Below are 57,671 nucleotides of genomic sequence, written 5' to 3'. Positions count from 1 at the left end.
GTTTGTGGCATTTATGCTACCGTCAGAGCTTTTATACTCAGGCATCTTGAATTTGCTCTGCTCATCCCCACTTTAATAACGAGCATCACCGAATATATCTTCAATTACTTGCTGGTAACGGATTATAAAAGTTTTTATTGAATGGTTATTTATAATACTTTTTATAATAAAACGGTTACCTTCTAAACTTATAAATAAGGATTTACCATGACTGTAGCTGTTAAAGTTTATACGACGCCTATCTGCCCATATTGCTCAAACGCCAAACAACTCTTAAAAACTAAAGGCGTTGACTATGAAGAAATTGGCATGCACGATATGAGCCGTGAAGAGCGCCAAGAATTAATGAAAAAAACCAATAACTATCGTACTGTGCCACAGATTTTCGTCGGTGAGACCTTTGTCGGTGGTTTTGATGAGCTCAATCAAATGAACCAACAAGGCAAACTTGACGAGCTATTGGCAGGTTAATCTGCTACTTTTCGTTGCTGTCTGTCTTTGCCTGTGTAATGATAGACAGCGGCAAAGATAAAAGAGAGTAATAAAAGTATCAAGATTTTTTCTCGATTTATATTACAATGAACTTTTATTAAAACGACAGTTTGTCCAACTATTTGATTCCATTTTAGAGGATTTATTTATCATGGCTGAAGAACAAGCACAACCACAATTGGCACTAGAGCGTATCTACGTAAAAGACATGTCACTTGAAGTCCCAGGCGCTAGTGTATTCACCAAAGAGTGGAACCCAGAGCTTGATATCAATTTGTCTAGCAACGCTGAAAAACTGGATGACGATCATTATCAAGTCATCTTAACTGTGAGCGTTACAGCAAAAAATGCAGAAGAAGCGGCATTTATCGCTGAAGTGCATCAAGCAGGTATCTTCTTGTTGAAAGACATTCCAGAAGATCAAATTGGTCAAATCTTAGGTGCATACTGCCCGAACGTTTTGTTCCCGTATGCTCGTGAAGTCATCAGCGACATCGTAACGCGTGGTAGCTTCCCGCAGTTATTGCTAGCCCCTGTTAACTTTGACCAAGCTTACGCGCAAAGCCAGCAACAAGCACAAGTTGACGCTCAAGGTAATGCATAAGCATAAGTGTTAACTTGCTAAAGCATTAAGCTTAGCTAAAATAATAGTATTTAGGAGCCGTTTACTGATGATCAGTAAACGGCTTTTTTTGGATGCGGATTAAGCCCTTACTCAAAATAATCATTGAGCAATTATTATCAAACCTATATTTAAAAACACCAGACATAAAAAAACCCTGCTAATAAACAGGGTTCTCAATCGCGTCATCAATTATTCGAAATCGATAACTAGCCTTTTAACGCTGATAAGATTTGTTGCTTAACATCATCGATGCCTTGCGTACCATCAAACTTATCATAATTAGGGGCATCGGCACCTTCTTTGGCTTTGTCTTGATAAAAACCAACAAGCGCTGATGTCTGCTGATGGTAAGTGGCTAGACGATCACGAATGGTAGACTCTTTATCATCTTCACGCTGGATTAGCGCCTCACCAGTCACATCGTCGATACCATCGACCTTAGGTGGATTGTGGTCAACATGATAAACGCGGCCTGAACCTGGATGCTGACGACGGCCAGACAAGCGCTTGACGATTTCGTCATCAGGCACGCTGATTTCGATTACATGATCGATAGCAACGTCAGCATCTGCAAGTGCTTGAGCCTGTGGAATCGTACGTGGAAAACCGTCCAAAATACAACCATTAGCACAATCAGGCTTCGTGATACGTTCTTTCACTAGGTTAATAATGAGATCATCAGAAACCAAACCGCCAGCATTCATGATGTCTTTGGCTTGTTTGCCAAGCTCGCTGCCTTCTTTGATTGCTGCACGCAGCATATCACCCGTTGATATCTGTGGAATATCATACTCTTTAGAAATAAACTGGGCTTGAGTACCTTTACCGGCGCCTGGTGGACCTAGCAAAATAATACGCATCATTACACGATTCTCCTGAATTAAATGGGATTTTAGGATTAATAAAACTTAGGGATTGGCTGATTGCAGAGATACCTTACCTTGTGGCCTTGCAAACCTCAAGTATTTTCATGATTACGCTCATGAGTTGCCATGACTTAGCTGTTCATATAACGCTGTTGCACCTTTTTATGGGCAACAGCGACGATACAATAAATACTGACAACGACAGCCATTAATACTATGGGATTTGTTGATTGATTTCTACATTTGCCTGATTTTGATCGGCACTGATCACAACCGGATTGCCTGATAGGTCTCCTGACTCTGCCATTGCTGTACCACTGTGGCTAATACGAGCAATGACAGCCAATTGAACTTTATCCGCTCGAGCCGCTTTCAAAGTACGTTCAGGCATCATAGCATCCAAATCGCTTAGGCTAATACTGGCTTCACCTTGCTTGATGACACTGATCGGTAAACGTTTGGCAGCATATGGTGGGCCACCGTTGACATCACGTATGGCGACAAACAATACATCGTCGGCTTTGACTAGTGGCAACAAGCTAGCATTAACCCTGACAGTCACATCAATACCTTCAGAGGCTTGCTGTTGCTGAGCGGTCACATTAGCACTTAGCTCATCTAGACTCGCCAATGCGTTGGTATGATCTCCAGGTTTAGACGCAATACTGTCACGTAGACGCTTAATCCAGCCTTGTGCTTGATCAAAATTACTACTCCGTGCCTCACCCATTGCCATAAGCATTTGTGCGCCCTCATGCTCTGGATTTTTGGCCAACACATCTTGTAGCACTCGGCGACTATTAGCGTCTAATTGGCCTTTATTGGCAAAGAAGCTAATCTGCGCATAAGTGGTTGCAATCTCTTCATTGTCTGGTGACAAACGATAAGCACGCGACAAAGCCTCTAGTGCCGAATCCGTCGCTTCTAGTGATAAGAACAGCTCAGACAGACGCATCCAGCGGTTGGGGTCATCGGCGTGTCGATAGACATTGGTCTGCATGGCACTAATCAGCTGTTGACCATTTTCAATCGCCCAAGCAGGCGGCTGATCAATCTTGCCAGTTAACAAGTCATCAGCCACTTGACCCACTTTGTCTTCAGCTGCCCAAAGCTCGAACACAGGCGTACGATCGCTGACCATCAAATATGCCATCGCTGCCAATACAGGCACCCAGACGATAATGATTAATCGGCTTTTGATACCGGGCGCGACCATCGGTGTGACTTCACGCTGAGCATCCAATAGCTGGCGTTCAAGCTCCAACTTCTGGTTTTGGTAGTGGCTGTCATCGATAGTACCACTGTCTTTATCTGTTTTTAGTTCTGCTAGACGCTCACGGAACACAGCAAGGTTGATATCCAATAGCTGGTTGTCCACCGGTTTTTCTGGCGAGCGTGAGGCTCGCAGCCAAGGCAGGATAGTAATAACAGCGAGTATTAAGGCGATGAGTAAGCTTAGAGCAATAAATAAGCCCACAGTAGAGAATATGGTCATTTTTTGTCCTTGAGGCTTGTAATATCATGGTCGTTTTTGTCATCGCTCGCAGCACGTGATAATAGACGATCAAGTTCAGCTTTTTCAGCAACAGATAAGGCATCAGCAGTACTATTGACCGTTACTCCACTTTCACCACTAGCGACAAGCTGACGTCGTTTGCTCTGCCAGAACCAGGCTATGAGTAAAATGATGAGTAATAATGGCGGAAAAAACCACAAAATCCACGTTGATGGACGGACAGGCGGCTTATAAGTGATGAAATCGCCATAACGTTCCTGCATATAAGCGCGAATCTCGCCATCACTACGACCATCTTTTATCAAATCATACGTTTTTTGCTTTAGATCTTGGGCAATGGGCGCATCAGATCCTGCAAGATTTTGGTTTTGACATTTTGGGCAACGCAGCTCTTCAATGAGGCCACGATATTGGGCTTCTTGCTGCACAGAATCAAAGTCATAGACCTCAATAGCAGCATAGCTTGCCATACTTATTAGACAAGCTATCAATAAGCTCGCTATTTTTAACGTAACGGCTGTTATTTTATTGGCTATCATTTACACGCCTCCGCAACCTGAATCGGATCTGGGCTGACGTTGTGATCATTGGCTTCATTGAGCACCATCAAACAAGGCGTGATACGGCTTTGCCAGTTGCTTTCATTGATCTCACCAATAATATGCTGACGAATAATCCCTTCACCATCAACGATGAAAGTTTCAGGCGCACCCGTCAAACCCAAATCTAAAGCAAATTGACCAGATAGATCCTGAATGGACATCGAGAACGGATCGCCACCTCGGTTTAAGTAGCCTAGGGCGTCGCCAATGTCATCTTTATAGTTGACCCCGACCAGATTGACACCGCGTTCTTCTAATTGCATGAGAAAGGGATGCTCAATAATACACGTTGGGCACCAAGAGCCCCAAATATTCATCAAAAAGGGCTTATCAGGCAGATTCTCATTGGTCATGATACGACTGGTATCTGATAATAAAGGCAACTCAAAGGCAGGCACTGGACGCTCTAGTGCCGTATTGGTAACGATGTCCGTCGGCTTACCCAAACGCATATATAGCATGATGACCAAACCGATGAAAATGATCAGCGGAATTAAAAACCATAGCTTAAGTTGCTTTTTGTTCATGGTTTTTGTGCCACTTATCTTATCCGGCTTTGCATTTTGATCAGAGGAATGCTTTGATGTGCTCATATTACTTATCCCCTGTCTTTAATGCTGGCGTATCCAAATCAGTGACGGTGGTAAAGCCTGCTTTATTCGCCGCAATTTGTGCAGGCGTCTTAGCTTTCTTAATACGATAACGGTTATCCAGCATACTCAGTAGAGAACCGAACGCCATAATCAGAGCGCCAAGCCATATCCAACGAATAAGCGGTTTGACATAGATACGCACAGCCCATTCGTTGCTATCTTCTGCGATAGGTTCGCCAAGAGCCACGTATACATCACGCATTAGGCTGGCATCAATGGCGGCTTCCGTCATCGGCATCATACTAATAATATAGTTACGTTTTTCAGGATATAAAGTCGTGACCGCACGCCCGTCTTTGGTTATCTCAACTTCAGCTTGAGTGGCATCAAAATTACTGCCTTTGACTTCACGAAAGCCTTTTACGGTAAAATCATAGCCTTGGACATGAACACTATCGTTCGGCCCAAGCGCGACATCGCGTTCAATACTCAGCGTACTGGTAAATGCGACACCAATGACAGCAATAATGACACCGATATGAGCGGTCTGCTGACCCCAATAGCTCAGACGTAACTGGCGTAAACCTTTAACAAAACTGGGTGCGTTTTTGGTTTTATCTTTAAAATCAACCACCATCCAAAACAAGACCCAAAAACTGACTGCTAGCGTCACACCAATATTGAGCATGTCAGATGGACTAACAAAATAAGTAACAATCGCCGCAAGCACCAAACTACTGACAGCAATGACCATGCCAACACCTAATAACGGGCGGCTGTCTTTTTTCCAGCGAATGTTCGAGCCCATACCCATTGCCACTAATAGCAGCCACGTCAAAGGTACAAATAACGCATTAAAATAAGGAGGGCCGACAGACACCTGACCTAAATTGAAGGAGTCAGCAATAATAGGATATAGCGTACCGAGTAAGACAACTAAGGTTGAAATCAAAATAATGACATTGTTAATGACTAAAAATGACTCGCGTGAGATCAGCTGATACTGACTTTCAACCGTTAAACGCCAGCCACGTACCGCAAACATTAGTAAGCCACCGCCGATAATCACCCCAAGAATTACTAAGATCACCAGACCACGGGTAGGGTCAGCGGCAAACGAATGCACCGAGGTAATAACGCCTGAACGTACTAGGAACGTACCAAGCAAACTGAGGGCAAAAGCAAAGATCGCCAGCATAATGGTCCATGCTTTAAAGACGCCACGTTTTTCTGTGACGGCAAGCGAATGTAGCAATGCCGTACCAGCCAGCCAAGGCATCAATGAGGCGTTCTCTACTGGATCCCAGAACCACCAACCACCCCAGCCAAGCTCATAATAAGCCCACCATGAGCCAAGCGCGATACCAACAGTCAAAAAGCCCCAAGCCGCCAATGCCCACGGACGCGACCAGCGTGTCCATACCGCGTCCAAACGACCTTCCCACAATGCCGCCATACAAAAGGCAAACGGCACGACCAAACCCACATAGCCCATATACAGCATCGGTGGGTGAATAATCAAACCAAAATCTTGTAGTACAGGATTTAGATCCGCACCATCAACAGGTAAGTTCGGTAATGTGCGATCAAATGGCGACGAGGTAAAGATAAGCATCGCTAGCATCATCATCTGTACACCAGCCAAAATTACCAATACTCGCGCACGCATAGACAGTGGCAAACCACGGCTAAAGTAAGAGACCAGCGCACACCAAGTGGCCATAATGGTCATCCAAAGCAGCAAGGAACCCTCATGACCACCCCAGGTTGCTGATAGCTTATAGTACCAAGGCAACAGCGTATTGGAATGCTGAGTGACATAAACTAGGCTGAAGTCATTGTAATAAAAGCCTGCCATCAGCGCGCCAAATGATGTGATCATGGCGGCAAATTGTGCCCATGCCAGACTTGGTGCCAGACGCTGCCACGCAACGTGGTCACGCATGACGCCGACGGTTGGTAATACCACCTGCAAAATCGCCAATATAAAGGCGGCTAGCAAGGCAAAATAACCCAATTCTGTGATTAACATACGGTCTAACCTTGTTTACCTTGATACGGTCATTGTTTATTTTAGGGATTGGTTTTTTAGGATATTCGAAAATATCCAATAATCGTTACTACGAGTATTTATACTGCTGGTCTTTATTACTATTATTTATTATAAAATCACCATTAGCCGTTGCAGCTGAGGGCACTTACAGCAAGCTACATTAGCGTCAACTTGTCACATTTCTGTATCCACTCTGTATGCGATGTGTATAAAGAACATAAAAAATGCGCCGTTACTGAATCGCAGGGAAAAACACCAAGACCAGATGCAACCAACCCGCTAAAAAACCTGTCAAACCACCTAGCACGATCAACGTCATCTCATCTTCACGAAAAGCAGGACGTAATAAGTTCTGAAACTCATTTGGCGTTAGCGCACGAATACGGTCGCGAAACAGCCCAAATATTTTACTAGCACGGCTCTCATTCAGTTCAGGATCTCGCAATGGCACCATCGTCGCAACAATCGACTTATCAATAATAGTGTTTTTTAACTGTCCATATTCGCGGCGACCCAAGCCTACGCGCAGTGTTGTACTAATCACTGGCGACTCTAGCACTTTATATAAATGCGACTTCATCAACTCACGTGTTTGCACAGCACGTTCGCCATACATCATCTCATTCATGATGTTCTCAAGCGTCACCAAATCTTTTACGACAATCTCAGCGAAAACCTCGGAGACTTCTTCTTGGCGTTTCATAAAACCGCCTTGCAAACGATACTGGGCGATATGTGGTAATTGCGGTTTAATAAATGGAAAGCTGCTCTGGATCGCAAAAAACTTCACATAAGGAATAAATCTCGGTTCTACGGGATTAAATACCATCCAAATAGCAATCCAATTGGTAAGAAAGCCCCAAATCGCGGCAAAAAACGGGACTGTCCAATGCTGCGGCACCACCAAAAATATAAACATTTGGATAATACCGAACACCAAACCAATCAAAGCACTGATATGCCAAATAAAATCAATCTCTTTTTGACCAACCTTTAAAAACATATTAACCATTAACCGACGATCGCTTTCCATCGTGTTAACAATCATTTTGCGCATATCAACCAAGTTTTCGACATTATGGGTCAGGTCAGTCACCAAAGACTGCATAATATTGGGCAGCTCTTGATGTGCTTGAGCGTAGACACGGCGTTTCAACGCATAAGGGAGATTACCCCATAGCGCAGGCGAATGATCCAACATGATTTCATCAATCAATGCCTCAAGGTTTTTGTCCACCGTATCCGTGATAAATACCGCCATCTGCTCAGGTTCCATCGCCTGAAAGAATTCATCAAGCGAGCCGAGCTTTGACAGCGTCTGATCAACAATAACGCCTGATATTTTTCCAGCCTTACGTGGGACGATACCTTGCCAGCCGATACCCGGTAACCCAAAAAATGGAAAGTTTGGAATACGAATACCCCAAAACTTAATTGGATAAAACAGCATTTTAAGCGCCATCCACACGTGTATCCATGTGACAAATGCGGTCACAGGTGGAATGGTCAGCATGGCAAAAAACTCTGGGTGTTCAGCTATTGTCTGCCACAATGAAGTTGCATCCATGACTTATCTTGCCCCTGACAGGTTGATTGTCGTTGCTAATTAAAGACGGTTAGCAAATTAGAACGCTTAACAAAAAGACGCTCTGCCTATAATAATAATTATCAAATAAATCGCCTGATTTTAGCATACTTGCCATCCATTAGCACACGTTGAGCCTAGGCAAGTTGTGACTAGAGATGACACGTTTTATGACCTACTTTCGATAGCAACAATATTAATATAACCCACAAGGACTTCAGGCAATCACAAGCACAAAATAAATGGCGGTGTACTGCGTCTGCCCATTTGTTCTGTTATAATTTGTGATTGTATGACAGCACATAGTGATATATAGATTGATACGTTACGATTTCAACTCATATCAACCCATGTAATTGAAATTCTTATTATTATCCTTTATGCTCGCCGCACTTTGGTGAACTCCCCCGCCCTTTTATCCTGTTTTATTGACTCACTGACCGTTTGGGCTCTGACTTTATATGAATAAACCGCTAACTCCCAATACCGAACAGGTCAATCGTATTTTCACCAACCGTATCATTATCCTTGGAATTTTGATATTTATTGGTTTGAGCGGCTTGATCGTGCGTTATGGTTACTTGCAAGTCTATGCGCACGATAAGTATACGACGCAAGCAGACAATAACCGCATTAAACTGATCTCTGCACCGCCCAGCCGCGGCTATATTTATGATCGCAATGGGATAATATTGGCAGACAATCAGCCCGTATTTACGGCGATGCTAAGCCCTGATGAAGTCGAAAATCCAGAGCGTACGCTAAATTTGCTTGCGCCTATCTTTGAGCTGACAGATGAGAATATTACCGATATTTTAGCGCGTCTGAGTAAAAGTAAAAACGATCCGGTGACCATTAAAATTGACTTAACCGATGCCCAATTGGCGCAGTTTAGTGAGCGCAAACCCTTTTTTCGTGGTGTGACCATCCAAAGCAAGCTGACGCGTTCATACCCTTATGACGAGCTGTTCGCACACGTCATCGGCTATGTTGGGCGTATTAATGATAAAGAAACCAAACGCATTGACAAAGATCGCTACGCTGGCACCGATCTGATCGGTAAGATCGGTATCGAAGATTATTATGAAGACATATTGCTAGGACAACCTGGGTATCAGTCAGTAGAAACCGATGCGCATGGCAATATTTTACGTCAATTGGACACCAAACCACCAGTATCTGGCAACGACATCACGTTGAGTTTAGATTACGGCTTGCAAACGATTGCACAGCAGCAGCTAGATGGACGTCGCGGCGCTATCGTGGCCATCGACCCCAAAAACGGCGACGTACTGGCATTTGTTAGTAACCCAAGCTATGATCCAAATCCCTTTATTTCAGGTATCTCTTTTAAAGACTATGATGCACTGCGTGAAGATCCTGACGAACCATTATATAATCGAGCACTACAAGGCACGTATCCTCCTGGCTCAACCATTAAACCTTTTGAAGGCTTAGGCGGTATTCATTATGGTTTACGCAATTGGGATACGACCATTTATGACCCAGGCTATTTTAGCTTACCCGGAGATTCGCATCGTTTCCGTGACTGGAAACGCGGTGGTCATGGTACAGTAAATTTGAAAAAATCTATCGTGATGTCAGTTGACACTTATTATTATAAACTGGCCTACGAGATGGGTATTCAACGTCTTCATGACTGGATGATACGCTTTGGTTTTGGTGACCAAACGGGTATCGACTTACCCAACGAAAAATCGGGAATCATGCCCTCACCAAAATGGAAAAAAGACACCTACGATAAAGGCTGGTTGCCAGGCGAAACCATCTCTGTCAGTATCGGCCAAGGCTATTTCTTAGCCACACCGTTACAAATTGCTAATGCGACAGCCATGACGGCAAACAAAGGCTACCATATTACTCCGCATCTGCTAAAAAGGAGCGATGGCGCAGCAGCAGTTAAAGTGATTACCAAGCCTGATGGCAAAATTAATTATAATGGTAAGCCTTCTGATTGGTTACGCATGCATGATGCGATGGAAGCAACCGTTGAAAGTGGTACGGCACGTCGCGCTTATAACCCAAAGTATCGTATCGCTGGTAAATCTGGAACCGCACAGGTCAAGTCTATTGCTCAAGGCAAACGTTATGATAAGTCAGCATTAGACTCACGGCATTGGGATCATGCTTGGTTTAATGGCTTTGCGCCAGTAGACGACCCACAAATCGCTCTTGCGGTATTGGTCGAAAACGGTGGCGGTGGTGGCGCTGTGGCTGCCCCTATTGGTCGTGAGCTGTTTGATTATTGGATATTACAACGCAAAACCAACCCTATTTTGCCACCAACTGCGGATAAGCTAAAAGCCATCAAGCGCCAAAAAGCCTTTGAGAAATTGATGCGTGACGCTCAGCGTGAAAAAGAAGAAAAAGCGCTGGAAGAAAAGGCGGAAGCAGCAACCACGAACTCTGAGTAAAAAGACGCTAAACGAGATACGGTAAACAACGAACATTATGAAAAAATCTACAAGCAGTCGTGAGCCTAAAAACAGCCATAAGACCAAAAATTCAGCAGCGGGCGATGTGCGTATCATTGGTGGTCAGTTTAAACGCCGTGTTGTACGTTTTATCGACGCAGAAGGTCTACGCCCGACCCCAGATCGCTTGCGAGAGACGCTGTTTAACTGGCTACTTGCTGATATTCATGGCGCTTATGTGCTCGATAGCTGTGCCGGTAGCGGTGTCTTAGGTTTTGAAGCACTGTCTCGTGGTGCCGCGCACGCCACTTTTATCGAAATAAATCCTGCGCAAAGCAATATGCTGCGTCAAAGTGCAGAACAATTGCATCTGAGCACTGATACTTATCAAATTATCCAAGGCACCGCAGAAAAGGTGTTGATGCAAGAGCAGATTGTTCCGCGCCCTTTCAATATTGTGTTCATCGATCCACCTTATGCTCAAGATCTGTGGCAACCCATTTTAATGGCATTGATTACCCAGTCGTTAATTGATAATGAAACACTGATTTATTTGGAAGCGGATAAAGATCTAGTACCGCAGTTGAAACAATTGGCAGCGGTCCTTAATGAAAAATCAACCATTCAGCCAACAATCGACTTTGAATGCTTAAAACAAACCAAAGTTGGACAAGTTGTTGCTGGACTTTATCGTTTATCATCGTCATAATTGTCGGGTTAATGAAAGCCATTAACAAATTTTACAAATGTTTAGAACCGCTAAAAACTGGCCAACGCTGCAGTTTAATGTATATAAGGCGAAAATAAACCCCAATGCAGCTTGCAAGCGTAGGCGCTACTGCTTATAATGTGCAGTCTGTTTTTTGAGAGCCCCGTTCCCAGCTAAACTCTCAACGAATTCTAATTTTAAGGTTTTATCATGAAAACACTTAGTGCAAAACCAGCTGAAGTGACCCATGACTGGTATGTCGTAGATGCTGACGGCAAAACCCTTGGTCGCTTAGCCACTCAAATCGCTAGTCGCTTACGTGGCAAGCATAAGCCTTCTTTTACGCCGCACGTTGACACTGGTGACTTTATTGTTGTCATCAATGCTGATAAAATCACGGTAACGGGTAAAAAAGCGCAAGATAAAAAATACTATCGTCACAGTGGCTACCCAGGTGGTATCAAGGAAACCAACTTCAGTAAATTGCTTGCAAATAAGCCTGAAGATGTTCTACACAAAGCAGTTAAGGGTATGCTTCCAAAGGGCCCTCTTGGCTATGCGATGATCAAGAAGCTGAAGCTATATGCGGGTACTGAACATCCACATACTGCACAGCAACCTAAAGAACTAGACATCTAAGGATATACTTATGGAACGCAATTACGGAACTGGTCGCCGCAAGACGTCTACTGCTCGTGTCTTTTTAGCTAAAGGTACTGGTAGCATCGTTGTTAACGGCAAGCCACTTGATGAGTATTTTAGCCGTGAAACTTCACGTATGGTTGTTCGTCAGCCTTTAGAATTACTTGACTCACCTACTGCTTATGACCTTTACATCACTGTAAAAGGTGGCGGTATTAGTGGTCAAGCTGGTGCAATCCGTCACGGCATCACGCGTGCATTGATTGAGCTGAACGAAGCCAACAAACCAGCACTAAAAGCAGCTGGCTTTGTTACTCGTGACTCACGTCAAGTTGAACGTAAGAAATTGGGTCTACGTAAAGCACGTAAACGTCCACAATTCTCGAAACGTTAATCAAAGCTATCTCTTATCTTTATGCGGCTGTTGTCTTTATCTCAGAGCGACAGTCACAATATTAAAGAAAAGAGTAGATTTGCAAAACCTTATAAGCTGTTCGCAGCTTATAAGGTTTTTTTATGGCTGATAATTTCTGCATTAGGTAGTGGTTTTGTGCATAAATCACCTTGTAAAGCCATGCTGACTACCCCATCATGATGATAACTTTTCATTATTAGTAACAATGTTATGAAAGCGCCTGAACAATACGACCCAAGCAAACCACCTACCAAAAGCAGCCTGCCACCGCCAAGTACGCAGCAGCCTGCTAATGCTAAGTCCCCAGCGATACCCGCTGGCATGCCAACGATTACCCAAAACCATAAGCGCACAGCACCCATAGAAAAAAAACCTTTTCAATGGCAGTTTTTGTTGCCTAAATATTGGGGCATTTGGCTATTAGCAGCAATGATCTTACCCATCATCTTTTTGCCGCTACGTTGGCAGTTTTGGCTGGGGCGTAAGCTTGGTATATTTATCTATAAAGTGGCAGGCTCACGTCGGCGTGATACGCTTATCAACTTAAAACTGGCCTTTCCAGAAAAACCAGACGTCGAGCGCGAATTGATGGCAAAACAAGTCTTTGTCAATCAGGGCATTGGCGTGTTTGAAACTTTATGTGCTTGGTATCGTCCAAACGTTTTTACTCGTACCGTTTCAATTTCGGGATTGCAGCACATTGTCAATGCACAGAATGAGGGTCGGCCTGTTATTTTACTCGGTGCTCATTACACCATGCTAGATCTGGGTGGTTTATTTTGTGCCCAATTTTTTGCCTTAGACTGTATGTATCGCACACAAAATAACCCGCTGCTTGACTGGTTTATTTATAATGGTCGTACCAATATTTTTGGCAAGCAAATAGCCAGTCGTGACATGCGCAGTTTTGTTAAGTCAATTAAAGCTGGTCATGTGATTTGGTACTCACCTGACCAAGATTATGGTTTAAAACAAGGCGTCATGGCACCATTTTTTGGTGTGCCAGCAGCTACTATTACGGCATCACGGCGCATGGCAAAATTGGGCGACAAGGCACGTCCACCAGCGCTAATGGCGCTGCATACCTATCGGCAAACGCCTGACAGTTTACCCAAAGGCAAACGCCCACATTATCACCTAACGATTACTCCAGAGATTCAAAACTATCCAAGTAACGACGAAGTGGCTGATGCGACGCGAGTCAATGAGTTGCTAGAAGGGTTGATTCGTATTGATCCCACTCAGTGGATGTGGTTCCATCGTCGTTTTAAGAATGGTCCCGATGGTCGAACTGATATCTATAAGTAAGACCTTATTCCTACGAAAAATCGACAGGAAATTTGCTATACTTTGCAGCTCATATTTTTTCTATTGCCTGTATATAAATAACAATGAATTTATAATAAATTGAAAAACGAAACTTTTATAAATAAAACTTTGATGAACCAAATAACGGATTTGCCATGAATAATAATCATATTTCTGCTAACCAGAACTCTGACAACCAAGCTTCTGATCACTCAACACAAGCCAAACGTATTTTAACGGGCATCAAACCGACTGGTACTCTGCATTTAGGAAATTACGTTGGAGCGATTCGTCCAGCCATTCAGTCTATCCAAAACAGTGACGACGAAGCATTCTTCTTTTTAGCAGATTACCATGGCATTATCGGCTGTTATGATCCTGCTATTATTCATGAGTCGACCAAGGCCATTGCGGCGACTTGGATTGCTTGTGGTCTTGATCCTGAGCGCGTCACTTTTTACCGTCAATCAGATGTACCAGAAATACCAGAGCTTGCATGGATTTTAAACTGTTCTTGTGCCAAAGGTTTAATGAATCGTGCTCATGCTTATAAAGCAGCAGTCGATATTAATATGAAAAAAGAAGATGTCGACCCTGATCAAGGTATTAATATGGGATTGTTTGGCTATCCTGTACTCATGGCAGCAGATATCTTGATGTTTAACGCCACACATGTACCTGTCGGTCGCGACCAAATTCAGCATGTTGAAATGGCACGTGATATTGCTGGTACCTTTAACCATCGCTATAAAACGCTGTTCACCTTACCAGCTGCGGTTGTAGATGACAATATCCCATTATTGACGGGTCTCGATGGTCGCAAGATGAGTAAGAGCTATAGCAACACCATCCCGCTATTTGGTGAGCCTAATCCACAAGTCAGTGCCGAAAAACAGATGCATAAAGCCATCATGAAAATTGTGACCAACTCACAACTGCCTTCCGAGCCAAAAGATCCTGACGATTCGGCTATTTTTGAGATTTACAAAGCCTTTGCTACTCCTACAGAGATTGCTGATATGCGCGATCAGTTCGCCGCTGGTATCGGCTGGGGCGATGCAAAACAAGCGTTGTTTGAAAAAATAAATGCGGAAATAGCCCCGTTCCGTGAGCGTTATCAAGAACTGATGGCAAACCCAAAAGAACTAGAAGAGATCTTACAAATGGGTGCAGATAAAGCCCGTCGCCATAGTCACAAGCAATTAGACAAAACTCGTCGTGCCATTGGTATCCGTCCACTTGCAAAACTTAAATAATCGTTTGATGATGTTAACCAAGATGGATATTAAGCGTGCAGACTGAGCTAAAAAATGAACAAGCGGCTTTACCAAAAGCAGCTTGTTCTCTAAGTGCGCTTCAAGCCCCTAAGCCTTTAGATACCAAGCGCAAACACGAGAGTTCAGTTGTCAATGATATGTCTCTACGCATTTACCAGACATCCGTACAACATCTCCCAGAAGATCTCTATGTACCACCGCAAGCGTTTGCCATTTGGCTTGAGCAGTTTGCCGGACCCTTAGATTTTTTATTATATTTGGTCAAAAAAAACAATGTTGATCTGACCCAAATGCCGATATTGCCCATTACTGAGCAGTATTTGGCTTATATCAGCGAATTAGATACCGAACACTTTGAATTGGCCGGTGATTATCTGTTAATGGCGTCAACGTTGATTGCGATTAAAACTGAGCTGTTGCTGCCCAAGCCTGAAACTCCGAGCGATGAGCGTGATCCAAAAGCAGAGCTGATTGAGCGCCTTGAAGAATATGCACAAATCAAAGTAGCCAGTCAACGCTTAGATAATCTGGTGCGTCTTGAGCGTGATGTGTTTTTAGCAATGGTCAGTATGCCCAGTCAAGATGTTATGAATGCTGAATTACCAAGCTATTCGCCAAACCTTTTGATTGATAGCTTATTTAAAATGCAGCTACAACCAGATTATCAAATGCATACCATCAAATTCGATGCTGTTCCCCTTGCTGATCGTATTGCCAGTATTAGCCGACAACTCAGCACGGATGGCGAGCACTCTTTTTATGAGCTACTAGATAAAGCACAAGGTAAAATAGGTGTGGTTGTCAGCTTCGTTGCCATACTGGAGCTGATAAAACGACAGTTGATTGGTATCGTAAATGCTGATCTGGAAAGCCATCCTACCACTGACAATGATGATGCTGAAGACCGTCATACTAAACCCTTAACGTTACAGTGGTTGGCCTAGTTATTATCCACTTGTCTATTCCTATAAATATCGATACACATTATTATTTAAAAAGAGTCACTTTCTAATGACAGATACTGACAATACCAAGCAAGATCATGACAAACCATCTTCATTATCTACCGCTTTACTGTCATTGACCGATGAGCAGCGACAGCATCTAGAAGACATAAGCAAGCATATTGAAGTGCTATTACATGCGTCAGAAACGCCCCTCACCGCCACTGTTTTAAGAAAAAACCTATCTTTAACCACTAAAGAGCTTACGCAGGCTTTGGCGCTACTCGGACAGCGCTTGGATATGGGTGTGCTAAGCTTGCACGAAACTGCCAGCGGTTATCGACTGCAAATCGCGAACAACTACAGTGCCTTAATTCAACGCATCTTCCCGCAGCGGCAAGAACGCTTAAGCCAAGCCTTACTTGAGACGCTTAGTGTGATTGCCTATAAGCAGCCAGTGACCCGTAGCGACATAGAGCACGTGCGCGGTGTGACGCTATCCAGCAATATATTGCGCCAGCTTTTTGATAAAGGATGGATTAAAGAGGATGGTTATAAAGATACTCTAGGTCGCCCAGCATTGCTACACACCACACCACAATTTTTAGATGCCTTTGGACTGAATGAGTTGAGCGAGTTACCACCGATGCCAGATATGAATGCCATCAAAGCGATGTCTTGAGCCTTTAAAACGTTAAATCTTTGAAACATAATATGGGAGAGATTGAGCATTATTCTTCAGATAATCTCACTTAAAAAAAAGACAGACCGCATAGGATCTGTCTTTTTTATTTAATCAAGAAAGTCTTTGATTGGCTCTCAAGAATTAACTTTTAAGAATTGGCTCTTGATAACTACCTGTTACTGATTGATAACATCAACGCCTTTTGGTGGCGTAAACTTAAACTGACTACTGCTGACGCTTGGGTTTAGCTTAATACTGCTAAATTTGATGGACGTAGTCTGACCAAGGCTATCATTTAGCACCATCATCACTGGCTTACCACCGCTAAAACTCATTGATAAGCTCTTAAAACTGGCACTATCTGATTTTGGATACAGCACGTAGTAGTTTTTATTATCATATGGCTGGGTAATTTTGAAATTCTTGTCTATTTGGCTTGGGTCGCCTGATAACAGCAGTGCTGGCGTATTACCAACTTGGCTGTCAACGTTTTGCTTAGTTGCTTGCTCTAAGTCCTTGTCATAAACCCACATGGAGTTACCATTAGCAACGATCAATTGCTGTGACGGCGACTTTGTTTCCCAGCGGAAGTTATTTGGACGTTGTACACTCATCGTACCAGTAAAAGTACCACTGCTTGCACCTTTGGTCGTTTGGCTAAAATTAGCCGTCATGCTTTTGGTATTTGTCAGCAGCTTGTTTAAACGCTTAGCAGCGGTTAAATTATCAGCTGGTGCAGCAGTAGCTGATTGGCTCAAAGCCATCATTGGCGCTGCGACGCCAAGCGATGTCATTAATACACCCGTTAAAGCACCGCTCATCATTTTTTGTTTTAAGGTTTTTTTTGTAGTCGTCTGTTTCGTTAGTAAAGTCATCATAAATCCTCTCTAAAAATGCATAATCGCTTAAAAGTAAAACTTCTTATTAAAATTTTTGCTTTCCATAAATGTTTATCTAGCCACCATAAAATAGCTGCTAATAAACAATGACGACAGTGTGCCAGTTTTTTTATTACACGCCTAGTCATGATTTGCAATCTTTACTACGGCTGCCATACACACTTGTAACTGCTTTTTTGACCACTTTTTCGATCATAGTGGCTGCACAATCGTAAAGCGTATGGATAGTGAATTTTTGACTATTCATCATTTCCTAACGTTGTTTAACAGGGTTAAGCTATTTTAGCATCCGTAACCACGACGAAAACAACTAAGCAAAAAGCCCCTACTACCGAACGGTAATAGAGGCTTTTTAGTCATCGGATTATTTGAGTCAAAGACTAAAATAACCTAGATGGGCAATTATGCGCTTTCAACCATTACATAACGACGGTTGAACTTACCTTTGGTCGCAAACTTTACCACACCGTCATTCAGTGCAAATAAAGTATGGTCACGACCCATGCCAACGCCTTCGCCTGCGTGGAATTCTGTACCACGTTGACGAACGATGATGTTACCGGCAACGATGGTTTGACCACCAAAGATTTTTACGCCGAGCATTTTTGGGTTTGAATCACGACCATTACGGCTTGAACCGGCAGCTTTCTTATGTGCCATGGGAAAATCTCCTTGTTAATGTGACTTATCGCTGATGCGATAACTCTTAAGCATTTAGTGCGCTATTTAGCAGTAATTGCTAAGTGGATAATTAGGCATTAATGGCTTTGATTTTTAACAAGGTATACCATTGGCGGTGACCTTGCTCTTTGTGATAATGCTTACGACGGTTGTGCTTGACGATACGGATTTTTTCGCCGCGACCATGTTCAACCACTTCAACTTCAACGCTAGCACCTTCAACGATAGGCTGACCGATTTTGACAGTTTCACCGTCAACAATCATCAATACGTCTTCGAATTTGATTGTTGCGCCAGTTTCTGCTTTTAGTAGTTCAACTTTAAGCAACTCATCGACAACTACACGGTGCTGTTTACCACCAGTTTTGATTACTGCGTACATTGTATGACTCCGTTTAACCCGTGTGCCGTGGCTGATGTTATACCAACGCTTTTACGACGAACACGACAGGGAAAAATTAAAGGCAAGATTTTACGGCTTTTTGCTCATAAAAGCAAGCCGTCTATCTCACTTGTTTGACTGATTTTTGTAAGATAGTTACATGAATAACCACCTCACTTTTTATTATATCTATTGCTGATTAGGAGCGCATCCAAGATGCTACTCCAACAAAAAAAACACTATATAATAATAGCGGCTATTATAACTTATATAATCAGCGACTTACAGCCTTTTATACATCTCTTGTATGACCTTAAATATAGCCGATAAATGATCATTTATATCAGTGCGATTTCAGCCAATTTTTACAGTTTTTATGTCGATTTATATATATAGTAAATCTTATGTGAAAAATATTCGCGATGTTCTAGGCACGTTTTAACCGACAATCTAAAGGCTTAGCTATGCTATTATAGAAAATAATGCCTTATCTATCTATAAAGCCAAGGCTATAAAAAATTCTCTTTATTCTTATTAATATGACTATTTATTATGACCAGCACCCCTTCACATAAAACAGATTCAATGACTCAATCAACGCCTAATTATGCGGATATTCAAAGTATCGTGGCGGATGATTTTGAGATTATGGACAAGCAAGTATTCGGCAGTCTTAATTCCAAAGTTCAACTGGTAATGAGCGTCTCACAGCATGTGATTAATGCTGGTGGCAAGCGCATGCGACCGCTGATTACCTTGTTATGTGCACGCATGTTTGATGACAAGCCCTCAGAAAAAGCCATGCATTTAGCAGCGATTACCGAGATGCTGCATACAGCGACCTTGGTTCATGATGATGTAATTGATGAGTCAGGACAGCGCCGTGGTAAGCCAACGGCTAATGCCACATGGGACAATGCCACCGCAGTATTGGTCGGTGACTATCTGATTGCTCGTGCCTTCAACTTATTAGTTGGCTTTCAAAGCTTGCCACTATTACAGGTATTTTCAGATGGTACCTGTGATATTGCTGAAGGTGAAGTATTACAGCTCCAGCATCAGCATAATCCTGCCGCGACAGAAGAGGACTACTTACGCATTATTGACGGTAAAACCTCGCGTCTGTTTATGATGGCCACTCAGGGCGCTGCGATTTTACAAGACAGAGTAGAACATATGCAGGCTTTAGGCGATTTTGGTCAGCACTTTGGTAATGCCTTCCAAATTATAGATGATGTTCTTGATTATAGTGGTGATAGCGAGCTGATGGGCAAAAACCTTGGTGATGACTTGGCGGAAGGCAAGCCAACCTTGCCTACCATCAAAGCCCTTGAGCTCTTAAAAGACAATGACAAGGCAGGCTATGAGCAATTGCGTGTCGCTGTACAGACAGGAAAGACACCGAACGCTGAGCAACTTATCGCATTGGTACGTGGGTCAGGCTCATTAGATTACTGTAAACAGCGGGCATGGGAAGAAACCAAGCTGGCGCAACAAGCACTGAGTACGCTACCTGACAATCGTTATCGTACCGGCTTATATCAATTGACTGAATTGGCTAGCGCACGCTTGCTGTAATGAGTATTGTCGTAACAGCCGTTAATACTAGCAGCTATTACGGGGATACAGCGGCAATTAGCTGTTGGTCAAGACCCTTAATGGGCAATTATGTTAATGGTCACACTTAATAGTTGCTAAAATTTTTGTTTTGTTTACAAGCCTTATTTATCATCGTTTAAAGACCTTAATATCTGTATGGATATGCTATTTTCACAAAAGTTTACAATTATTTCTCATTGTCCATTGTATGACTGTGCATTAGCTGTTAATGGAGATGGCGCTTGCCATGACAGCATTTAATTTATTCACAAAAGCTGATATTACTGTGTCTAACCATAAATCCTGCGCTCAACTACTTGACTGTGGGGTTATCCCTATAGTTTATAATTACTCGTTAAATTTACTAATCAAGATTGTGGTTGAGCTACATCTTTGATGCTGAAGAGTCTTACACCGATACTTGATACTTATATCGCTATTAGGCGTTCTAGTAGTGATGTTTTGCTAAATTCATATTATTAAGAACAAATTTAGCCAAAAAAGTATGGGTGATTAGAGTCAATACTAATTTTTATATTCAATACGCTTAGATTTATTGATAAATTTTTTATACTGTCATTACTTATTTTATACCTATTGCCGAGGACATTGATGAAGCACTCTACTCTTGCGCTTGTAATAGCATCTGTACTATCTGGAGCTGTACTGATTGGCTGTGACAAAAACGAGGACGCCGCTGGCACAGATGCCGCACAGCAGCAGATGCCGCCTGCGGTTGTCAACGTCCAGACTATTACTCTTGATACTGTACCTCAAGTACAGACTTTCTCTGGACGTACCACAGCTTATCAGACTGCCGACGTCCGCCCACAAGTTAATGGCGTTATTGACGAAGTATTGTTCCGTGAAGGCAGCAACGTCAAAAAAGGCCAGCCACTTTATCGTATCAATACTGATAACTACGCTTCTTCTGTCGCCAGTGGTCAAGCAGCGGTGCAACAAGCACAAGCCAACTACCAGACAGCACAAGCGAATAATGCCAATGCAAAAGCCGAGCTAGCCAGCCGTCAGGCATCATTGGCACAAGCACAGAATGATTTACAGCGCTTACAAGGCTTGGTCAGCATCGACGCCATATCAAAGCAGCAGTATGAACAGGCACAAACACAAGTACGTACTGCACAAGCAGCGGTACAAAGTGCAGCCGCCGCTGTTGGACAGACACAAGCAGGTATCGAAAGTGCAAAAGCTGGTATTCAAACTGCTCAAGCGGGTTTAGATGCTAGTAATCTAGATCTTAACCGTACCATCGTACGTGCTCCGCTGACAGGTCGTACGGACCGCTCTAGTGTCACGGCTGGTACTTTGGTCAGCGCAGGTCAGCCTGATCCGCTGGTGACTATCTCACGCTTAGACCCTATCTATGTTGACATCAGTCAATCATCCTCTGAGCTATTAAAACTGCGTCAGCAAATCGCTGAGGGCAAAGCACAGCCAGGTATGAATTCGGTTGAGTTGGTATTAGAAGATGGCTCGGTCTACCCAGAACGTGGCAAGCTTGCTTTGTCTGAAGCAAAGGTTGATGAATCAACAGGCGCTGTGACCTTGCGTGCTATTTTCCCAAACAGCAATAATATCTTGCTGCCTGGTATGTACGTAACGGCACGTTTGACACAGAGCGTGATTACCAATGCCGCATTGGTACCGCAAAGCGCAGTCATGCGTACACCAAAAAGTGAGACGCAAGTTTACATCGTTGATGAAAATAATAAAATCCAAGTGCGTCCTGTCACTATTAATGGTACCTATGAAGGCCAGTGGGTTGTCACTGATGGCTTACAAGCAGGGGACAAGGTAGTTGTTATCGGCGGCTCAAAAGTTAAGCCTGAACAAGAGGTGGTTGTTAAGCCATTAGAGAATCCAAACCCAGCACCAGCTCAAGAAGGTGCTCCTAATGCCCAGACGCCGCCGCAAGCTGCTAAAGCGATGGATAAGCCAGCTAGCAAAGATACCACTGCTCAGAAACCAGCAGACTCTACCGCTAACTAATTCCATTCAAAGATAGGAAGACTAGGGATATACTATGTCACGTTTTTTTATTAATCGCCCTATTTTTGCATGGGTCATGGCTATTTTAGTCATGCTCATCGGGGTGATATCGGTTATTAACTTACCGATTGAGCAGTATCCACGTATTGCACCACCGACGATTTCAGTCAGCGCAACCTATCCTGGTGCTAACGCTCAAACGGTTGAAGACTCAGTTGTTCAGATTATTGAGCAACGCATGAAGGGTCTTGATGGTCTGATGTATATGTCATCATCGAGCTCCTCGAATGGTAGTGCATCAATCACGCTCACTTTCGAAAACGGTACAGATCCTGACACGGCACAGGTACAGGTACAGAATAAACTCCAAGCCGCCATGAGCTCACTGCCCGAACCCGTACAACGTCAAGGCGTCAACGTTAATAAGTCGTCTAGCAGCTTTTTAATGGTGCAAGGCTTTATTTCTGAAGATGGCAGTATGGATCGTGCGGATATCGCTGATTATGTTAACTCAAATGTTGTTGATCAGTTAAGCCGTGTCGAAGGGGTTGGTGAAGTACAAGTATTTGGTTCTGCTTATGCCATGCGCATCTGGTTAGATCCAGCCCGCTTGCGCAGTTATAGCATGGTGCCATCTGATGTGGTTGATGCAGTACGTGCACAAAACGCGCAAGTATCTGCAGGTCAGTTAGGGCAAGCACCTGCCGATACTACTCAACAGGTTATCAATGCTACTGTTACCGTTCAAAGCTATCTACAAACGCCTGACGAATTTAAAAACATTCTACTAAAAACTGATTCCTCTGGTGCAAAAGTGCGCTTAGGTGATGTGGCAGATGTTGAGATTGGTAGTGCAGACTACGGTGTCGTGTCGCTATACAATGGTAAAGAAGCAGCCGGCCTTGGTATTTCATTGGCTGGTGGTGCAAACGCTCTCGAGACTCGTGAAGCCGTTGGTGCCCGTATGGCAGAGCTGGAAAAAAACTTCCCAGCGGGTCTAACGACAGTAATTCCTTATGACACCACGCCATTTGTGCGTCTGTCTATCGAACAAGTGGTTATGACACTGATTGAGGCAATTGTCCTCGTGTTTATCGTCATGTTCATTTTCTTACAGAACTGGCGTGCAACGATTATCCCTACTCTCGCTGTACCTGTGGTACTACTTGGTACTTTTGCTGTCCTTTATATCGCTGGTTTTAGTATTAACGTCTTGACCATGTTTGCAATGGTGCTATCCATCGGTCTGCTGGTCGATGATGCCATCGTCGTCGTCGAAAACGTCGAGCGTATCTTGGAGGAAGATCCTGATATTTCCATCAAAGATGCTACCGTACAATCGATGGGTGAGATCAGTAAAATCGTTATCGGTATTGCATTGATTCTATCTGCCGTATTTGTACCGATGGCGTTCTTTGGTGGCTCAACGGGTGTGATTTATCGTCAGTTCTCCATCACCTTGATTACCAGTATGGTGCTGTCGGCCTTAGTGGCGCTTATCTTTACCCCTGCCCTCTGTGTGACCTTACTAAAACGTAGTAAGAGCCATGATAAGAGCAATACCGAAGAGCAGAAAGGCTTCTTTGGTTGGTTCAACCGCTCTTTTTATAAAACCAGTCGCAGTTACGAAAACTTCGTTGGCAAAAGCTTCCGTTTTAAGTGGTTATATTTAATTCTTTATGCAGCCATTATCGGTATTATGGCGGTGGTATTCTTACGTATCCCAGGCTCGTTCCTACCAGAAGAAGATCAAGGTATTATGTTTACCTTGGTTCAGCTACCTGCTGGTTCAACGCTTGATGAAACGCAAGAGGTACTCGATAAAGTCAGTGATTATTACTTTACCCAAGAAAAAGACAATATTGCCTCAGTCTTTACGATCGCAGGTTTCAGTTTTGCAGGACAAGGGCAAAATATGGGACTGGCCTTTGTACGTTTATCTGATTGGGCTGATCGCCCTGGTGAAGAAAACACTGCACAGGCGGTCGCTGATCGCGCCATGGGTTACTTCTTTACCCAATTAAATGAAGCACAAGTATTTGCGATTGTACCGCCAGCCATTACCGAACTTGGTAACGCCAGTGGTTTTGACTTAATGATTCAGGACACCGGTAACCTTGGACATGAAGGCCTACTCGAAGCACGCAATATGCTGCTTGGTATGGCTGCGCAAAACGACCAAGTTGCGGGCGTCCGTCCAAATGGTCAAGAAGATGCACCACAGCTAAAAGTGAATATCAATCAGGAACAAGCCGCCGCTTATGGCTTGTCACTAGCTAGTATTAATAGTGTTATTTCTACCGCTTGGGGCTCAAGTTATATTAATGACTTCGTCGATCGTGGTCGTATTAAACGCGTCTTTATCCAAGGTGAACCGAGCAGTCGTACTAATCCTGAAGATATCGGCAAGTGGTATGTGCGTAACGATATAGGTGAAATGATTTCATTTGATGCTTTCTCTAGCAGCGAATGGCAGTCTGGCTCACCACGTCTGACCCGTTATAACAGCTTACCGTCAATGAATATTCAAGGTAGTGCTGCACCTGGTCTAAGTACTGGTGAAGCGATGAGTGCGATGGAAGCGATGATGGAGAAGCTACCTGAAGGTGTGGGCTATGAGTGGACAGGTATGTCACTTGAAGAGCAAAAGTCAGGTGCCCAAGCGCCGATGCTTTATGCGCTTTCAATCTTAGTAGTATTCTTATGTCTAGCAGCCTTGTATGAGAGTTGGTCTATCCCCTTCTCTGTACTACTGGTCATCCCACTTGGGGTATTAGGGGCAGTCATCTTTACGTGGCTACGTGGCTTTAGTAATGATATTTATCTGCAGGTAGGTCTACTCACAGTCGTCGGTCTATCCGCTAAAAACGCCATCTTGATTATTGAGTTTGCAAAAGAGCACCAAGAGGAAGGTTATAGTCTGAGAGAGGCTGTTATGACAGCAGCGCGACAACGTTTGCGTCCGATTATCATGACCTCGCTTGCCTTTGGACTGGGGGTTGTGCCATTATTCATCGCCACAGGCCCTGGCTCAGGCAGTCAAAACGCCATCGGTACTAGTGTACTTGGTGGGGTTGTTACCGCGACATTGTTAGGTATTTTCTTTATTCCTATGTTCTATATTTGGGTACGGAGTTTGTTCCCGCACAAATACGAGAATAACAAGCCAAATGATAAAGATGATGGTCATGGTACGCCTGACCCACAAAACCCAACGCCTTCTGAGAGTTATCAGCCTGCAAGCTTTGGAGACAACACACAATGAGTGCTCAAAAAATATTTAACACCAACTCAGCAGCGGTAGCGAGCATGACTACCACTGCACAACCAGTGCGCTCACGAATGCGCAGAAATGGTGGTCGTCTAATTGGTTTGACCGCTTTAGCACTGAGCATGGCTGCTTGTAACACGATTCCAAAAGCAGATATGCGCCCTGTGCTTGCTGAGCCCAATATCCCTATCGAACAGACCTACGGGGCGTTCGATAAAGAAACGGTGAGTAGTGCCGATCAAGCAAGTATTGCAGGTCAACGCTGGCAGAATTACTATAGCGACGAGCGTTTAAAGGGTCTGATTGCGTTAGGTCTTGAAAACAACAAAGACTTTGAAAGTGCTCGTTTAGCGATTGAAAAAGCACGTGCCCAGTATCAAATTACTGACCTTAATGACCTACCAGCTATTAATGGTAGTGGTGGCTACACACGTCAAGCACAAAATAGAACCAACAAAAATCCCAGCAGTAGTTATAACGTCAATCTAGGATTGGCTAATTACGAGCTGGACTTTTGGGGTAAAATTGCTAGCTTAAAAGATCAGGCGCTACAGAATTTCTTGGCCACCACAGCGGCCAAAGATTCGACCCAAATCAGCCTAATTAGTAACATCGCTCAAAGCTATGCCAACTTGAGCTATAGCTTAGCGCAGTTAAAGCTGGCAGAAGCCACGGTTGAAAGTCGTGAGACATCACTGTTTATCGCGGACAAACGCTATGAGGCAGGCATTGATCCTAAGCTGCCATCTTTGCAAGCTAGCGCGTCCTTAGAAAATGCCAAGCTTGCTGTCCTACGGGCGCAAAGCGGCATTTTAAAATCACGTAATGCCTTGCAGTTTTTGGTGGGTGGACCGATTCCAACCAATCTGATTCCAACACCAGCTGTCAGTAACATCACTAGTCAGCAGATATTTAGTGCTGGCTTACCAAGTGAATTACTACGTTATCGCCCAGATGTACTGCAAGCAGAATACAACCTAAAAGCCGCTGGTGCCAATATCGAAGTGGCACGTGCATCTTACTTCCCGTCTATCAGCCTAGCCAGTAGTATTGGGGTCAGTAGCGGCAGTTTAGATGATTTATTCAAAAGCGGCGCTGTCGGCTGGTCATTTGGTCCAAGCATTAGCGTGCCTATCTTTGATGCTGGTCGTTTGGATGCCAATTACAATGTGGCTAAAATTGAGCGTGAACAAACGCTCGCAGGCTACGAGAAGTCTATCCAAACTGCGTTCCGTGAAGTATCAGACGTACTAGCGACACGAGCCACATTGGGCGAGCAGCTCGAAGCACAGTATCGCTTGCAAGACAATTTTGAGCAGACCTATCAGATTGCCGATGCACGCTTTAAAGCGGGTATTGACAACTATTTGGACGTGCTCGATGCGCAGCGCTCTTTATTCTCAACCCAGCAAGGGATTCTGGACTTAGAGCTGCAAAAAATCGTCAGCCAAGTCGAGCTATACCAAGTGCTGGGCGGCGGTGCTAATCTGGATGTACCTACGGTGATTCCTGTTCCGCATAAGAACTTAGTGCAATTGGTCAATCTACCTGCCAATAGCAATAAAGCAAAAGCGGCGAACGCTATCGATGCAGCTAGCTCAGCGCGAGTTGCCTCTGCACAAGAAGCAAAAGCCATTAAGCAGGCGCAACCATCGGAAACGGCTACCTTTAGGCCAACCGCTGTCGTTGATGTCAATAATGATGGTAAAAAAGACGCTGCCGTAGGCGTGGTTACCAAACAGACGACTTTTAACGAAACCAGTGTTGAGCAAGTACCAGTCACGCAGATTGTTGAGCCTTAAACACTCATAAATAGTGTGAGGTGATTTCCTTCACATTGATAGTCGATATGTACAAAAAGCCCTACCGACTTGGTAGGGCTTTTTGCTTTTATAATGTGCTTTTGGTTATAGTAGAAAACTTAAATTAAAGGCATGCCCTAGTGCCCTTTCTGTAGAAAACATATGCTGTAAAACAGATTGTTTAATCAAGCTGATAAATAACAATGATTAAAATCAAATAAGGAAACATCATGACTTATACCTTTAACCGTCAATTCCCTGAAACTCGCTTGCGTCGCCTACGCTACAACGACAACGTTCGCGCAATGATTCGTGAAGTTGAGCTCCATCCTAAGCACTTTATCGCGCCGGTTTTTGTGATAGAAGGCGACAATCAGCGCGAGACGATTTCTAGTATGCCGGGCGTTGAGCGTTTATCAATCGATTTGCTTATTAATTATGCCAAAGAGCTCTTGGCAGAGGGTGTCACTACCATCGATATCTTCCCTGTCATTGATAATGCATTAAAAACCCCTGATGGCAAAGCCGCTTACGACGAGAATGGTCTTACCGCACGCGCGGTCAAAGCGGTCAAAGATGCCGTACCAGAAATGGTCGTCATGACTGATGTAGCGCTAGACCCTTATACATCGCATGGTCAAGACGGTTTGCTCGACGACAGTGGCTATGTCATCAATGATGCAACCACCGAAGTATTGGTCAAGCAAGCCCTTGTACATGCCCGTGCTGGTGCTGATATTATTTCTCCTAGTGACATGATGGATGGGCGTATCAAAGCCATGCGTGATGCATTTGAAGCAGAAGGCTTTGTTAATACCGCGATTATGGCCTACTCAGCCAAATATGCCTCTGCTTACTATGGCCCGTTCCGTGATGCTGTTGGTAGCGCTGGCAATTTAAAAGGTGGGCATAAAAAGCAATACCAGATGGACTTTGGTAATCGCGCTGAAGCGTTGCATGAAGTGGCGATGGACATAGCCGAGGGTGCAGATATGGTGATGATTAAACCGGGTCAGCCGTACTTAGATTTGATTCGTGAAGTCAAAAATACCTTTGGCGTACCGACTTTTGCTTATCAAGTTTCTGGCGAATATGCCATGCACATGGCTGCTATTCAAAACGGCTGGTTAACCGATGCGGTGATTTTAGAATCCTTAATTGGTTTCCGCCGTGCGGGCGCTGATGGCATCTTGACATATTTTGCGCTAGAAGCAGCCCGTCAGCTAAACAATGCTTAATATCAATTAAAATGCCTTTTACATCGTAAAACACCCCAGCTACTTCATAGTAGCTGGGGTGTTTTTTACATTGATATTCTATTTATGCTGAGCCGTTTTTGCCCACATGTATAAAACAAACATATCTATAGCTGATCACGATTATGTGCTGTCGTAAAATCAATAGCAGGGCCAATAGGGATGATACGAGTGGGATTTATATTGGCGTGGCTGGTGTAATAATGTTGCTTGATGTGCCCCATATTTACTGTCTCAGCGATACCTGGTACTTGGTATAGATCACGCAGATAGCCCCAAAGGTTTGGATAGTCGATAATGCGGCGTAGGTTGCATTTAAAATGCCCAACATAGACAGCATCAAAACGAACTAAGGTGGTAAACAGTCGCCAATCAGCTTCAGTTATAGTGCTCCCTGTGAGGTAACGCTTATCTGCTAGGCGCGCTTCAAGTGTATCTAATGCGGCAAACAGCTCAATCACCGCCTCTTCATAAGCCTCTTGTGTGGTCGAAAATCCAGCCTTGTACACACCATTATTAATCGTCGTATAGACAAACGCATTAATGTCATCGATTTCTGGCAATAATGATGCTGGCGAAAAATCACCTGCTAGTGCGCCAACCTCATCAAAAGCTGAATTAAACATACGAATGATCTCTGATGATTCATTACTTACAATCGTATTGGTCTTTTTGTCCCATAAAATTGGAACGGTAACTCGTCCCGTATAGTTGGGTTTTGCTTTAATATAAAGCTCATAAGCATAATCTGCATGGATAAGCGGATCAGCAATCACGCCCTTACCCTCTGCAAACGTCCAGCCGTGCTCTCCCATAAAGGGATGGACCACAGATATCGGAATGATGTCCTCTAGACCTTTGAGCTTACGATAAACCAAAGTGCGGTGTGCCCAAGGACAGGCTAGCGACACGTATAGATGATAGCGATCGGCCTCAGCCTGAAATCCGCCAACACCTGTAGGACCTGCACTGCCATCTACAGTTACCCAGTTCCTAAACCCGGCATCTTCACGCTCAAATCGACCACCATTTTCTTCCGTGTCGTACCATTTATCTTGCCACTTACCATCTACCAATAAGCCCATGTTATTCTCCGACTAATTCTATTTTGATATAATTTTATGGAACATGCATACTATGAAATTATTATCACAATAAACACTCTACTTTGAGAATTATGATACCAGTTATGTATTGCCTATCCATTAGCCTTTACTGTTCTGTTGACAATAAAATATAAACCAACTTTACTGACTATTTAACATAACTACATAAAAACAATCTAATTTCGCTCCATATAAAAGCGTAATAATAAGTATTATGCTAATAAAAGAATTTTATTCGAAATAAAGCTTGCAAAATCCTCAAAACTTGCTAAAATGCTCAACCTAAATAGGCGTATAGCTCAGTTGGTTAGAGCGCTACCTTGACATGGTAGAGGTCAGCAGTTCGAGTCTGCTTATGCCTACCAAATATTTAGAAAGCCCCAGTCTAACGACTGGGGCTTTTTTTGTCTGCAAAATATGGGCTGTAGGGGAAAAGGAAACTATACATCGATTCAAATTTCCTCTTTTATCACTTTCGGCAAACGCTATCAAAAAACTTGTGTGCCCAATTTGGGCCTAAGTTGTGCCTGCTCTCTATTTCGCCTGTCTTTCAGAGTAGCACTTTCGACCTCTATCGTGAACTTCTAATTAATATTTATTTTTCGTTGTTCTCTGCTTTTATCTCTTCTATATATTCAAAAGTATCGAAATCAATCCTAGATGATTGATCGTTATGTATTTTGTACAAATTAATATCGGTGGCAACTCAAACAAATTTATCTTTACTTTATCATCAGATCAGCGCCCTATAGGTGATCATGTTCCCTTACAGTTACTCAAACGAGTCTTAAAAGACATATCGGTAGATGACAATGTGGCAGAGCATACCTTTCATGGATTTAGACATACGGCTGTGAGCAACCTATCTTTAGCACTATTAGATCATCCAGATCTCGTAGAGGCACTAACCGATTATGATAAAAGCGATATTTTACGCATCAAACATGGTTTATTGGGTGAGCATATTGATGCACAAGATCGTTGGTACGCTCTATCAGGTATTATGGGACATTTATCACCTGAGCGTAGCTTTGAGTATTACAACCATTTTGCCACTTTAATGGCGACCTATGCGCTTAGTAAAGCAAATATAACATTGCCAGAGCGAACGCTATATAACATAACAGGTTTTACTAATAAAAAGCTTAAGGAAAATAATGCGACTGTTAGTAATAGTAGCGTCAGCATATCTAGCATGCGTACACTTTTATTTAAAAAGATTATAGAAGGCAAACGCAAGTCACCGAAATTTACGATCGAAAGCTGTGATAAGCAATTTCTCTTGAGTACCAATACGCCAGCCACTGATGAATTGTTTGGTCGTTATGGTCTAAACCGAATTCAACTGCTATTACAGACCTATGATAAAAATATACCATTAGATAAAGCAGCCCAGTTGGCACATATTCCTATTCAAGATGCAAATATTTTAATAAAACGTGCCCGCGAGGTTGCCGACATCACTACCAAACGCGGTAAACCTCGTTTTGTAAAGCTCATAGACTCAGAAACTACTGTCTTAAGTCCACTGAACATTCAATACCAAAGTGATTTAAGATTACTATCGCTTTTGTTAAGTAACGCCTATCGTCTACGAGAAAAGTCAGGGTCTGACTGGACTTGGTTTATTGAGATATGTAGTCAAAAACTGTCTAATAGCAGAGCATATCTACCATTTGGAAAAAGAGATGAGAAAGAGTTGCAGCGGTTCATTGATATTGCCAAAAAACTGCTGCCTTTGAAACATTGGCTGACAAGTAGCAACGAAGCCTTGTTGATGAAAAATATGTCACCTACCGATTATCAAGATATTAAGCGACAGTCTAACAACTCGATAGAAGCTATTCATATCGGTATTGCTAGCCGAGATCCTAGAGATCAAACGAATAAATGGCAGTACTCGCCGCTACTACAGTTTTTTGTACATATGATGCTGATTACTGATGAATCGCTATCCATTGTGAATTAGGTTTTTGTATCAAATCCATTTACCATAACGTTTCTTGTGGGAACAAGTGCAACTCCCCCATGTGGGTACCATGATTTATAGGTAAATTACTGATATTTATATTATTAACTGTAGATTTTTGCTGTCAGTGTACATCACCGTGTGCTTGTTGATGATATTTCGAGGTGTTTTGATGGGTTCGGCCTCAAGTCGAGGGTGTGAAGCAGTTTACCTTAAAATTTTAGAAACGCTCTGACGTAAATGTGCATATGTTATTAGACCTTGTATCAGCATGAAAAATGTCCATTACCCCAATAAATTAGAGAAACTTTTTAATTATTCGTCATAGTATATATCAAGATAATTAAAACAGTCATGTGAATAATTTGGGTTGGAACAAAAGCAAGTGCGTATTGAAAGCCACCAGTAACTGCCGCATTAATTGATTTAGAAATTGCATGTGTAGCTAAACCTAATAATAAGGCGAGCAATAAAATATGGTTAGTTGGGTTCCCTTGCATTACTACGGCAGCCATTGCTGCATGCATCTCAAAGATAGAAGTAAGTACGGTTCCTGCAATAAGACCAGCGTCACCCAGCCATAAACTTAAACCATAAACAAGTACTTGAATAATAGTGAGTGTAGCTACAATGATACCTGCCTCTTTTAAACTAAACATGGGGGTATCAGCTAGCTCAACTTTCTCTCCGGATCGAGTTTTTCTCATCAACCATATTCCAGGAATAATTAAAATTATAATTGCAATAATAGATGGGAATAGTAAAATTTTAAGCCAAGTAAAACTTACACCTGCAACGATAATCAGAAGTTGCACCAATGTTGCGACACAGGATATAAGGGCAGCTCCAGCATTTTCTTTTGCATCTGCACGACCATGACGAACTTCTATTCCAAGGCTTGCAATCGTAGCTGTACTGGATACAAATCCTGATGCTAAAGCAGATAAAAACATAGCGTGGCGTGATGATAGAAGCCTCTTTGCCATATGTGCTAGTGCTTGAATTGTTAAAACCAATATCAATAATTTTAAAATAATATAAGGATTTAGTACTGAACCCCAAAGATCTCTATTGGGGGTTAAAGGAAGTGCAATTAAAAGTAAAGCAAGTAAAAAGATACCATCTTTGAATTCAAGCTCAGTAATCCATTTAATCGCTACTCCATGCATTGAATGCTTTGTCATTAGAAGGAAAGTAAGAACTACTGTAAGTGCAGCTGCATAAGAAATATCCCATAAACATAGTCCACCTATAAAATAGGTGAGTATAAAAGCAAGTTCAGTTGTTACACCTAGATCTTCAATTTGTTTATTAATAGAGATGATACTTATACCACCTACTATCAATGCCCCTATGAGTCCTATAAAAGAACCGAAAGAGAAACAAATTGCCCCTAATAGAGAGCAAATTGCAAAAGATCTAATACCTGCAAAGCTGTGTTGATTTTCACGTTGTTTGCTACGCTCTCTTTCTAGACCAATGAGTAGTCCACAGCCTAGTGCTGCAGTAACTGCATTAATTAAATTTTGGACAGGTTCAACCGTAAATGTATTAACAATTATAAAACTCATCCCGCTCTCCATGACCTCTGCTGCCAAATCCGTATCACTAAACTTGGAGAATTACTATCTTAAAATAGTCTGATTAATTAAAAGAAGAAGAATACTCCCATTCTTTTTTCATAAGCAACTTGGAACAAATCGTTGAGATTTCTAAGTAGTATATTTCTTGGATGTTTACCAAGATAACACTCCATAGAATCTTCTAAATTTTTTAGCTTATCCTCTAATACTTCTTCGGATTCGTAGTCATCAATTATCAATCCTAATTTATCATTTAGTTCAGCGAAAAATTCTATATCATATAATTCGTCAAATTCCTTCTCATTCAAATTATATTCAATTACATCATTATCTGTACATTTATCATAATCTAGTCTTTGCTCTGCCTCTTTTGAAGTTGGTACGACTATTAATCTGTCTTTCATAGCGTTCACTCTATATTTGCTAACCATTTATCATAACATCCGTTATGGGAATAAGATAAAAGTTATTAATGTGAAAGGTCAGCTGTATCTATAGAGCACTGTGAGTTATTGTATTAACGCATCAGTAGTGTTCAGGATTTATGGCGCTGACTGTATTCCACTATTTCTAAATTTGGACGTTTGATAGTATTTCTTGTACGCTAAGGTTATATAAATATCTACAAATATTTTATAATAGCAATCATAATATCCATAAAAACAACAAGTAACCTTTGATATGCATACCAAGATAAATATACACAGCCACGACAAACTAGAAGAATCTATGAGTGATACCCCGGCAAACGCGCTCATAAGATTGATCTACGTTAGTGGTGTCAATACCACCGATAGCTCAGTGTTTGCACATATACAGCGTCACTCAGAGTCTTTTAATAAAGAGAACAAGATCGTAGGGTTTTTGTGCAATAACAATGACAGCTTTTTGCAATGTCTAGAAGGCACAAAGGAGGTTGTTTCCTCCCTGATGCAAAGAATTTTTAAAGACGAAAACCATAAGGATGTGGATGTCGTTTTTTCTAAAGAGATCAGCGGTTATAGCTTTACAGATTGGCGTATGCACAGTATTAATCTCAATGACAGTAACTGGAAAAAGTTCTCAAAGCATACTCAGCTAAGTGATAGCTCCCCCTTCAAACCGCATCATTGGCCGAATTGGTTCGTCGATCATTTTATTGATACCGTAAAAACCATTGATTACTTCAACTTAGATAAAGACCTGATTACCTTTGATAAGCTAGGGTATTCCGATGTCCAAAAGACGTTGGTCAGTAATAATGTTTTGTTCTATATCTTTTTGAGCGTGTTGATCAGCTCTGCTGTAGTGATCTTGCTGTTTAGATATAATGTCATTGATTGATGCTAATCATTGCTTGAGATTAGGGCGTGTCCTCAGTCTGAACGAGAGCGCCTAAATGGGCTAAACATAGGCACATCAAGGCACGATGAGTCATAGGACAATATTCTTTCAGACTACGTTCGTGCCCGCACTCAAGCAGGGCTTTGTCTTGCACTCGGACAACGCCATGTGCTTTGATTATTTATTCATCACCACCCGTTTCTCCCTCATAAATAATACCTTCATCAGTGCCTTTTTTGCTGTAAATCGTCAAGCGTCGCCAATTTCTCTTATAATGCCAGACGATCCGTGCACACCGCGACTAGATTGATCTAGTTTTATCCCTCAAAGGCATCACTACGCTGCTCTTGATATTGTTCCGGTGTGACGGCATGGGAACCCATATTTATCAAAATGCTGGCTAAACTAAGTGATAAAACACTCAACGTGTGATTTGCGATGCGCGCTTTTGAAATACTTATAAACATAAGTCCACTATTAATATAATGGTGGACTTATGCTACCGATAGATGTTCAAAAAAAGCTATTTAAAAGCACTCCTAACAATAGTAGGTGTATTCATTACTATTTCGCTTATAATCTCTAGAAAACGATACTTCTCTACACGCTTATTAGCATATCTTATTTAATCGCTCACCATAACTACTCATCATTTATTTAAGAATATTTAACCCTTTATCTTACTTCCTTTGATAAATCCGTTCATACCTCATACACATAAACTGCAAAAAAGCCCCTATAGCTGCCACTATGCTTGCGCCTACTGGCAACGTCCGTACAGGAAGATTTAATACCAAAACCATACCTCCTAAGCCTGCTCTAATCGCGCCACCCAAATAAAGCGCAGATTCATTTAAGGCGACAGCGAAATTGCCATCCCCTCCAGACTCTCTAACGCCTATCAGTTGATTGTTCTGCGGTACTTGCAATCCCTAACCAACTGCGCCCCAAATAACAATCGGAACCATAGCAAACCAAGGATTCCAAAAGACAATGAAAGGTAGTAAAATTAAAGACAATGCCAATATCAGCATAATAAATAGCGTCATGAAAGGCGCTAAGAAGGTATACATACCAAGGCTGGCGATGGCCGCAAGCAAAGATACCAAAAGAATCACGAGGACTTGACGATCAAGCAGTAACGACATTTTTTTGCGTAGCACAATACTCTCTGAAATAGGCAATGTGGGTAATCGCCAAAACAGTCCTACAAAGGCAATAATGCCAAGTAACGTAACCAACCAAAACGCTGATGCCCAGCCCAAGCGCTAGGCGAAAACAATACCCAGAGCCCCCCCCCTAAGACCGTCTCTGCAGCCATACCACCTATGATAATAAAGATGGCTTTTGCTCGTCCAAATAGCTATATTGTAGCCACTGCCGCAATACCAACTGCTAAGTAAACGCCTGACCCAATACCTACTAATGCTCGAAAAATAAGTAACCAAGAAGAACTTGTTGATAAGGCGCTGGCCGCATTGCCGAGTACAAACAGATCAAGCGCCAGCAGAAATACTGAAGGCCAGTTCGATTATGGGAATAAGTCCAGCCGTGACATAAGACGCTATCCCCAATGCAAAAGCGCCTAGCGCAATCAAATACACCATAAGTGCATTGGTCTGAGTTGAACATACTTCAATGATGTTGGATGCAGACCGCCACTTGCGCCTAGTCGTCTTTGCGCAAAAATAGCTATTTAAAGAAACACTCACGCAAACTCATATTACCTGCAAATACTGCCAATACTTTATTCATGCGCTCGGTTCTCTATTAGGAATAACAATCGATGACCAATTGTCCGCGACTTCTTGTACCTTTGACGCCTGTACCGCTCTAAGATCGCGAGGATAATCTACCCCTTCAGCTTCCATGGCGCGGGTTGCATGAAACTGTCCGTTGGCGGCGCGAAGTATCCAGCTACCTTTTCTGCGGGCTTCGGACGCAAGATACGCGACCCATGATGCCACTTCAGAGGTCAGCAGTTCGAGTCTGCTTATGCCTACCAAATTTAGAAAGCCCCAATCTCACGATTGGGGCTTTTTTTGTCTGAAAAATATGGGCTGTAGAGGAAAATATTTACTCGTAACACTCTGTAATCATTACTACTCAGGCTCTTTTAAACTGCTCAAAAAAACGACGGTGACCAAATGGTAGCCAAAAAGTGACCAGCCTTTTAAAACACTCCAAATTAAAGGGCTGTAGTAGATAAGGATTAACTATCACACCATTTTCTCCGCATTTTAAGCTGACTAGATGGTGACCCGTAGTTGAATCTGAACTCACACTCTTTTAAAAATAGATGGAAGTTCTTCTTATCGATCCCATTATATTTTCTGAGTGTTCGTTTAGACTGATTCCACAAGTTCTCAATGCCATTGATGTGATTGTTTTTACCACAATTAAACTCTTTAGAGTGATTGACTCTGAAATGTTTAAACTCGCTCATATCTAAGGCATTGTAACTTAGATAGCTATCAGTATAAACAAAGCTGTCAGGCTTGATTTTACGCTTGATAACAGGCATTAGAGTAGTCTGTTTGGTGTCTGCTACGACAATGGTATAAACCTTACCATTTCGTTTTAGAATGCCAAATACGGCTGTTTTACCAGCAGCCTCGCGACCTCTCTTGCCTTTGCGTACGCCACCAAAGTAACTTTCATCTAATTCGACTTCACCATCAAAGAGCTCAACGGCTTCTAATGAGAGATGGTAATCTATCACAAGTCTAATTTTATGATAAAAAAGCGCAGCAGTGTTAGGTTGGATATTGAGCAAATCTGCGGCTGTTCTAGCGGTTACTGCAGCCGTGAAAAACGCTAAAAGCCTTCGCTGTACTTTTTTACTTAGTTTACAACGGGTTATCTTCATAAAAATAGTCTAGCATAGTGCTTATCTACTACAGCCCCATTAATTAATATGAACTTCATAACTAAAATTCTCTGCTAGACCGTAAGACTCTCTATATTCAATGGCTTCGCCTTTAAGATTTTTTGCGATACGGCAAACTTTTACTACACTTTGCTGCTCAGTATTATCTAAATATACATCACTATAGTCTTTTATGAATGACAGCTTTTCTACTGCTGATGAAACAAACTGTCCACATTTTTTATAGTAAAAAGGATATAAAAGGTTCTCAAAATCATCCTGAACTAATGTTAATAAATTATTAAATAAGCTTTGAGGTAACCAAATTTTTTCACTTAGAATGACTTTATCCTCCACCATACGTACGCGTTCGATATAGATTAAGCTGTCATTTTTACGTAGTTTTAATTTTTTATTAATGATGTCAACGGATGGTACAGACGCTATTTTTTTCACCAAACCAGTTGGCGTCACATAACCAGTTTCTTTGTCACGGAACTTAAAAAATCTTGATAAAGACGCCTCAAAGTTTGGCTGTTTTAAAAAAGTGCCTCGACCTTGCTGCTTGAATAACACACCATCTTCTACGAGTTTTTCAACGGCTTTACGGACTGTGCCTACTGACACTTGGTACCTGTCTGCCAGCTCTGATTCAGTAGGTAAAGGAGTATCTTTATCCCACTCGTTTTCAGTGAGTAAAACTTGTATTTGCCATCGCACTCGTTCATACCGTGGCATATTGAATTTCTGAAAATTCTCTAGCATTTCTGTATCCATAGTAGTACTCATCTATATCAGATCCCATCTTATACATTAAAAAACCATTTGACAACGCTCACTCAATGCGTCTTAATATGTGCATAAATTCATATATATGTTTGTATGTTTATATGTTTATAATATCACACAGCTAGGTCAGGGAGCAGACATGACGTTTTATATTCTAGCCGCTATCATAATTTCTATTTTCCTTGGGTACACTACGAAAATAAATATAGGCTTATTCGCTATTGTATTTTCATATCTGATTGGCTGTTTTGGTCTCGGACTTAAAGCGTCTGATATTATTGCCTTATGGCCTATCAAAATTTTCTTTATCATCTTTGCTGTCACATTATTTTATAACTTCTCTCTGGCAAACGGTGCTTTAGAGAAACTTTCAGGGCATCTGATATACAAATGTCGTAATTTTCCAGCGCTATTACCCTTAGTTGTATTCTTCGTAGCTACCATCATTTCTGGATTGGGAGCAGGCTACTATACAGTGCTAGCATTTATGGCACCCATGACCTTGCTGTTGTGCAAGAAAGCCAATATGAATATTGTGATCGCTGCTCTGGCCGTTAACTACGGCGCGTTAGCAGGTGCAAACTTCATGACGTCACAAAGCGGTGTAATTTTTAGAGGTCTTATGGATACGGCAGGTATAGCGGCAGACACTGCTTTTGCTTATTCATCAGGGGTGTTTGCTGCAACTTTTTTAATTCCTGTCGTTGTATTGGGTATTTATAGCTTAGTAAATGCTAAACACAATAAAGCAACTATTGATGCTGTGATGCCAGAACCTTTAGACAGCAAACAAAAAAAATCCCTCATGTTAATTTTTATCATGATGTCTATCGTGCTTATTGTACCGATTCTAAATATATTATTACCTCAAGTAGAAGCGATTGGCTTTTTAAATGCTCGTATTGATATTGGTTTTATCGCTATATTTTTTGCTATCATTAGTTTATTCATGAAATTAGGAGACGAGAAAACTGTAATAAGTTTAGTACCTTGGAGCACACTTATTATGATTTGCGGCGTAGGAATGCTAATAAGCCTAGGTGTGGAAGTGGGTGTTATAGATGAGCTCACTGAGTGGTTAAGCACAAACGTACCTATATGGCTGATACCTATATTAGTATTTATTATTAGTGCCATTATGTCGGTATTTGCAAGTACTCTTGGAGTAGTCGCACCTGCACTATTCCCTATTGTCCCTGCACTGGCCATTGCTTCGGGTCTGAATCCAGTATTACTCTTTGTTTGTATAGTTGTCGGTGCTCAAAGCTCCTCTATTTCTCCATTCTCATCTGGTGGTAGTTTAATATTAGGTTCGGCACCAGTAGATATTGACAAGAACAAACTCCTAAATGCTCTACTACTTAAAGCGGTTCCTATAGGTATTGTGGCAGGACTGATTGCAACTTTGATTATTCAGTTTATTTTCTAACCAATACTATAAAAAGGAGTTTCTATGAACTATATCGATGCACATGCTCATGCGTTTTCACACGAAGCCAACTTCGTACCCAATGCACGTTATACCCCAAACTACACTGCTAGTATAGAAGACTATATTAGATACCTAGACCTCAACGGCTTTAGTAAAGGGGTGATGGTCCAGCCAAGTTTTTATGGCACTGATAACAGTTATATGCTGTCGGCTATTTCAAAATATCCTGAACGACTAAAAGGTATTGCAGTACTAGACCCTAATACAAGTATCGATACTTTACGACATTTAGATGAACAAGGTATTGTCGGTATAAGACTCAATTTATTCGGCCTTAGCTGCCCTAATTTAACTGAACCTAAGTGGCAAGAGTTTTTAAATAATATTGCGGCTATGCACTGGCAAATAGAGATACATGCGCCAGCGGATTATTTAGTACAGTTACTGCCTATATTAGACCACTATTCAATCGATATTGTTATAGATCACTTTGGCAGATTTGATCCTACGTTAGGTGTCGACGATCTAAATTATCAACGCTTCTTAGAAATGCTTGACCCGAGTCAACACTGGGTCAAAGTATCTGCTTACTATCGCCTAGATAATGAATTAAATACTCAAAATGCGATTGATGCCTTTGAATTACTAAAAAAGTGCGGTATGGAAGACCGTCTGATCTGGGGAAGTGATTGGCCTCATACTCAGTATGAAAATAAAATGAGTTTTGACAAAGCACTTAAGGCTTTTAGAAAAATCGTCAACGATGACGCTTTGGTTACTAAGATACTAACCCAAAACAATGCGAACCTGTTTAAGTTCTAGATCAGCTTTATCAAAAGTAAAAAATCGATACTAAAAGGTATCGATTTTTTACTTATCTACTGCTATGTCCCATATTGTAATATGATCAACCTCATATAAAATGGATAGGTTTTCAGTATAATAGCGCACTACCTACCTACACTCACTCATTCAAATACCGCTCGGCAATGTGGCAAAGCTTATGCACTATCACCTCATCGCTGCATTCCTCTAGTGCTTTGATCACTTGGAGATGGAGTGTTGGCTGGTCTTTAGCCGAGCTGCTGCCCATTGTTTTTGATGACCGTCAGCTTAAATGGCAGCGTGTCATCTACCCATATATCGCCATATAAACGATTCGCCGCTCCCTTCGATGTACCAAATCATTCGACCCCGATGACTATCCGAGTTGCCCTCTCAGACAAAAAATCCCCAGTCGTTAAACTGAGAATTATGGTATTTGCTAAGTGAGTTTTGAGGTAATCGATTGCACATACGCCTAATTAATGTCTTTAATACAGATGAGCGCCTAAATTCACTACAACACTCCGATACCACTTAACAATAACTGCCCGCCAGCGAAAAGCAACAAGACGCCAAATGCGCGCTTCAGCGTCAAAGCGGGCAAGACATGCGCCAGTTTTGCCCCGACTTTTGCCATCGCAAAACTCGCCACTGAAATGCACAAAAAGCCCGTAATATGGATAAAACCTATCGTACCTTCAGGCATATTAACGACGTCTTGACCGAACCAAGCGAAGCCTGCTGCGCCAGCCAGCGCAATGGGCAAACCGCAGGCAGCAGAAGTGCCGACGGATTGCCGCATCGGTAATCCTGCCCAATTCAAAAATGGCACCGTCAAACTGCCACCACCGATACCAAAAATAGACGACGCCAGCCCAATACCCGTACCCGCACCAAACTGCACACCAGCATGTGGCAGCGGCCTATTTGGTTGCTCTTTATTCGATAAAAACAGCATTTTTAGCGCCATCAGTAGCGCGCCCACCCCGATAATCACTTGTAGCATCTGACCATCGATCATGTCGGCCACGCCAGCACCGACCAAACTGCCAATGACCAAGCCAAGCGCCATATGTCGCCAAATCTCCCAACGCACGCCGCCGCGCTTATTGTGCGCCATCAGTGAGCTCAGCGACGTCACTGCAATCGTGGCCAAAGAAGTTCCTATCGCCAAATGGGTAACGACTTCAGGAGGAAAATGATACGCCGTAAAAATCCACACGAGGACGGGCACAATAATCATGCCACCGCCCACACCAAACAAACCCGCACTAAGACCTGCGAACGCCCCAGCAATGACAAACCACACATACAACATGTAACGCCTACCTTTTTGTGATCATCAATCATAAATGAGTATGCAGCGCGAACCCATAACGACAACTTATTAAACCCTATCGGTTTCTATCGATCCATGCTTGTAGCCCATCGATATTACGAAAGTCATCCCAACTTCTACAGGGGATATGCGGTAGCACGTTATTGACCATTTTGGACAACGCACTACCCGGCCCTATTTCTATCACCATACTGGGCTGGTACTCTTCGATGGTCTCTAAGCACAGATACCAGTCTAAAGGGTGATCTATTTGCTGCGATAAGATGCGCAGACCTTGCTCACTGTCACTGTATCTGGTGCCATCAGTAGCACTAATAATCGGTGTCTTCATCGAAGGTAGCGTTAAAGACTGTGTATAGCTGGCAAAGGCCTCTGCCGCTTCTTGCATCATGACCGTATGCGAGGGCACAGATACTTTTAGCCGCTGCACATTTTGCGCGCCTAAATTTTGCGCAATGTCGGCAGCCTGCTCAAGATGCGCATGATTGCCCGCGATGATGAATTGATCTCGATTAATCTTAATAGACAAATGGGTCTGGCTCTGTGTAAGCAGCTCATCCATTTTACGATCAGGCACGCCTTTGATGGCCATCAGCCCACTCGACGCGGTTACTGCGTTTTGCATGACGCTGGCTCTTTGATGCACCAAATCTAAACCAGTGGCATAGGGGAGCTGACTACTACAACAAAAAGCACTGACCTCACCTAAGGAGTAACCTGCAAACGCCATTGGCGCATTAATCAGCCGCTGTAGCTGCTGCCAACGATAATACTGCAACGTATAAATAAACGGCTGCGCAATCTGGTTGTCAAACAGTCGCTCTTCAAACAGTCGGCTATCAAACGACTGGCTTTCATCATTATGCTCCGTAAATAAATCAGGCGCTACCGAGCTCAATAAAGACTGCTCATCAGGTGACATCTGACTCAGTATTTCGTCTAGATGCGCTTGGCTTTGTAGCCCCTGCCCACTAAATAGGATGATTAAATTCATTTTCCACCTTATATAAGAAGATCGTGACCGCGAGTAAATCGGCGCTGCCACCAGGGCTAAGGTTATGCTGCACAAAATACTGATTAATATGGCTTATTTGCTGTCGCCAATTATTTTGATGCACGCCGCCTGCTTGCAAAAACTGCGTGGCCAAGCGCTGCGCCATCTTTAAGTCTTCTATACCGCCGCGCCAGACGATATTGGTATCTGATAGCAGCGATATCAGTAGCATCAAGGTCTGCATGCTGGATTTTTCAAAGTCTTGGGTGCGATACATGGTGTCATAAAAACAAGGCAGTACTTGCGCTTGAATGACTTCAAAGCCATTCGCCACCATTTCAATCGCGCCGGTGATGCCATATTGTTTGAACATTTTTTGCCCATGGCTATTGGGATCTCGCGTTAATCGCGTGTGTAAATCAACCTGCCAGCGCTCCACTAATTGCGCACAAATATTGTGAGCGGTTAACGCTATGTCTGCTTGTATACATCGACCAATCGCAGCGCAAACAAAGCCCAAATTAAATATCGCGCCTTTATGAGTGTTGATATTATGGGTGGCCTGCCGCATTTTTGCTTCTTGATAAATACCTTGATTTTTGATGTCATCAAACGGGCTGTCGTTGTAACCAAACTGGCTTAAGGTGGCAAAATAGCCCTGTAACGACGTGATACTGTCTATAAAAGTCTGGTGGTTCATGTCGGTGTGGCTGCCATTACTTGACGGACAGACCAAACCCGGTTTATTTTCTAGACTCAACTCATCATATAGGGCTTCGCACACCAAGGCATCAATGTGCTGCCAAATCGCTTGCAGGGAGTGTTGCGGCGTTTGTGTTTGCGCTAATAAAGTGCTCATAGTCATCGGTATTCCATCCTAGTAATACGTCTATATTTTGTAGCTTGATATCATCCAAGGTCTTGACCAACACGTTTGAAATATCAAACATAATGGCGCAGGTCAGCTCGTTAAAAGAGACATCGTCGCATCCATGCAACCTGACCTCTCCATCGATTTTTAAATCAGCTAGCGTATTTGCCAGTCGAGTGAATGCGGCAAGTTCTAATAATATTGGCTCAATATGATCGCTATTGGCAACGATTAATAAATCTAAATCCGAGGTTGGTTTAACAAAAGATAATTCTGTGAAATATTGATTGGCAAAGGAGCCATAGACATGAACCGTACATCCTAAAAGGGTACAGCGCTCAATAAAATGTTGCGTCTGTTGTTGTATATCTTTAGGCAATTGCAGAACTAAAGTAGCAAGCGCTAGCGGTGCAGTAACGACTTGCGGAGGGTTAGGTAAAGTGAGTGCCAATCGGTATTTGCAACCATCTTCGATATAGCTGGTCGCCACTTTGGTGACGTTAGGCATATCTTGTCTACAAACGGTAAGTGGCTGCTGAGAGTGAATCATTTCCTCAACAGCCAGCGTCACAGAGGCAGGCAGGGAGTTATTCATAAAATCGTATGATTCATGCGTTTGTAAATAAACCAAATCATGACGCTGCATGGCACTCCCCTTGATAGCTTTTATACTTTTATTAGTAACGAACGCTGCGTCTCTCTATCCATATTAAGCCGTCAATACGGACTCGACAATGTCATTACACAATAAGCGCCCTTCTCTATCTTCTGCTACTTGGCGGCGCTCATCTGTCAGAAAATCATCGGTACGACCCAACTGCGCCTCTAGGGCATTTTCAACCAAATGCGCATCCAGCGTGTTCCAAATCTCATTAACAGCACCCATAGCATGGTAGTTTTCTACCCCAGGAGCAAAGATAGCGGAAGTCTGTGATAAGGATTTTAGCTTATCCAGCGGTATCTTGGTCACTCGTGACATCGCTTGTAGATCCATCACTTTGACTTGGCTCGACTCTAGTGCAAATGCTTGATTGGCCATCAGGCCATAAGACAAGAAGCCGCCACTGACTGCCTCACCCAAGACAATGGCTAGGTTGGGATGACCACGGCGTCTGAGCAAATCAACACAAGATGCCAGATGCGCAAAGGTTCTATTTAGACACAGCAGCTCATCGGCTCGTGAGGAGTCTTGACCTAAGGTATCAACGATAAAGACGACGGGGGTCTGTTGATCTTGGGCGATAATGTCTAAAATCTCACCCGCCAGCGTCATGGCAATGTATTGATTCATCGCTGCAGAATCAACCGTACCAATGATTTCAACTTTGCCCAGTTTCGTTTCGGCACTGCCGCGTATCATTGAATCATTGATCTGATAGTCAAGGTTGTTAGGAAACAGAGTTTCTAAAACGGTTTGCGTTTGCATGATATTATCCTTTTTTAATGGCTCTAATCTCTTGAGCACTGAGCATGGCAATGGATTCAGGGTTATCGATATGCATGGCCTGCCAAATGGGCGTGCTGTCCTTTTGCCCAAACCATTGATCGTACTGCTGCTGCAATCCCGCTTGGCGCTGCTGTAGATATGCCAAATCCAACTCTATCGCAGGCTCAGCCAGTGCTTCCATAATCCCTTGTTTAATATCATCCACATCATCTTCTACCAAAAAGTCGACATGATCGAGCAGATAACGCGTTTTGCCGCCTGTCACGCGCCAGACCAACGCGCGGTCTTTGGAGTCAAACTCTTCAACGCCTTTTATGGTTTCGATAACCTCAGGGCCTGAAAGCGCCAAACGCCCTTCTTCTGTCATGATGACGTGCGTACTCAAGCAGGCACAGATACCCATGCCGCCAAACGCGCCATTAGTACCGCCAATGACAGTGATAATCGGAATGCCTGCATCACGCACCTTGAGCATCGCGCGCATAATTTCGGAGATGGTAATCAGCCCTGCGTTTGCCTCATGCAGACGGACACCGCCTGAATCGACAAAAAACACAACGGCTTTGGGCTTGTCTTCGATGGCTTTGAGTAAGGTACCGACGATTTTTGCGCCGTGTATTTCGCCAACTGCGCCGCCCATGAATTTGCCTTCTTGCGCGATCATGTATATTGGCTGGTCTTGAATAGTTGCCTGCCCAATAATTACCCCATCATCGAAACTACCGACAATGTCGAGCGAGGCAAGGTTTGGGCTTACAGGGATGCTACCGGGTTTGAGGATCTCTTGAAAACTGCCTTTATCTACAATACTAGCGATACGATTGCGCGCCGTCTTTTCATAAAAGCTTTTTTGAATGGTTGCATTATCCATTTAATTCGTCCTCCAAGATGTTGACCGCTTGGCTCAAGCGTAAACTTACTACCGCTGGCGTCGCTCCCATATCATTGATTTTAAATTCCAAACCGCCCACAGCATAACGATCAGAGAAGTCTTGCAAAACCGCTTTCCAAATGTGATCAAAGCCCGTCACGGAGGTATCGATAATGAAGTTACTCTTGTCGCTATCGGCCAGTGGTGACACCAACACTTCTAAGTTACCAGAACCCACCACACCGCAAATTACTTCTTTTTTGGCGTCTTTAATCTGTTGTGAGTCAAAATTAAAATTTAGTATATTCATTGTTCTATCCTTATCCTAAGTATGATATTTACCAGTTTCTAAAGCGGCTGGGCGGTGCGTAGGTGCCATTGGACCATTTCACCAAATCTTTAATGGATTTTGCGGCCAGCAAATCTCTCGTCGCTTTTGAGGCATCGATGCCCATATCTTCTGGTCTTTGGATAATCCCGCGTGCTCTTAATTCTTTGACTTTGTCATGGTCGCGCTTCATCCCGACTGGCGTGTATCCTGCGACGCCGCGAATCGCTTGCTCGCGCTCCTCTGGCGTACGGCACAGCAGCAAATTGGCGATACCTTCTTCGGTCACGATATGCGTCACATCGTCGCCATAGATCATGATCGGTGGCAGATCACTGCCCATTTTTTCTTGTAGCTGCCACGCATCCAGCTCTTCAACAAACACCGAATCCATATGCTCTCGGTAGGTTTCTACCATCTGCACCACCAGCTTGCGGCCTTTTACCACACGTCCATCGGTGGCTTCTTGTCCTGCTTTAAGATAGGCGTAGCTAGAATGTCTGCGGCCATGTGGGTCTGAGCCCATATTGGGTGCGCCGCCAAAACCTGCAATACGATCGACTGTCGCGGTCGAGCTGTTGCCTTGTAAGTCAATCTGTAAGGTTGAGCCGATGAACAAGTCACAGGCATACAAGCCTGCGGTTTGGCTAAAGGCACGGTTGGATCGCATGCTGCCATCTTTGCCCGTGAAGAAGACATCAGAACGGCTTTCGATATAGTCATCCATCCCCACTTCCGAACCAAAGCTATGAATGCTTTCGACGAAGCCACTTTCGATGGCTGGAATCATGGTTGGATGCGGATTGAGCGCCCAGTTGGTACAAACTTTACCTTTTAGATTCAGTTCTGCGCCGTAAGTAGGTAATAGCAATTCAATCGCGGCGGTGTTAAACCCAATCCCGTGATTGAGACGCTTGATTTGGTATGGCTCATAAATGCCTTTTAGCACCATCATAGCCATGAGTATCTGTACTTCGGTAATCTGAGCAGGGTCGCGGGTAAATAACGGCTCAATATAGTTGGGACGCGGTGCCACAATGAAAAAATCGACCCAATCTGCAGGAATATCCACGCGTGGGACGCTGTCAACCAACTCATTGACCTGCACAATAACGATACCGCTTTTAAAAGCCGTTGCTTCGACGATCGCTGGGGTATCCTCAGTGTTTGGCCCTGTATACAAATTGCCCTCTGCATCTGCAGAATGGGCGGTAATCAGGCAAACATTGGGGGTTAAGTCGATAAAATATCGGCCATATAACTCTAGATAAGTATGAATAGAGCCAATTTGAATTTTTTGCTGCTGCACCAGTTTTGCCAATCTCAAGGCTTGTGGCCCTGCAAAAGAAAAGTCGACTTTACTGGCAATGCCTTTATCAAAAATATCAATGTGGCTTGGCAGCGCCAATACCGACTGCAAGATATGCAAGTTATTTAACACACCACTGTTGCACTGAGACAAACATTCAGATAAAAAGTCCGCCTGTTTTTGGTTGTTACCTTCAATACAGATTTTGTCTTCAGGCGCGAGGACGGTTTCTAGCAATTCGATGGCACGATCATTCGGGACCAGCTTTTCTAAGCCTTTATTTTTGGCGGCGTCGAGCTTTTTATTGCGGCGTATTTTTTGTAAATTCCATGGTGTTTCTTCGGTATTCGCTTTCATAAGACTTCCTTTATCTAATCATTAAAAGAACGCATTGACGGTCAAGAAAAATACAGATGGCCCAAGTAATGCGCCTAGTCCTGTATAAAAAGTCGCCACGAGCGCGCCATAGGGCACCAGTCTGACATCAGTGCCTGCCAACCCAGCGGCGACACCACTAGTAGTGCCTACCAAACCACCAAAAATCATGGCTGAACGTGGGCTTTTAAGCTGCATGAACTTGGCCAGTAGTGGCGTTGAAATCATAAAAAACACCGCTTTGATCAAACCAATCGCAATAGATAAAGCAATGACTTCTGAGCTTGCACCAATCGCTGTGCCTGTGATCGGTCCTACAATATAGGTCATGGCACCTGCACCAATCGTCGTCATAGAGATTGCATCTCTATAGCCGAGGGTCCATGCCACACCAGCGCCTACGACAAATGGGATAACGCAGCCTAATAACAAAGCAATAATGCCAATCTTGCCAGCACGTTTTATTTCTTTGACATCGACCTCAAAAGCTGTCGATGAGATGGCAAGATCTCGCAGCATCGCGCCGCCTAGCAGCGCAAAGCCTGAAAATATTTCGATATCAGAAATGCCCTTGCTGCCCGTGGTGTATAGACCGGCAAAATAGGCCGCAATCAAACCGAGCGTAATCGCAATAGCGGAGGATTGTAGTTTGCCGCGGGTGAGATATTTAGAGAGTACTTGAGAGAAAAGCATCACAAGACCTGTGACTGCTAGAGCAGTGACAAAGCTGTTTTTAGTGAGCGTTTGTATAATTAATTCCATTTAATTATTCCTTGTCGCGCTTGAATGAGTGACGTGGTTTTTCGTATGCTATTAATAACCTTTATTTAATGAGGACAATTAATCTAAAATGACCTCGCTATCATCGTCCCATTCAAATGTGTCGTAATCATTGGCCATTTTATTCAGCCAGCGGACAACGAAAACAGTTGCCGTAAGCGCGATAACAGAAACAATGGCAGCAACCATGCCACCAGATAATGCCGCAACGACGTTTTGCCCTGCAGCCATGGCAACAACGATAGGAATATACATGCCCGCCCAGTACAAAACGCCAAACTGAGTAGACTTCGGCAGTAAACCTCTTTTAGCGAGCATTTCTTTACCGACAATTAATAGAACCATTGCAATAGCGACACCGCCAATGTTCGCGTCGACTCCTAGTATTTGTCCTAATAAGCCACCTAGATAAACACCGAGTAGGTAACAAACTGCTAGTAAAGCCGTGCCATATATGATCATAAAAACCTTCCTTGGATATAGTTACAACCGTTTTGAGAATATCTACCTTGATATACGATCTATATAAAATAAAAACCTTGCTGAATAACAAATTAAAAATAGGTATAAGACGAATATTTTTTCGAGGTTCTTTGATTTTCCGTATCTATCCCCTCTCCTGATAAAGGATACAAGCCTTAATGAAGCTCGAAACCTGTAGAAGGAACTACCATCTACTACCCACTTGTTTGATATAATCTAATACAGTTGGTTTAAAAGTGCAACCATATTGTATTTATTAAATTGGTTATTGTATACAAATGGAGAATTTATGAGTTTAATTGATGACTTACCTTTATCCGTACAGGTCAGTAAAAAAATAGAAGATGACATTATTTACGGTCTTCTTCCACCTGGCACTAAACTTGATGAAGCCAAACTTTGTGAAAAATATGGCGTATCCAGAACGCCTATCCGTGAAGCATTGAAGCTTCTAGCATCTGAAGGGTTGGTAGAAATAAGACCGCGTCGAGGTGCCATCATACCGACTTTGAATATTGTCACGCTATTCGAGATGTTTGAAGTGATGGCCTATCTTGAGGGAATGTGCGGCAGATTGGCCGCGAGACGCATCAATGAAGAAGAGAAGGTTGAGCTGCTGCAATTGCACGATCAGTGCAAGCAGTACTTAATCGAGGACAATCCAGAGAGCTACTATGAAGCGAATAGAAAGTTTCATTTTTTCTTGTATCAGTTGAGTCATAACAGCTTTTTGGTCGAGCAAGCCAGCAATTTGCACAATCGCTTGCATCCCTATAGACGCTTGCAACTGCGCGTAAACAATCGCATGCAGCACTCGTTTGATGAACATCAAAGCATTGTCGATGCCGTTATTAATGCCGATGAGGATTTGGCGGAGCGTTTGATTAAAGCGCATGTCTCGATTCAAGGTGAGCGCTTTACAGATTTGGTTGCCACCATGAGCCCTGATAGTACCCAGAACTAAGCTGTACGCAATATTCGATATTATCAAAAGTGAATACTGGCCTCTAACAGTTTGAGGAAAAATGTTAAAGGCCAGTATGGTTACGAGACTGTGCTGTTGCTAAAGTAGCAAATAGATCAACATTAGCATGACCACCTAAAGAATAATCTAGGAAGGTATACCCAAAAAGGCTATTATCTGACTTATGATAATAAATATAAAATTTTGTTTATTAATTTTCGTCTTTAATATGTAGTTTCTAATAGGCCTAACTTTACCTAGACCGCCCAAACTATCTCGAAGATTATTGTAATTGAGCTAGGAATTCAGTCTAAAAAGGTTGTGTCAGCATCCGGAAAATAACTTAAATAACAAGATGAAAACAATATTTTTTTTAGAAAAATACACTGCTTCTGTATTGGAGTAGAGGTAAAAGACTACTAAAAAACATGGTGCCCAAATACGTGTTAAATTTTATCCTATACTAATTTAATTAATGTTTTCTTGACTATATAATGACTACAGATCAATAAAATCAGTATATGTAAGATAACGTGATATTTTGGTTTTTCGTTGAGCTACTTTGACATGGTAGAGGTTCAGCAGTTCGATTCTGCTTATGCCTACCAAATATTTAGAAAGCCCCAATCTTAAAGATTGGGGCTTTTTTTATGCGTGTCATTTAAGGAATATAGAAGAAATGACAGCTCTACAATAAAACCTGTTTGCATAGCACGCTTGGTTATCTATCACCTTTTAAGTTTGAAAGACGGTGTTATGATAATTTAACTTTGTCAGGCATTGCTACCTGACTCAAGTAAATCCGCTTCCGATATTCTGTACTGATTTACTGACAGTGACACTAAAAAAGTACCGATTCTTATCCAAAGCGTAGCGTCTGTATAGATAATCGCTTTTGATAAAGTGGCGCATACAAGTGAGGTTAGTAACCAAGGTAAGTAATGATATAATGCCCGAATAATCGATATTTTATGAAGGATTTACATTATGGCTCGTACAGCTAGCGCATTACACATTTTAGTAAAACACAAAGAAGTGGCTGAAGACATTATTGTCAAGCTTAAAAAAGGTGCTAAGTTTGATGTACTGGCTAAAAAACACTCAAACTGCCCATCAGGTAAAAAAGGTGGCAGCTTAGGTGAATTTCGACAAGGCGATATGGTACCGGCATTTGATAAAGTATGCTTCAGCGGCGAACTATACACCCCGCATTTAGTGAAAACCAAATTTGGCTGGCATGTGGTTAAAATACTTTATAGAACATAAGCGTTAGAGTTAGAACTTTGATGGTAAGCCGACTGAGGTCTGCCTTAAACATTATCTTGAGTCAGGCAGCAATGCCTGACAAAGTTAAATTATCATAACACCGCTTTTCAAAATTTTATTTATAGTATTTTTCCTGATAAACCATTCTTCATCCATAGTTAGATTCAAGAGCAAATCCTTTGGTATGTTTTTATTATAGACGAGTCTATTTCTGATAGAATTTCTTATTGATTTTCAGGTACATAATAATTCAGAAACATTCAGAGTTAGTCACGACTAAATTCAATTTGCACATTACCTTGTCCCAGTATATCGGCTAACCCATCAAGCTGGCTCACTCTACCAATACGTGTATAAGAATAGGATGAAGAGAAACTCTTATAGAACACTACTAACGTTGATGAGCCATACAACATGATGTCACCATTATGAATAGTATCTGCACGACTGGCATTCGTTGGCAGTGCATTTGGTAGCTGAGCGTGCTTCTCGTTACTGTGCAAATCCTCCATATTTAACGTTAAGGGTAATTGTGCCGCAAAAGCGTTCGCAGTCACATTATCCTCAGACGTCACTTCAAAACGATGTCCATTAATCATCATCCACATATTCACCTGCTCCTTTTCTGATATCGGTTGCTCTGTATTATTAGGGCTTGTTTTTTGTGTCAAACTTTCGTGCACAATAGGTGAGTTTGATGTGCCATTTTGATCGTCAGCACAAGCGCTCAATACTGGCATAGCACCAACGAAAGTCATCATTATTATATGGTTATTGAGATTCATTTGCGAAACTCCCTCAAAGCAGTTACCTCGTGGCTAAACGCGCAGTTAAGAACGCAGAAATCACTAAAATAATCGCACTAAACACAAACGTTGATTGGTAACCGCTATGATCAAATAAAATACCACCCAGTGTCGAACCCAAAGCAATAGCCAGCTGAACCACAGCGACCATTAAGCCACCCCCTGCTTCAGCATCTTTTGGCAACGTCCGAGCAAGCCAACGCCACCAACCAACAGGTAGCCCTGTCCCTAAAAGACCCCAAATTCCAAGTAATATGGCCACAACTATGGTCGATGTGCCAAAAAATATCAGAATCAATGCAATAACTGCCATTAAAATAGGACTCATAATTAGCGTCGTATAAAAACGACGATCCAAAAATACATTGATAACACACGTGCCAATAAAGCCCATGACGCCAATACCGAGCAAAATCAGTGACAAGGTGGAAATATCAACTTGGGTAATGGTTTCTAGAAAAGGTCTAACGTAAGTATAAAGTGAGAATTGACCCATAAAAAACAAACTGACTGCCAACATACCAATCATTACTACAGGATTACGGAGTAACCCTAAAATAGTGGGATGTTTATCTGTCTGATCCGTGGCAATCTGCATGGAAGGTAAACTGATCCATTGCCAAATAAAGGTTACAATGGCGACAGGAACGAGACAGAAAAAAGCACCGCGCCAACCAATGATTGACCCAAGGTAACTGCCTAAAGGTGCTGCAATGACCATTGCCAATGCATTGCCACTGTTGAAAATAGCCATTGCCCGTGGCACATCTGAGGGTGGCACTAATCGCATTGCCATAGCTACCGACATTGACCAAAACCCGCCTATGACCACCCCAAGCAGAGCGCGGCCAATCATGTAAACCATATAGTTTTGCGCCAGTGCAACAATGACGCCTGAGATGGCCATAATGGCGGTTAAAAGCAACAATAGTGTTTTACGATTCATACTGCCTGCTACACGAGAGATCGTCAAACTTGTGATAACCGCAAAAGCACCTGAAATAGCAATGCCTTGACCTACCATCCCTTCACTGATGCTGAGATCTACTGCAATCGGCGTGAGTAGACTCACAGGCATAAACTCTGATGCAATTAATGCAAAAACGCACAAGGTCATGGCAAAAACCCCACTCCAATAGGCGGGCTGTTCTACATTTTTTTCTTTTTCTTTGGTGTTCAACATACACACTCTCGATATTGTATTGAGAATCCATTAAAAAATGGGTTTTAAACTAAACGAAAAACCGGCCATCACGTAGCCGGTTGTTTTTATAACTCACTACTCTCTTTTTTTATTTCAAGTTTTTATTAAAAAAGTCTGTTAATTTATCAAAAGGGATTTTGTCCATGCGGTCGTATAAATCGACATGGTTCGTATTTGGTAAAATGACCAGTTCTTTTGGTTGTTTGGCTTTTTGATAAGCATCTTTACTAAAATAAAGCGAGTGGGCATCCTCGCCAGCAATGATTAAGATAGGACGCGGAGATATCTCGTCAATATAGCTCAGCAGTGGCATATTCATAAATGATAAAGGCGTCGTCGCCGTCCATGCACCGCTTGAGTTCACCGCATTTTTATGAAAACCCCGATCCGTGCGGTAGTAATCGAAAAACTCTTTTTGCACAGGGTTTGGATTGCTATCTAAGGTTTCGGGCAAAATAAGATCTGCCGTGGTCACTTTGCCGTTATCGTCTACATAGAGATCATGATTGGCCGTCGCAGGTTGTCCTTTCTCTGCGTCTACCCAGCGTTGTTGATTGAGATGTTTCAATACCGCTTGACGATCGTCCGCATCATAGCGATCATCACCATCACCTACCCCATGTCCCATCGCACGACTCATATCGTACATGCTGGTCGTGGCGACCGCTTTGATGCGCGTATCCATCGCAGCGGCATTCAAACCCATGCCACCCCAACCACAGATACCAATAATGCCAATCCGATTTCTATTAACCTCAGGACGTAACCCTAAGTAATCTATCGCTGCACTAAAGTCTTCCGTATTGATATCTGGTGACGCGACATTTCTAGGCGTACCGCTGCTTTCACCCGTATACGAAGGATCAAAAGCTATAGTGACGAAGCCCTGTTCTGCCATTTTTTGCGCATATAAGCCTGATGATTGTTCTTTAACAGCGCCAAAAGGACCACCCACAGCCAATGCTGCCAGCTTTTTACCTTTATAGGCTTTTGGTATATAGAGATCTGCGGCAAGCGTGATGCCATAACGGTTTTTGAACGTTACTTTTTGATGTGTGACGCTGTCACTTTTAGCAAAGGTTTTATCCCAGTTCTGTACGAGTGGACTAGTAGGTGTGGCTGCATGTGCCATATGATTCGCTCCAAGAATGGTTGAGCTGACAAGTAATCCCAAGCTAAGTTTTTTTATCATTGATGGTAAAGTCATTGGTTATCCTTTGTGATGACAGATAATCACGTATCTGATGATTATTCATCATGTGTGAGTAGAAATAGCCGTGTTATAAACAAGACAAAGTTGTTTATAATATATTCTTTGAAGTCATGAGATTATCTTATACTTCTACAATTCTAGTGATAATACCCATTTTTTAACTTTTATTTATTCACTCAGGTTCTGAAAATGCGACAACAAGAGAATTATAATGAGCTGCATGCTTTCTTATTGGTTGCTCAAGAGAGCAGTTTTACTAAGGCCGCTGTCAAACTTGGGATATCACAATCCGCATTGAGCCGCTCTATTAAGTTATTAGAGCAGCGCTTAGGTCTACAGTTATTCACGAGAACCACACGTAGCTTGTCTTTGACACATGCAGGCGAAGCGTTGTTTGTGACCGCTGAGCAGAGTTTTGGTTCGTTAGATAGGAAGTTGGATGGACTCAAGCATTTACGTGAAACGCCTGCGGGGTTGGTGCGCATCAGTGCTGGTCAGTATGCTATTGATAAAGTGCTTTTACCAAAGCTTGCCAAATTCAAGCAGCTATACCCTGATATTAAATTGGAGTTGATAAGCGATACTGCTTTATCAGATATTATCAGCACACAATTTGACGCAGGTGTTCGCTTTGGTAGTTTAGTTACTGAGGGCATGATATCGGTGCGTATCGACTATGATGAGGAGATTGCTGTGGTCGGTTCGCCAGACTATTTCCATGAGTTTGGCTTTCCCAAAAGCCCAATAGACTTGAACGATCATAACTGTTTGGGCTATCGATTTATGGGTGGCGGTATGTACCACTGGGACTTTATAGTTGATGGGCAGCCGTATAAATTAAAGACGCAAGGACAATGGGTGTTTTCGACTGATTATTCAGTGATTGATGCAGCAAAACGAGGACTAGGCATTGGTTATGTGCCTATTGATATGATTAAAAATGAGCTAAAAAACGGCAAGCTTATTCATATATTGAGAGAGTTCAGTCATACCTTTAGCGGCTTTCATTTATATTATCCGCATCACAATGTGTCACCTGCGCTACGAACCGTCATTGATGCTTTGAAGCTCAAATAATATTTACTTGGGCTGCAAAGCATCAAAACTTTCCCTAAGAAAAAATGAGCTATGAAGATGCTTTTGCCTGCTGATATTGTTCAGTTTCGCACAATACTTTGATGTCTTTTAATGGTAACTCACCAAAAAAAACGACGATACTCTCGACTGAACTGAGAAGGACTCTCATAGCCTACTTTGAACGCTGTCGCTGTTGCATCTAAGCTTTCGGCTTTCGGTTAACATCAGACGGCGGGCTTCATTTAAGTGCGGCTTTGTTTGAAATTGCAGAGGCGTCATAGCAGTCACTAAACGAAAATGTGTATAAAATGCTGAAAGGCTCATGCCACTGTAAACCGCCAACACCGTACAACTAAACTTGGGAGATTTTAGTTATGCAGCCTGACGATTATGGTCCCTCTACCCTGACATGGTAGAGGGACTTTGCTGTTCAAACGATAGATAGCTTTTAAAGATAGAGTGAGACCTAAACAGCCACACCAAATAATCTTCCAATCAATGACGTCGCAACCATCGCTAGCACACCCCATATCACGACCCTAGCAGTAGCAGGAATAACAGGGGCACCGCCCAAGCGCGCCGATATTATGCCAAGTAGTGCTAAGCCTACTATCGTTAAAGTCGCTAGTGACCAAACCAGTGTTTGTGCTGGCAAAAGTAAAATCCCAATAATCGGTAATATAGCGCCCGCAATGAACGACAATCCAGAAGCAACTGATGCATGAATCGGCTTAGCTTGACTAAGATCTGTTAAGCCAATCTCATCTCGAGCATGCGCCTCTAGCGCATCATGCTCAGTCAAAGCTACAGCAACTTGATGCGCCAAGTCATGGTCCAGTCCGCGTTTCTCATAAATTTTAGTCAGCTCGTTCAGCTCGCGCTCAGCATTATGAGTCAGTTCATGCAGCTCTTTATCCAGATCAGCTTTTTCGGTATCAGCTTGAGATGAGACTGAAATATACTCACCAGCTGCCATCGATACAGCACCTGCAGTTAACGCGGCCATCCCTGTTAACAGCAATGTCTGACTACTTGTACTTGCTGCAGCGACACCGACTAATAAACTTGCGGTTGAAATCAATCCATCATTGGCACCAAGTACTGCTGCCCTGAGCCAATGATTACGATTACTTAGATGAGCTTCGTCGTGAATAGAATGATGCATAGAGAGCCTCAAATGACATAGTGATGAATATAGCAGTGTAGCCTATAATGACATACTATTTCATACAACTTAACAGATGGTCATTTTGCTTGTTTTAGCGCCACTAAGCGATAAGTCATCAGTAAAAAGACCAACGTTTGACTACCTGCATAAAATAATAATAAAGGCAGCGCGCGACTGTCTGAGCCCACCATAAACACATGAATGCTGATGAACATATACGCCATAAAGGTCAAAAAGTGTAGCCAGCGCCAAGCTGATTGTCCAATATACTGCTTAATATAAAAACTAAATGCACAGATAAATAAGAACCAAAACCCCAACTGCCCCAAGGCCACGCCCACACGCTCAGTCTGAAAACCAAAAGGCACTAGCACCTGCCATAGGTTCAGATTTAAGAAATTATCTGCTAATAAGATACCGGCATGAAACGCGGCAAAGCCTACGGCAATCAGGCTTAGATACTGATGTAAGGCAAATACTCGCGCGGCATTAAATCGCTTGCCTAAACGAGTGCTTAACAATAAGCCAAAAATGACTGCCAACCAAAATAACGTATAAGCGATAACACCGCTTGCCCGTGATAAATACCAAAAGTGTTTATCTGTGCTGGTCAGTAGCTGAGATACCGTCTCT

Annotated in this window: 55 protein-coding genes and 1 tRNA gene; 23 read left to right on the top strand and 33 right to left on the bottom strand. The window is 42.7% G+C overall.

The annotated features are described in order from the left end of the window. The first annotated feature begins 207 nt into the window (after positions 1–207). Together grxC and secB are read left to right on the top strand one after the other, a co-directional pair. Positions 208–471 (top strand): glutaredoxin 3, encoded by a 264-nt coding sequence (gene grxC / locus JFC10_RS00275; RefSeq protein WP_045446994.1) that lies wholly within the window; start codon positions 208–210, stop codon positions 469–471. A gap of 172 nt (positions 472–643) precedes the next feature. Continuing rightward, positions 644–1,096, top strand: a complete 453-nt coding sequence (gene secB, locus JFC10_RS00270; protein WP_193011173.1) for a protein-export chaperone SecB — start codon at positions 644–646, stop codon at positions 1,094–1,096. Between the two features lie 227 nt (positions 1,097–1,323). On the opposite strand, the gene adk is transcribed toward secB, so the two are convergent. From adk to JFC10_RS00240, 6 genes are all read right to left on the bottom strand, one after another. Continuing rightward, the gene (gene adk, locus JFC10_RS00265) at positions 1,324–1,980 is read right to left on the bottom strand and encodes an adenylate kinase (protein WP_198331163.1); all 657 of its coding nucleotides are present in this window, start codon (positions 1,978–1,980) and stop codon (positions 1,324–1,326) included. Between the two features lie 217 nt (positions 1,981–2,197). Next, positions 2,198–3,478, bottom strand: coding sequence for a c-type cytochrome biogenesis protein CcmI (gene ccmI, locus JFC10_RS00260; protein ID WP_198331162.1), 1,281 nt, complete (start codon positions 3,476–3,478; stop codon positions 2,198–2,200). Continuing rightward, positions 3,475–3,969, bottom strand: a complete 495-nt coding sequence (locus JFC10_RS00255) for a cytochrome c-type biogenesis protein (protein WP_406947324.1) — start codon at positions 3,967–3,969, stop codon at positions 3,475–3,477. The genes ccmI and JFC10_RS00255 overlap by 4 nt, the downstream gene beginning before the upstream one ends. Positions 3,970–4,034: 65 nt before the next feature. Next, positions 4,035–4,694 (bottom strand): DsbE family thiol:disulfide interchange protein, encoded by a 660-nt coding sequence (locus tag JFC10_RS00250; RefSeq protein WP_198331160.1) that lies wholly within the window; start codon positions 4,692–4,694, stop codon positions 4,035–4,037. Between the two features lies 1 nt (position 4,695). Continuing rightward, positions 4,696–6,726, bottom strand: a complete 2,031-nt coding sequence (locus JFC10_RS00245; RefSeq protein WP_198331159.1) for a heme lyase CcmF/NrfE family subunit — start codon at positions 6,724–6,726, stop codon at positions 4,696–4,698. A 253-nt stretch (positions 6,727–6,979) separates the two neighbouring features. After that, complete coding sequence (locus tag JFC10_RS00240; protein ID WP_198331158.1) at positions 6,980–8,314, bottom strand: hypothetical protein; 1,335 nt, start codon at positions 8,312–8,314, stop codon at positions 6,980–6,982. Between the two features lie 479 nt (positions 8,315–8,793). Here JFC10_RS00240 and mrdA point away from each other — a divergent pair, with 479 nt between their 5' ends. From mrdA to scpB, 8 genes are all read left to right on the top strand, one after another. Then, positions 8,794–10,767 carry a penicillin-binding protein 2 gene (mrdA, locus tag JFC10_RS00235; protein WP_198331157.1) on the top strand — a complete coding sequence of 658 codons (1,974 nt, stop codon included), beginning with the start codon at positions 8,794–8,796 and terminating at the stop codon, positions 10,765–10,767. 37 nt (positions 10,768–10,804) lie between these two features. After that, a complete protein-coding gene (gene rsmD, locus JFC10_RS00230; protein ID WP_198331156.1) occupies positions 10,805–11,476 on the top strand; it encodes a 16S rRNA (guanine(966)-N(2))-methyltransferase RsmD in 672 nt (223 codons plus the stop codon). A 210-nt stretch (positions 11,477–11,686) separates the two neighbouring features. After that, positions 11,687–12,115, top strand: coding sequence for a 50S ribosomal protein L13 (rplM, locus tag JFC10_RS00225; RefSeq protein WP_193011164.1), 429 nt, complete (start codon positions 11,687–11,689; stop codon positions 12,113–12,115). Positions 12,116–12,125: 10 nt separating this feature from the next. Next, complete coding sequence (rpsI, locus tag JFC10_RS00220) at positions 12,126–12,512, top strand: 30S ribosomal protein S9 (RefSeq protein WP_045451158.1); 387 nt, start codon at positions 12,126–12,128, stop codon at positions 12,510–12,512. A gap of 231 nt (positions 12,513–12,743) precedes the next feature. After that, a complete protein-coding gene (locus JFC10_RS00215) occupies positions 12,744–13,841 on the top strand; it encodes an LpxL/LpxP family acyltransferase (protein WP_198331155.1) in 1,098 nt (365 codons plus the stop codon). A 155-nt stretch (positions 13,842–13,996) separates the two neighbouring features. Next, positions 13,997–15,097 (top strand): tryptophan--tRNA ligase, encoded by a 1,101-nt coding sequence (locus JFC10_RS00210; protein WP_198331154.1) that lies wholly within the window; start codon positions 13,997–13,999, stop codon positions 15,095–15,097. A gap of 158 nt (positions 15,098–15,255) precedes the next feature. After that, positions 15,256–16,062: a segregation and condensation protein A gene (locus JFC10_RS00205; protein WP_198331434.1), complete on the top strand. Its 807-nt coding sequence runs from the start codon at positions 15,256–15,258 to the stop codon at positions 16,060–16,062. 136 nt (positions 16,063–16,198) lie between these two features. Beyond that, the gene (scpB, locus tag JFC10_RS00200; protein WP_406947325.1) at positions 16,199–16,744 is read left to right on the top strand and encodes an SMC-Scp complex subunit ScpB; all 546 of its coding nucleotides are present in this window, start codon (positions 16,199–16,201) and stop codon (positions 16,742–16,744) included. Between the two features lie 179 nt (positions 16,745–16,923). Here scpB and lolA read toward each other — a convergent pair whose 3' ends face one another. From lolA to rplU, 3 genes are all read right to left on the bottom strand, one after another. Next, complete coding sequence (gene lolA, locus JFC10_RS00195) at positions 16,924–17,622, bottom strand: outer membrane lipoprotein chaperone LolA (RefSeq protein WP_198331433.1); 699 nt, start codon at positions 17,620–17,622, stop codon at positions 16,924–16,926. Between the two features lie 426 nt (positions 17,623–18,048). Next, positions 18,049–18,306 (bottom strand): 50S ribosomal protein L27, encoded by a 258-nt coding sequence (gene rpmA, locus JFC10_RS00190; RefSeq protein ID WP_193011160.1) that lies wholly within the window; start codon positions 18,304–18,306, stop codon positions 18,049–18,051. A 91-nt stretch (positions 18,307–18,397) separates the two neighbouring features. Then, a complete protein-coding gene (gene rplU / locus JFC10_RS00185; protein WP_010199185.1) occupies positions 18,398–18,709 on the bottom strand; it encodes a 50S ribosomal protein L21 in 312 nt (103 codons plus the stop codon). A 552-nt stretch (positions 18,710–19,261) separates the two neighbouring features. On the opposite strand from rplU, the gene JFC10_RS00180 reads away from it, so the two are divergent. The 5 genes from JFC10_RS00180 (at position 19,262) to hemB (ending at position 28,629) form a co-directional block, all read left to right on the top strand. Further along, entirely contained in the window at positions 19,262–20,287 is a 1,026-nt protein-coding gene (locus JFC10_RS00180) for a polyprenyl synthetase family protein (protein ID WP_198331152.1), read from the top strand. A gap of 633 nt (positions 20,288–20,920) precedes the next feature. Next, a complete protein-coding gene (locus JFC10_RS00175) occupies positions 20,921–22,318 on the top strand; it encodes an efflux RND transporter periplasmic adaptor subunit (protein WP_198331151.1) in 1,398 nt (465 codons plus the stop codon). Between the two features lie 34 nt (positions 22,319–22,352). After that, complete coding sequence (locus JFC10_RS00170; protein ID WP_198331150.1) at positions 22,353–25,583, top strand: efflux RND transporter permease subunit; 3,231 nt, start codon at positions 22,353–22,355, stop codon at positions 25,581–25,583. Then, entirely contained in the window at positions 25,580–27,391 is a 1,812-nt protein-coding gene (locus JFC10_RS00165) for an efflux transporter outer membrane subunit (RefSeq protein ID WP_198331149.1), read from the top strand. Before JFC10_RS00170 ends, JFC10_RS00165 begins: the two co-directional genes overlap by 4 nt. A gap of 230 nt (positions 27,392–27,621) precedes the next feature. Next, positions 27,622–28,629: a porphobilinogen synthase gene (gene hemB, locus JFC10_RS00160; protein ID WP_198331148.1), complete on the top strand. Its 1,008-nt coding sequence runs from the start codon at positions 27,622–27,624 to the stop codon at positions 28,627–28,629. A 125-nt stretch (positions 28,630–28,754) separates the two neighbouring features. On the opposite strand, the gene JFC10_RS00155 is transcribed toward hemB, so the two are convergent. Further along, on the bottom strand, positions 28,755–29,732 hold the full coding sequence (locus JFC10_RS00155; protein WP_198331147.1) for a glutathione S-transferase family protein: 978 nt from the start codon (positions 29,730–29,732) through the stop codon (positions 28,755–28,757). Positions 29,733–30,041: 309 nt separating this feature from the next. On the opposite strand from JFC10_RS00155, the gene JFC10_RS00150 reads away from it, so the two are divergent. Both JFC10_RS00150 and JFC10_RS00145 read left to right on the top strand, forming a co-directional pair. Next, positions 30,042–30,118 (top strand) — tRNA-Val (locus JFC10_RS00150). A 308-nt stretch (positions 30,119–30,426) separates the two neighbouring features. Then, on the top strand, positions 30,427–31,722 hold the full coding sequence (locus tag JFC10_RS00145; RefSeq protein WP_198331146.1) for a hypothetical protein: 1,296 nt from the start codon (positions 30,427–30,429) through the stop codon (positions 31,720–31,722). Positions 31,723–32,033: 311 nt separating this feature from the next. Here the strand turns inward: JFC10_RS00145 and JFC10_RS00140 are convergent, their stop codons facing one another. Both JFC10_RS00140 and JFC10_RS00135 read right to left on the bottom strand, forming a co-directional pair. Continuing rightward, entirely contained in the window at positions 32,034–33,293 is a 1,260-nt protein-coding gene (locus JFC10_RS00140; RefSeq protein ID WP_198331145.1) for an MgtC/SapB family protein, read from the bottom strand. Positions 33,294–33,370: 77 nt separating this feature from the next. After that, the gene (locus tag JFC10_RS00135) at positions 33,371–33,709 is read right to left on the bottom strand and encodes a hypothetical protein (protein ID WP_198331144.1); all 339 of its coding nucleotides are present in this window, start codon (positions 33,707–33,709) and stop codon (positions 33,371–33,373) included. 325 nt (positions 33,710–34,034) lie between these two features. On the opposite strand from JFC10_RS00135, the gene JFC10_RS00130 reads away from it, so the two are divergent. Beyond that, on the top strand, positions 34,035–34,628 hold the full coding sequence (locus JFC10_RS00130) for a BLUF domain-containing protein (protein ID WP_198331143.1): 594 nt from the start codon (positions 34,035–34,037) through the stop codon (positions 34,626–34,628). A 680-nt stretch (positions 34,629–35,308) separates the two neighbouring features. Here the strand turns inward: JFC10_RS00130 and JFC10_RS14965 are convergent. From JFC10_RS14965 to JFC10_RS00110, 5 genes are all read right to left on the bottom strand, one after another. Next, positions 35,309–35,557 (bottom strand): hypothetical protein, encoded by a 249-nt coding sequence (locus JFC10_RS14965; RefSeq protein WP_265089974.1) that lies wholly within the window; start codon positions 35,555–35,557, stop codon positions 35,309–35,311. Positions 35,558–35,560: 3 nt separating this feature from the next. Continuing rightward, the gene (locus tag JFC10_RS14960) at positions 35,561–35,893 is read right to left on the bottom strand and encodes a hypothetical protein (RefSeq protein ID WP_265089975.1); all 333 of its coding nucleotides are present in this window, start codon (positions 35,891–35,893) and stop codon (positions 35,561–35,563) included. 486 nt (positions 35,894–36,379) lie between these two features. Next, positions 36,380–36,595 (bottom strand): hypothetical protein, encoded by a 216-nt coding sequence (locus JFC10_RS00120; protein ID WP_198331142.1) that lies wholly within the window; start codon positions 36,593–36,595, stop codon positions 36,380–36,382. Between the two features lie 245 nt (positions 36,596–36,840). After that, positions 36,841–37,497, bottom strand: coding sequence for an IS1595 family transposase (locus JFC10_RS00115; protein WP_198331141.1), 657 nt, complete (start codon positions 37,495–37,497; stop codon positions 36,841–36,843). 39 nt (positions 37,498–37,536) lie between these two features. Next, complete coding sequence (locus JFC10_RS00110; protein ID WP_198331432.1) at positions 37,537–38,262, bottom strand: GntR family transcriptional regulator; 726 nt, start codon at positions 38,260–38,262, stop codon at positions 37,537–37,539. Between the two features lie 163 nt (positions 38,263–38,425). Here JFC10_RS00110 and JFC10_RS00105 point away from each other — a divergent pair, with 163 nt between their 5' ends. Further along, positions 38,426–39,715 (top strand): SLC13 family permease, encoded by a 1,290-nt coding sequence (locus tag JFC10_RS00105; protein ID WP_198331140.1) that lies wholly within the window; start codon positions 38,426–38,428, stop codon positions 39,713–39,715. Between the two features lie 24 nt (positions 39,716–39,739). Then, entirely contained in the window at positions 39,740–40,540 is an 801-nt protein-coding gene (locus JFC10_RS00100) for an amidohydrolase family protein (protein WP_198331139.1), read from the top strand. A 142-nt stretch (positions 40,541–40,682) separates the two neighbouring features. On the opposite strand, the gene JFC10_RS15100 is transcribed toward JFC10_RS00100, so the two are convergent. The 11 genes from JFC10_RS15100 to madL all read right to left on the bottom strand — a co-directional run bounded on the left by JFC10_RS15100 (position 40,683) and on the right by madL (position 49,319). After that, entirely contained in the window at positions 40,683–40,811 is a 129-nt protein-coding gene (locus JFC10_RS15100) for a DUF45 domain-containing protein (RefSeq protein ID WP_198331138.1), read from the bottom strand. 246 nt (positions 40,812–41,057) lie between these two features. Then, positions 41,058–41,861, bottom strand: coding sequence for a sulfite exporter TauE/SafE family protein (locus tag JFC10_RS00090; RefSeq protein ID WP_198331137.1), 804 nt, complete (start codon positions 41,859–41,861; stop codon positions 41,058–41,060). A gap of 76 nt (positions 41,862–41,937) precedes the next feature. Then, positions 41,938–42,876, bottom strand: a complete 939-nt coding sequence (gene mdcH, locus JFC10_RS00085; RefSeq protein WP_198331136.1) for a malonate decarboxylase subunit epsilon — start codon at positions 42,874–42,876, stop codon at positions 41,938–41,940. Beyond that, positions 42,854–43,735 (bottom strand): triphosphoribosyl-dephospho-CoA synthase MdcB, encoded by an 882-nt coding sequence (gene mdcB / locus JFC10_RS00080; RefSeq protein WP_227685907.1) that lies wholly within the window; start codon positions 43,733–43,735, stop codon positions 42,854–42,856. The genes mdcH and mdcB overlap by 23 nt, the downstream gene beginning before the upstream one ends. After that, positions 43,668–44,393 (bottom strand): malonate decarboxylase holo-[acyl-carrier-protein] synthase, encoded by a 726-nt coding sequence (gene mdcG, locus JFC10_RS00075; protein WP_198331134.1) that lies wholly within the window; start codon positions 44,391–44,393, stop codon positions 43,668–43,670. Before mdcG ends, mdcB begins: the two co-directional genes overlap by 68 nt. Positions 44,394–44,456: 63 nt before the next feature. After that, on the bottom strand, positions 44,457–45,173 hold the full coding sequence (mdcE, locus tag JFC10_RS00070) for a biotin-independent malonate decarboxylase subunit gamma (protein WP_198331133.1): 717 nt from the start codon (positions 45,171–45,173) through the stop codon (positions 44,457–44,459). A gap of 4 nt (positions 45,174–45,177) precedes the next feature. Next, positions 45,178–46,065, bottom strand: a complete 888-nt coding sequence (locus JFC10_RS00065) for a biotin-independent malonate decarboxylase subunit beta (RefSeq protein ID WP_198331132.1) — start codon at positions 46,063–46,065, stop codon at positions 45,178–45,180. Next, the gene (gene mdcC / locus JFC10_RS00060; RefSeq protein ID WP_198331131.1) at positions 46,058–46,375 is read right to left on the bottom strand and encodes a malonate decarboxylase acyl carrier protein; all 318 of its coding nucleotides are present in this window, start codon (positions 46,373–46,375) and stop codon (positions 46,058–46,060) included. Before mdcC ends, JFC10_RS00065 begins: the two co-directional genes overlap by 8 nt. A gap of 28 nt (positions 46,376–46,403) precedes the next feature. Further along, positions 46,404–48,059 (bottom strand): malonate decarboxylase subunit alpha, encoded by a 1,656-nt coding sequence (gene mdcA / locus JFC10_RS00055; protein ID WP_198331130.1) that lies wholly within the window; start codon positions 48,057–48,059, stop codon positions 46,404–46,406. Between the two features lie 21 nt (positions 48,060–48,080). After that, positions 48,081–48,839, bottom strand: a complete 759-nt coding sequence (gene madM / locus JFC10_RS00050; RefSeq protein ID WP_198331129.1) for a malonate transporter subunit MadM — start codon at positions 48,837–48,839, stop codon at positions 48,081–48,083. 78 nt (positions 48,840–48,917) lie between these two features. Next, entirely contained in the window at positions 48,918–49,319 is a 402-nt protein-coding gene (madL, locus tag JFC10_RS00045) for a malonate transporter subunit MadL (RefSeq protein WP_198331128.1), read from the bottom strand. 310 nt (positions 49,320–49,629) lie between these two features. On the opposite strand from madL, the gene JFC10_RS00040 reads away from it, so the two are divergent. Together JFC10_RS00040 and ppiC are read left to right on the top strand one after the other, a co-directional pair. Continuing rightward, positions 49,630–50,304, top strand: a complete 675-nt coding sequence (locus JFC10_RS00040; RefSeq protein ID WP_198331127.1) for a GntR family transcriptional regulator — start codon at positions 49,630–49,632, stop codon at positions 50,302–50,304. Positions 50,305–51,291: 987 nt separating this feature from the next. After that, positions 51,292–51,570, top strand: coding sequence for a peptidylprolyl isomerase PpiC (gene ppiC, locus JFC10_RS00035; protein WP_198331126.1), 279 nt, complete (start codon positions 51,292–51,294; stop codon positions 51,568–51,570). A gap of 266 nt (positions 51,571–51,836) precedes the next feature. On the opposite strand, the gene JFC10_RS00030 is transcribed toward ppiC, so the two are convergent. The 3 genes from JFC10_RS00030 to JFC10_RS00020 form a co-directional block, all read right to left on the bottom strand. Further along, on the bottom strand, positions 51,837–52,355 hold the full coding sequence (locus JFC10_RS00030; protein WP_198331125.1) for a cyclophilin-like fold protein: 519 nt from the start codon (positions 52,353–52,355) through the stop codon (positions 51,837–51,839). Positions 52,356–52,377: 22 nt separating this feature from the next. After that, positions 52,378–53,559, bottom strand: coding sequence for an MFS transporter (locus JFC10_RS00025; RefSeq protein ID WP_198331124.1), 1,182 nt, complete (start codon positions 53,557–53,559; stop codon positions 52,378–52,380). Between the two features lie 109 nt (positions 53,560–53,668). Then, positions 53,669–54,787 carry an alpha/beta hydrolase gene (locus JFC10_RS00020; protein WP_227685909.1) on the bottom strand — a complete coding sequence of 373 codons (1,119 nt, stop codon included), beginning with the start codon at positions 54,785–54,787 and terminating at the stop codon, positions 53,669–53,671. 195 nt (positions 54,788–54,982) lie between these two features. Between JFC10_RS00020 and JFC10_RS00015 the strand changes: the two genes are divergently transcribed. Further along, positions 54,983–55,870, top strand: coding sequence for a LysR family transcriptional regulator (locus JFC10_RS00015; RefSeq protein ID WP_198331123.1), 888 nt, complete (start codon positions 54,983–54,985; stop codon positions 55,868–55,870). A 466-nt stretch (positions 55,871–56,336) separates the two neighbouring features. On the opposite strand, the gene JFC10_RS00010 is transcribed toward JFC10_RS00015, so the two are convergent. After that, positions 56,337–57,035 (bottom strand): VIT1/CCC1 transporter family protein, encoded by a 699-nt coding sequence (locus tag JFC10_RS00010; protein ID WP_198331122.1) that lies wholly within the window; start codon positions 57,033–57,035, stop codon positions 56,337–56,339. Positions 57,036–57,115: 80 nt separating this feature from the next. Beyond that, positions 57,116–57,671 (bottom strand): ferric reductase-like protein (locus tag JFC10_RS00005; protein ID WP_198331121.1); only part of this gene is annotated, 556 nt, incomplete at its 5' end.

It is taken from the genome of Psychrobacter aquimaris (assembly GCF_016107525.1).
Classification (GTDB): Bacteria; Pseudomonadota; Gammaproteobacteria; order Pseudomonadales; family Moraxellaceae; genus Psychrobacter; species Psychrobacter aquimaris.
Note: the sequence above shows the minus strand (reverse complement) of the source record. Positions and strands in the feature narration are given on the sequence as shown.

Bases quoted from the DNA above. Each gene is read 5' to 3' on its own strand.
- grxC (WP_045446994.1), top strand. From the start codon at position 208: ATGACTGTAGCTGTTAAAGTTTATACGACGCCTATCTGCCCATATTGC.
- secB (WP_193011173.1), top strand. From the start codon at position 644: ATGGCTGAAGAACAAGCACAACCACAATTGGCACTAGAGCGTATCTAC.
- adk (WP_198331163.1), bottom strand. From the start codon at position 1,980: ATGATGCGTATTATTTTGCTAGGTCCACCAGGCGCCGGTAAAGGTACT.
- ccmI (WP_198331162.1), bottom strand. From the start codon at position 3,478: ATGACCATATTCTCTACTGTGGGCTTATTTATTGCTCTAAGCTTACTC.
- JFC10_RS00255 (WP_406947324.1), bottom strand. From the start codon at position 3,969: ATGGCAAGCTATGCTGCTATTGAGGTCTATGACTTTGATTCTGTGCAG.
- JFC10_RS00250 (WP_198331160.1), bottom strand. From the start codon at position 4,694: ATGAGCACATCAAAGCATTCCTCTGATCAAAATGCAAAGCCGGATAAG.
- JFC10_RS00245 (WP_198331159.1), bottom strand. From the start codon at position 6,726: ATGTTAATCACAGAATTGGGTTATTTTGCCTTGCTAGCCGCCTTTATA.
- JFC10_RS00240 (WP_198331158.1), bottom strand. From the start codon at position 8,314: ATGGATGCAACTTCATTGTGGCAGACAATAGCTGAACACCCAGAGTTT.
- mrdA (WP_198331157.1), top strand. From the start codon at position 8,794: ATGAATAAACCGCTAACTCCCAATACCGAACAGGTCAATCGTATTTTC.
- rsmD (WP_198331156.1), top strand. From the start codon at position 10,805: ATGAAAAAATCTACAAGCAGTCGTGAGCCTAAAAACAGCCATAAGACC.
- rplM (WP_193011164.1), top strand. From the start codon at position 11,687: ATGAAAACACTTAGTGCAAAACCAGCTGAAGTGACCCATGACTGGTAT.
- rpsI (WP_045451158.1), top strand. From the start codon at position 12,126: ATGGAACGCAATTACGGAACTGGTCGCCGCAAGACGTCTACTGCTCGT.
- JFC10_RS00215 (WP_198331155.1), top strand. From the start codon at position 12,744: ATGAAAGCGCCTGAACAATACGACCCAAGCAAACCACCTACCAAAAGC.
- JFC10_RS00210 (WP_198331154.1), top strand. From the start codon at position 13,997: ATGAATAATAATCATATTTCTGCTAACCAGAACTCTGACAACCAAGCT.
- JFC10_RS00205 (WP_198331434.1), top strand. From the start codon at position 15,256: ATGTCTCTACGCATTTACCAGACATCCGTACAACATCTCCCAGAAGAT.
- lolA (WP_198331433.1), bottom strand. From the start codon at position 17,622: ATGACTTTACTAACGAAACAGACGACTACAAAAAAAACCTTAAAACAA.
- rpmA (WP_193011160.1), bottom strand. From the start codon at position 18,306: ATGGCACATAAGAAAGCTGCCGGTTCAAGCCGTAATGGTCGTGATTCA.
- rplU (WP_010199185.1), bottom strand. From the start codon at position 18,709: ATGTACGCAGTAATCAAAACTGGTGGTAAACAGCACCGTGTAGTTGTC.
- JFC10_RS00180 (WP_198331152.1), top strand. From the start codon at position 19,262: ATGACCAGCACCCCTTCACATAAAACAGATTCAATGACTCAATCAACG.
- JFC10_RS00175 (WP_198331151.1), top strand. From the start codon at position 20,921: ATGAAGCACTCTACTCTTGCGCTTGTAATAGCATCTGTACTATCTGGA.
- JFC10_RS00170 (WP_198331150.1), top strand. From the start codon at position 22,353: ATGTCACGTTTTTTTATTAATCGCCCTATTTTTGCATGGGTCATGGCT.
- JFC10_RS00165 (WP_198331149.1), top strand. From the start codon at position 25,580: ATGAGTGCTCAAAAAATATTTAACACCAACTCAGCAGCGGTAGCGAGC.
- hemB (WP_198331148.1), top strand. From the start codon at position 27,622: ATGACTTATACCTTTAACCGTCAATTCCCTGAAACTCGCTTGCGTCGC.
- JFC10_RS00155 (WP_198331147.1), bottom strand. From the start codon at position 29,732: ATGGGCTTATTGGTAGATGGTAAGTGGCAAGATAAATGGTACGACACG.
- JFC10_RS00145 (WP_198331146.1), top strand. From the start codon at position 30,427: ATGTATTTTGTACAAATTAATATCGGTGGCAACTCAAACAAATTTATC.
- JFC10_RS00140 (WP_198331145.1), bottom strand. From the start codon at position 33,293: ATGAGTTTTATAATTGTTAATACATTTACGGTTGAACCTGTCCAAAAT.
- JFC10_RS00135 (WP_198331144.1), bottom strand. From the start codon at position 33,709: ATGAAAGACAGATTAATAGTCGTACCAACTTCAAAAGAGGCAGAGCAA.
- JFC10_RS00130 (WP_198331143.1), top strand. From the start codon at position 34,035: ATGAGTGATACCCCGGCAAACGCGCTCATAAGATTGATCTACGTTAGT.
- JFC10_RS00115 (WP_198331141.1), bottom strand. From the start codon at position 37,497: ATGAAGATAACCCGTTGTAAACTAAGTAAAAAAGTACAGCGAAGGCTT.
- JFC10_RS00110 (WP_198331432.1), bottom strand. From the start codon at position 38,262: ATGCTAGAGAATTTTCAGAAATTCAATATGCCACGGTATGAACGAGTG.
- JFC10_RS00105 (WP_198331140.1), top strand. From the start codon at position 38,426: ATGACGTTTTATATTCTAGCCGCTATCATAATTTCTATTTTCCTTGGG.
- JFC10_RS00100 (WP_198331139.1), top strand. From the start codon at position 39,740: ATGAACTATATCGATGCACATGCTCATGCGTTTTCACACGAAGCCAAC.
- JFC10_RS15100 (WP_198331138.1), bottom strand. From the start codon at position 40,811: ATGGGCAGCAGCTCGGCTAAAGACCAGCCAACACTCCATCTCCAAGTG.
- JFC10_RS00090 (WP_198331137.1), bottom strand. From the start codon at position 41,861: ATGTTGTATGTGTGGTTTGTCATTGCTGGGGCGTTCGCAGGTCTTAGT.
- mdcH (WP_198331136.1), bottom strand. From the start codon at position 42,876: ATGAATTTAATCATCCTATTTAGTGGGCAGGGGCTACAAAGCCAAGCG.
- mdcB (WP_227685907.1), bottom strand. From the start codon at position 43,735: ATGAGCACTTTATTAGCGCAAACACAAACGCCGCAACACTCCCTGCAA.
- mdcG (WP_198331134.1), bottom strand. From the start codon at position 44,393: ATGCAGCGTCATGATTTGGTTTATTTACAAACGCATGAATCATACGAT.
- mdcE (WP_198331133.1), bottom strand. From the start codon at position 45,173: ATGCAAACGCAAACCGTTTTAGAAACTCTGTTTCCTAACAACCTTGAC.
- JFC10_RS00065 (WP_198331132.1), bottom strand. From the start codon at position 46,065: ATGGATAATGCAACCATTCAAAAAAGCTTTTATGAAAAGACGGCGCGC.
- mdcC (WP_198331131.1), bottom strand. From the start codon at position 46,375: ATGAATATACTAAATTTTAATTTTGACTCACAACAGATTAAAGACGCC.
- mdcA (WP_198331130.1), bottom strand. From the start codon at position 48,059: ATGAAAGCGAATACCGAAGAAACACCATGGAATTTACAAAAAATACGC.
- madM (WP_198331129.1), bottom strand. From the start codon at position 48,839: ATGGAATTAATTATACAAACGCTCACTAAAAACAGCTTTGTCACTGCT.
- madL (WP_198331128.1), bottom strand. From the start codon at position 49,319: ATGATCATATATGGCACGGCTTTACTAGCAGTTTGTTACCTACTCGGT.
- JFC10_RS00040 (WP_198331127.1), top strand. From the start codon at position 49,630: ATGAGTTTAATTGATGACTTACCTTTATCCGTACAGGTCAGTAAAAAA.
- ppiC (WP_198331126.1), top strand. From the start codon at position 51,292: ATGGCTCGTACAGCTAGCGCATTACACATTTTAGTAAAACACAAAGAA.
- JFC10_RS00030 (WP_198331125.1), bottom strand. From the start codon at position 52,355: ATGAATCTCAATAACCATATAATAATGATGACTTTCGTTGGTGCTATG.
- JFC10_RS00025 (WP_198331124.1), bottom strand. From the start codon at position 53,559: ATGTTGAACACCAAAGAAAAAGAAAAAAATGTAGAACAGCCCGCCTAT.
- JFC10_RS00020 (WP_227685909.1), bottom strand. From the start codon at position 54,787: ATGACTTTACCATCAATGATAAAAAAACTTAGCTTGGGATTACTTGTC.
- JFC10_RS00015 (WP_198331123.1), top strand. From the start codon at position 54,983: ATGCGACAACAAGAGAATTATAATGAGCTGCATGCTTTCTTATTGGTT.
- JFC10_RS00010 (WP_198331122.1), bottom strand. From the start codon at position 57,035: ATGCATCATTCTATTCACGACGAAGCTCATCTAAGTAATCGTAATCAT.